This window comes from Enterococcus sp. S22(2020) (assembly GCF_020295385.1).
Classification (GTDB): Bacteria; Bacillota; Bacilli; order Lactobacillales; family Enterococcaceae; genus Enterococcus_L; species Enterococcus_L dunnyi.
In genome coordinates this window covers 1-57,671 of record NZ_JACFUD010000003.1, presented here as the reverse complement: position 1 = coordinate 57,671, position 57,671 = coordinate 1, and the positions used below count along the sequence as shown (strand labels likewise).

54 protein-coding genes, 2 other RNA genes and 1 other annotated feature (1 of these 57 running past the window's edge) are annotated in these 57,671 nt (G+C 37.9%); of the genes, 14 read left to right on the top strand and 42 right to left on the bottom strand.

Going from position 1 to position 57,671, the window contains the following annotated elements; translation table 11 throughout:
- Nucleotides 1–398 carry the beginning of an Nramp family divalent metal transporter gene (locus H3T55_RS06045; protein ID WP_087640319.1) on the bottom strand. 970 nt of this gene lie to the left of the window's left edge, so only the first 398 of its 1,368 coding nucleotides appear in the window; the start codon lies at nt 396–398; its stop codon lies beyond the left edge, outside the window.
- A 287-nt stretch (nt 399–685) separates the two neighbouring features.
- On the opposite strand from H3T55_RS06045, the gene H3T55_RS06040 reads away from it, so the two are divergent.
- Together H3T55_RS06040 and H3T55_RS06035 are read left to right on the top strand one after the other, a co-directional pair.
- A complete protein-coding gene (locus H3T55_RS06040) occupies nt 686–1,285 on the top strand; it encodes a TVP38/TMEM64 family protein (RefSeq protein WP_162288323.1) in 600 nt (199 codons plus the stop codon).
- A gap of 90 nt (nt 1,286–1,375) precedes the next feature.
- On the top strand, nt 1,376–3,178 hold the full coding sequence (locus H3T55_RS06035) for a glycerophosphoryl diester phosphodiesterase membrane domain-containing protein (protein ID WP_225533772.1): 1,803 nt from the start codon (nt 1,376–1,378) through the stop codon (nt 3,176–3,178).
- Between the two features lie 113 nt (nt 3,179–3,291).
- Here the strand turns inward: H3T55_RS06035 and nth are convergent, their stop codons facing one another.
- From nth to H3T55_RS06000, 7 genes are all read right to left on the bottom strand, one after another.
- The gene (nth, locus tag H3T55_RS06030; RefSeq protein WP_087640322.1) at nt 3,292–3,939 is read right to left on the bottom strand and encodes an endonuclease III; all 648 of its coding nucleotides are present in this window, start codon (nt 3,937–3,939) and stop codon (nt 3,292–3,294) included.
- 11 nt (nt 3,940–3,950) lie between these two features.
- Nucleotides 3,951–4,667: a DnaD domain protein gene (locus H3T55_RS06025; protein WP_225533771.1), complete on the bottom strand. Its 717-nt coding sequence runs from the start codon at nt 4,665–4,667 to the stop codon at nt 3,951–3,953.
- Between the two features lie 30 nt (nt 4,668–4,697).
- A complete protein-coding gene (locus H3T55_RS06020; protein WP_225533770.1) occupies nt 4,698–6,197 on the bottom strand; it encodes a carboxypeptidase M32 in 1,500 nt (499 codons plus the stop codon).
- Nucleotides 6,198–6,209: 12 nt separating this feature from the next.
- Nucleotides 6,210–7,373 carry a THUMP domain-containing class I SAM-dependent RNA methyltransferase gene (locus H3T55_RS06015; RefSeq protein WP_225533768.1) on the bottom strand — a complete coding sequence of 388 codons (1,164 nt, stop codon included), beginning with the start codon at nt 7,371–7,373 and terminating at the stop codon, nt 6,210–6,212.
- Nucleotides 7,374–7,519: 146 nt separating this feature from the next.
- Nucleotides 7,520–7,922: RNase P RNA component class B (gene rnpB / locus H3T55_RS06010), an RNA gene on the bottom strand.
- A 23-nt stretch (nt 7,923–7,945) separates the two neighbouring features.
- The gene (gpsB, locus tag H3T55_RS06005; protein ID WP_087640325.1) at nt 7,946–8,377 is read right to left on the bottom strand and encodes a cell division regulator GpsB; all 432 of its coding nucleotides are present in this window, start codon (nt 8,375–8,377) and stop codon (nt 7,946–7,948) included.
- A 93-nt stretch (nt 8,378–8,470) separates the two neighbouring features.
- Entirely contained in the window at nt 8,471–9,013 is a 543-nt protein-coding gene (locus H3T55_RS06000) for a DUF1273 domain-containing protein (protein ID WP_225533766.1), read from the bottom strand.
- Nucleotides 9,014–9,074: 61 nt separating this feature from the next.
- On the opposite strand from H3T55_RS06000, the gene recU reads away from it, so the two are divergent.
- Both recU and H3T55_RS05990 read left to right on the top strand, forming a co-directional pair.
- Nucleotides 9,075–9,716 carry a Holliday junction resolvase RecU gene (gene recU / locus H3T55_RS05995; RefSeq protein ID WP_225533765.1) on the top strand — a complete coding sequence of 214 codons (642 nt, stop codon included), beginning with the start codon at nt 9,075–9,077 and terminating at the stop codon, nt 9,714–9,716.
- Nucleotides 9,706–12,045 (top strand): PBP1A family penicillin-binding protein, encoded by a 2,340-nt coding sequence (locus tag H3T55_RS05990; protein ID WP_225533764.1) that lies wholly within the window; start codon nt 9,706–9,708, stop codon nt 12,043–12,045. Before recU ends, H3T55_RS05990 begins: the two co-directional genes overlap by 11 nt.
- 50 nt (nt 12,046–12,095) lie before the next feature.
- Here H3T55_RS05990 and H3T55_RS05985 read toward each other — a convergent pair whose 3' ends face one another.
- From H3T55_RS05985 to H3T55_RS05970, 4 genes are all read right to left on the bottom strand, one after another.
- Nucleotides 12,096–13,697, bottom strand: a complete 1,602-nt coding sequence (locus H3T55_RS05985; RefSeq protein WP_225533763.1) for a CTP synthase — start codon at nt 13,695–13,697, stop codon at nt 12,096–12,098.
- Between the two features lie 243 nt (nt 13,698–13,940).
- Entirely contained in the window at nt 13,941–15,611 is a 1,671-nt protein-coding gene (locus H3T55_RS05980; RefSeq protein ID WP_225533761.1) for a peptide ABC transporter substrate-binding protein, read from the bottom strand.
- Between the two features lie 23 nt (nt 15,612–15,634).
- Complete coding sequence (locus H3T55_RS05975; RefSeq protein WP_225533760.1) at nt 15,635–17,011, bottom strand: transglutaminase-like domain-containing protein; 1,377 nt, start codon at nt 17,009–17,011, stop codon at nt 15,635–15,637.
- A 16-nt stretch (nt 17,012–17,027) separates the two neighbouring features.
- Nucleotides 17,028–18,092 carry a dipeptide epimerase gene (locus tag H3T55_RS05970; RefSeq protein ID WP_225533759.1) on the bottom strand — a complete coding sequence of 355 codons (1,065 nt, stop codon included), beginning with the start codon at nt 18,090–18,092 and terminating at the stop codon, nt 17,028–17,030.
- A 291-nt stretch (nt 18,093–18,383) separates the two neighbouring features.
- On the opposite strand from H3T55_RS05970, the gene H3T55_RS05965 reads away from it, so the two are divergent.
- Both H3T55_RS05965 and H3T55_RS05960 read left to right on the top strand, forming a co-directional pair.
- Nucleotides 18,384–18,950 carry an XRE family transcriptional regulator gene (locus tag H3T55_RS05965; RefSeq protein ID WP_087640332.1) on the top strand — a complete coding sequence of 189 codons (567 nt, stop codon included), beginning with the start codon at nt 18,384–18,386 and terminating at the stop codon, nt 18,948–18,950.
- Nucleotides 18,951–19,154: 204 nt separating this feature from the next.
- Entirely contained in the window at nt 19,155–19,496 is a 342-nt protein-coding gene (locus tag H3T55_RS05960) for a metal-sulfur cluster assembly factor (RefSeq protein WP_069644547.1), read from the top strand.
- 51 nt (nt 19,497–19,547) lie between these two features.
- Here the strand turns inward: H3T55_RS05960 and H3T55_RS05955 are convergent, their stop codons facing one another.
- The 7 genes from H3T55_RS05955 to ppdK form a co-directional block, all read right to left on the bottom strand.
- Nucleotides 19,548–19,985, bottom strand: a complete 438-nt coding sequence (locus H3T55_RS05955) for a hypothetical protein (protein WP_225533757.1) — start codon at nt 19,983–19,985, stop codon at nt 19,548–19,550.
- A 428-nt stretch (nt 19,986–20,413) separates the two neighbouring features.
- Nucleotides 20,414–20,761, bottom strand: coding sequence for an EamA family transporter (locus H3T55_RS05950; RefSeq protein ID WP_225533756.1), 348 nt, complete (start codon nt 20,759–20,761; stop codon nt 20,414–20,416).
- On the bottom strand, nt 20,758–21,126 hold the full coding sequence (locus H3T55_RS05945) for an EamA family transporter (RefSeq protein WP_087640335.1): 369 nt from the start codon (nt 21,124–21,126) through the stop codon (nt 20,758–20,760). Before H3T55_RS05945 ends, H3T55_RS05950 begins: the two co-directional genes overlap by 4 nt.
- Nucleotides 21,127–21,138: 12 nt before the next feature.
- Nucleotides 21,139–22,110 carry an alpha/beta hydrolase gene (locus H3T55_RS05940; RefSeq protein ID WP_225533755.1) on the bottom strand — a complete coding sequence of 324 codons (972 nt, stop codon included), beginning with the start codon at nt 22,108–22,110 and terminating at the stop codon, nt 21,139–21,141.
- A 220-nt stretch (nt 22,111–22,330) separates the two neighbouring features.
- Complete coding sequence (lysA, locus tag H3T55_RS05935; protein WP_225533754.1) at nt 22,331–23,632, bottom strand: diaminopimelate decarboxylase; 1,302 nt, start codon at nt 23,630–23,632, stop codon at nt 22,331–22,333.
- A gap of 91 nt (nt 23,633–23,723) precedes the next feature.
- Entirely contained in the window at nt 23,724–24,779 is a 1,056-nt protein-coding gene (locus H3T55_RS05930) for a serine hydrolase domain-containing protein (RefSeq protein WP_225550126.1), read from the bottom strand.
- A gap of 208 nt (nt 24,780–24,987) precedes the next feature.
- Nucleotides 24,988–27,597 (bottom strand): pyruvate, phosphate dikinase, encoded by a 2,610-nt coding sequence (gene ppdK, locus H3T55_RS05925; protein WP_225533752.1) that lies wholly within the window; start codon nt 27,595–27,597, stop codon nt 24,988–24,990.
- 173 nt (nt 27,598–27,770) lie between these two features.
- Between ppdK and H3T55_RS05920 the strand changes: the two genes are divergently transcribed.
- The 3 genes from H3T55_RS05920 to H3T55_RS05910 all read left to right on the top strand — a co-directional run bounded on the left by H3T55_RS05920 (nt 27,771) and on the right by H3T55_RS05910 (nt 31,226).
- A complete protein-coding gene (locus H3T55_RS05920; RefSeq protein WP_225533750.1) occupies nt 27,771–28,406 on the top strand; it encodes a helix-turn-helix transcriptional regulator in 636 nt (211 codons plus the stop codon).
- Nucleotides 28,407–28,483: 77 nt separating this feature from the next.
- The gene (locus tag H3T55_RS05915; protein WP_087640341.1) at nt 28,484–29,296 is read left to right on the top strand and encodes a pyruvate, water dikinase regulatory protein; all 813 of its coding nucleotides are present in this window, start codon (nt 28,484–28,486) and stop codon (nt 29,294–29,296) included.
- A gap of 16 nt (nt 29,297–29,312) precedes the next feature.
- Nucleotides 29,313–31,226 carry a fructose-1,6-bisphosphatase gene (locus H3T55_RS05910; RefSeq protein ID WP_225533749.1) on the top strand — a complete coding sequence of 638 codons (1,914 nt, stop codon included), beginning with the start codon at nt 29,313–29,315 and terminating at the stop codon, nt 31,224–31,226.
- Nucleotides 31,227–31,365: 139 nt separating this feature from the next.
- Here the strand turns inward: H3T55_RS05910 and H3T55_RS05905 are convergent, their stop codons facing one another.
- On the bottom strand, nt 31,366–32,025 hold the full coding sequence (locus H3T55_RS05905; protein WP_225533748.1) for an ABC transporter ATP-binding protein: 660 nt from the start codon (nt 32,023–32,025) through the stop codon (nt 31,366–31,368).
- Between the two features lie 15 nt (nt 32,026–32,040).
- Nucleotides 32,041–33,582 carry an ABC transporter permease gene (locus H3T55_RS05900; RefSeq protein WP_225533747.1) on the bottom strand — a complete coding sequence of 514 codons (1,542 nt, stop codon included), beginning with the start codon at nt 33,580–33,582 and terminating at the stop codon, nt 32,041–32,043.
- 214 nt (nt 33,583–33,796) lie between these two features.
- Here H3T55_RS05900 and H3T55_RS05895 point away from each other — a divergent pair, with 214 nt between their 5' ends.
- Entirely contained in the window at nt 33,797–34,738 is a 942-nt protein-coding gene (locus tag H3T55_RS05895; protein ID WP_225533746.1) for a serine hydrolase, read from the top strand.
- A 47-nt stretch (nt 34,739–34,785) separates the two neighbouring features.
- Here the strand turns inward: H3T55_RS05895 and H3T55_RS05890 are convergent, their stop codons facing one another.
- From H3T55_RS05890 to H3T55_RS05845, 10 genes are all read right to left on the bottom strand, one after another.
- Nucleotides 34,786–35,418 carry a V-type ATP synthase subunit D gene (locus H3T55_RS05890; RefSeq protein ID WP_225533745.1) on the bottom strand — a complete coding sequence of 211 codons (633 nt, stop codon included), beginning with the start codon at nt 35,416–35,418 and terminating at the stop codon, nt 34,786–34,788.
- A 6-nt stretch (nt 35,419–35,424) separates the two neighbouring features.
- Complete coding sequence (locus H3T55_RS05885) at nt 35,425–36,801, bottom strand: V-type ATP synthase subunit B (protein ID WP_225533744.1); 1,377 nt, start codon at nt 36,799–36,801, stop codon at nt 35,425–35,427.
- The gene (locus H3T55_RS05880) at nt 36,794–38,575 is read right to left on the bottom strand and encodes a V-type ATP synthase subunit A (RefSeq protein WP_318652964.1); all 1,782 of its coding nucleotides are present in this window, start codon (nt 38,573–38,575) and stop codon (nt 36,794–36,796) included. Before H3T55_RS05880 ends, H3T55_RS05885 begins: the two co-directional genes overlap by 8 nt.
- A gap of 119 nt (nt 38,576–38,694) precedes the next feature.
- On the bottom strand, nt 38,695–39,006 hold the full coding sequence (locus H3T55_RS05875; RefSeq protein WP_225533742.1) for a V-type ATP synthase subunit F: 312 nt from the start codon (nt 39,004–39,006) through the stop codon (nt 38,695–38,697).
- Nucleotides 38,996–39,997, bottom strand: coding sequence for a V-type ATPase subunit (locus H3T55_RS05870; protein WP_225533741.1), 1,002 nt, complete (start codon nt 39,995–39,997; stop codon nt 38,996–38,998). The genes H3T55_RS05875 and H3T55_RS05870 overlap by 11 nt, the downstream gene beginning before the upstream one ends.
- A gap of 41 nt (nt 39,998–40,038) precedes the next feature.
- Nucleotides 40,039–40,620 (bottom strand): hypothetical protein, encoded by a 582-nt coding sequence (locus H3T55_RS05865; RefSeq protein ID WP_225533740.1) that lies wholly within the window; start codon nt 40,618–40,620, stop codon nt 40,039–40,041.
- 13 nt (nt 40,621–40,633) lie between these two features.
- A complete protein-coding gene (locus tag H3T55_RS05860; RefSeq protein WP_087640351.1) occupies nt 40,634–41,107 on the bottom strand; it encodes a V-type ATP synthase subunit K in 474 nt (157 codons plus the stop codon).
- A 23-nt stretch (nt 41,108–41,130) separates the two neighbouring features.
- Complete coding sequence (locus H3T55_RS05855) at nt 41,131–43,125, bottom strand: V-type ATP synthase subunit I (protein WP_225533739.1); 1,995 nt, start codon at nt 43,123–43,125, stop codon at nt 41,131–41,133.
- A complete protein-coding gene (locus tag H3T55_RS05850; RefSeq protein WP_225533738.1) occupies nt 43,112–43,438 on the bottom strand; it encodes a hypothetical protein in 327 nt (108 codons plus the stop codon). The genes H3T55_RS05855 and H3T55_RS05850 overlap by 14 nt, the downstream gene beginning before the upstream one ends.
- A 155-nt stretch (nt 43,439–43,593) precedes the next feature.
- Nucleotides 43,594–43,641, bottom strand: a sequence feature (sodium ion sensor (DUF1646 type); this cis-regulatory element may regulate processes involved in with the transportation of sodium ions).
- Nucleotides 43,642–43,855: 214 nt separating this feature from the next.
- Nucleotides 43,856–44,173, bottom strand: coding sequence for a hypothetical protein (locus H3T55_RS05845; RefSeq protein ID WP_225533737.1), 318 nt, complete (start codon nt 44,171–44,173; stop codon nt 43,856–43,858).
- 411 nt (nt 44,174–44,584) lie between these two features.
- Between H3T55_RS05845 and H3T55_RS05840 the strand changes: the two genes are divergently transcribed.
- The 3 genes from H3T55_RS05840 (at nt 44,585) to H3T55_RS05830 (ending at nt 47,212) form a co-directional block, all read left to right on the top strand.
- Nucleotides 44,585–44,899 carry a hypothetical protein gene (locus H3T55_RS05840; protein ID WP_225533736.1) on the top strand — a complete coding sequence of 105 codons (315 nt, stop codon included), beginning with the start codon at nt 44,585–44,587 and terminating at the stop codon, nt 44,897–44,899.
- Nucleotides 44,900–45,333: 434 nt separating this feature from the next.
- Nucleotides 45,334–46,266 (top strand): helix-turn-helix domain-containing protein, encoded by a 933-nt coding sequence (locus H3T55_RS05835; RefSeq protein WP_225550124.1) that lies wholly within the window; start codon nt 45,334–45,336, stop codon nt 46,264–46,266.
- Between the two features lie 439 nt (nt 46,267–46,705).
- Nucleotides 46,706–47,212 (top strand): hypothetical protein, encoded by a 507-nt coding sequence (locus H3T55_RS05830; RefSeq protein ID WP_225533734.1) that lies wholly within the window; start codon nt 46,706–46,708, stop codon nt 47,210–47,212.
- A 184-nt stretch (nt 47,213–47,396) separates the two neighbouring features.
- Here H3T55_RS05830 and ssrA read toward each other — a convergent pair.
- The 10 genes from ssrA to ptcA all read right to left on the bottom strand — a co-directional run bounded on the left by ssrA (nt 47,397) and on the right by ptcA (nt 56,381).
- Nucleotides 47,397–47,763: a transfer-messenger RNA gene (ssrA, locus tag H3T55_RS05825) on the bottom strand.
- Nucleotides 47,764–47,885: 122 nt separating this feature from the next.
- Entirely contained in the window at nt 47,886–48,212 is a 327-nt protein-coding gene (locus tag H3T55_RS05820; protein ID WP_087640360.1) for a DMT family transporter, read from the bottom strand.
- A 92-nt stretch (nt 48,213–48,304) separates the two neighbouring features.
- The gene (locus H3T55_RS05815; RefSeq protein WP_412523564.1) at nt 48,305–48,727 is read right to left on the bottom strand and encodes a VOC family protein; all 423 of its coding nucleotides are present in this window, start codon (nt 48,725–48,727) and stop codon (nt 48,305–48,307) included.
- Nucleotides 48,728–48,801: 74 nt separating this feature from the next.
- On the bottom strand, nt 48,802–49,281 hold the full coding sequence (locus tag H3T55_RS05810) for a GAF domain-containing protein (protein WP_225533732.1): 480 nt from the start codon (nt 49,279–49,281) through the stop codon (nt 48,802–48,804).
- Between the two features lie 521 nt (nt 49,282–49,802).
- Nucleotides 49,803–50,600 (bottom strand): MurR/RpiR family transcriptional regulator, encoded by a 798-nt coding sequence (locus tag H3T55_RS05805; protein WP_087640363.1) that lies wholly within the window; start codon nt 50,598–50,600, stop codon nt 49,803–49,805.
- An 11-nt stretch (nt 50,601–50,611) separates the two neighbouring features.
- The gene (gene aguA, locus H3T55_RS05800; RefSeq protein WP_225533731.1) at nt 50,612–51,709 is read right to left on the bottom strand and encodes an agmatine deiminase; all 1,098 of its coding nucleotides are present in this window, start codon (nt 51,707–51,709) and stop codon (nt 50,612–50,614) included.
- A gap of 112 nt (nt 51,710–51,821) precedes the next feature.
- A complete protein-coding gene (gene arcC, locus H3T55_RS05795) occupies nt 51,822–52,760 on the bottom strand; it encodes a carbamate kinase (protein WP_225533730.1) in 939 nt (312 codons plus the stop codon).
- A 10-nt stretch (nt 52,761–52,770) separates the two neighbouring features.
- Complete coding sequence (aguA, locus tag H3T55_RS05790) at nt 52,771–53,862, bottom strand: agmatine deiminase (RefSeq protein ID WP_225533729.1); 1,092 nt, start codon at nt 53,860–53,862, stop codon at nt 52,771–52,773.
- The gene (locus tag H3T55_RS05785) at nt 53,849–55,258 is read right to left on the bottom strand and encodes an APC family permease (protein ID WP_225533728.1); all 1,410 of its coding nucleotides are present in this window, start codon (nt 55,256–55,258) and stop codon (nt 53,849–53,851) included. Before H3T55_RS05785 ends, aguA (H3T55_RS05790) begins: the two co-directional genes overlap by 14 nt.
- Nucleotides 55,259–55,355: 97 nt before the next feature.
- The gene (gene ptcA, locus H3T55_RS05780) at nt 55,356–56,381 is read right to left on the bottom strand and encodes a putrescine carbamoyltransferase (protein ID WP_225534137.1); all 1,026 of its coding nucleotides are present in this window, start codon (nt 56,379–56,381) and stop codon (nt 55,356–55,358) included.
- Between the two features lie 252 nt (nt 56,382–56,633).
- Between ptcA and H3T55_RS05775 the strand changes: the two genes are divergently transcribed.
- Nucleotides 56,634–57,098, top strand: coding sequence for a DUF3788 family protein (locus H3T55_RS05775; protein ID WP_225533727.1), 465 nt, complete (start codon nt 56,634–56,636; stop codon nt 57,096–57,098).
- A gap of 82 nt (nt 57,099–57,180) precedes the next feature.
- On the opposite strand, the gene H3T55_RS05770 is transcribed toward H3T55_RS05775, so the two are convergent.
- Nucleotides 57,181–57,671 (bottom strand): family 1 glycosylhydrolase (locus H3T55_RS05770; protein WP_225550122.1); only part of this gene is annotated, 491 nt, incomplete at its 5' end.

The following is a 57,671-nucleotide window of genomic DNA, read 5'->3' as shown; positions in this document are numbered from 1 at the left end:
TCAGCAATATCTGTCGCCATGATCGCAAGCTCTGTAATGATCCATAGAATAAAACCTGTCTTTTTACTTGTGTGTTCTCGTGTTGCTTGCGCTAAGTCACGGCCTGTTACGATTCCTAATTTTGCCGCCATACTTTGAAGAAGCATAGCAATCAAACTAGATAACAAAATGACACTTAGCAATGCATATTTATATTCAGCACCACCAGCGATCGATGTGATCCAATTCCCTGGGTCCATATATCCGACTGCAACGAGAGCACCAGGTCCGCTATATGCTAAAAGAGTTCGCCAAAAGCTCGCATCTTTTGGGACTTCCACTGTATTATTGATTTCTTCTAGACTGGGACCATTGGCATAATTCAATATTTTTTCTGCTTCAGTGTGCTCTTTTTTCATACTTATATCCTTCTTCCATTTATCAATCCTAAGGTTCCTTTTATTATATTTTTAGGTACACCATAATTCTTAAGTTTATTATAATCCTCTCATGCATAGATGTAAACAGAATCATTCATTTTTTTAATTAAGACTTAAGTAGGATGTTTTTTTGAACCTTTTATTTGTATAATATGTTTAGTAAGTTAGTTCTTACAACTTTGTTCGTAAAAATTTGGAATTAACAATGGTAAATTACTAATAAGAATTTTATACTATAGATAGTTACTTTTAAGGAGATGATAGAATTGAGCATCGCACTTTCACGGAAAATTATAAATTGCATTTCGATCGTTGGAATTATCGCGACAATTGCTGTAACGATTTATTTCATGCGGTTAGGTGTGTTTAAAGATGTTGACGCATTGAGAGGTTTAGTCGGTGACTCAGTCATCTTGGGACCGATCGTTTTCATGTTGATCCAAATCATCCAAGTGGTGATCCCGATCATTCCAGGTGGCATCAGTTGTGCCGCTGGCGTTTTGATTTTCGGCCCATTTGCAGGCTTCATCTATAACTATGTGGGGATCGCGATTGGATCTGTCATCATTTTTCTTCTTGGTAGACAATATGGCAAGCCATTTATTTTAAGTCTAGTTAGTGATAAAACATATAACAAGTATATCGGCTGGTTGGATAATGAAAAACGTTTTGAGCGGCTATTCGCCTTAGCGATCTTCTTACCGATCGCTCCCGATGATGCTTTGTGTTTAATGGCTGGTTTGACAAAAATGTCTTTAAGAAAATTTACTTTGATCATTATTTTAGCTAAACCAGTTTCTATCTTCTTATATAGCTTAGCATTGATTTACGGCGGTACTTTTTTGAACGGTTTGTTGGGCTTTTAAGCTCTAAAAATGTATAATAGAAACGATCAAGATAGAATGCAGCTTGTGTTCTATCTTCTTTTATTTTAGTGTTGTAAGGATGGATGGAAAGTGACATATTTAAAAAACAGTTTCAAAAATATGATTGATTTTTTTTCGGGAACATCAGCTTATTTCCGCGATGTTCTATTGATGCATGGGTTCATGTTATTTATCTTACTGCCCTTTCTGGCAAGCTCTACGCGATTTATTCTAAGACAAGGTCAAATCAATTATTTGTCTTATGATACGATTCCGATCATTTTTGAAAAGCACCCTGGTGTGTTGATCGCTTTGTTGTTGATCTTAGTTTTGATTGTGATCGCAGTTTTTTTTGAATTTACATTTTTACTTTTAAGTATCTTTTTTATTAAGAAAAAGCAACCGATTTCTCTCTCAAATTTATTAAAAGGTACTTTTCTTCAATTAAAAAAAATTCGCTTCAGTACGATCTTATTCTTTTTGTTTTATTTTTTCTTGGTTTTACCCCTTAGCGGTTTAGGATTCAATTCAGATTTATTGGCAAAAATCAAAATACCCGCGTTTATCATGGATTTCATTTTTGCGAATCGTGTAACGATCATAGCGCTCGTTCTTTTGGGTTACTTACTCTTTTTTTATCTTTCGATCCGTTTGATCTTCGCACTTCCTGAAATGATTTTAAGAGACGTACCGTTTCGTCAGGCAGTCAAAGAAAGTTGGCATTCGACCAAAAATCATTTCTTCCGGATCCTTGGTCAATTTATTGTCATCGGCGGTAGTATTTTAGTCTTTTTTGTTTTAAGTTATACGGTGATCCTCAGCGCTCAAGCAATCATTGAAGCAGCATTTCCTGAATATGCTTTAGTCAGTGCTGTCGTTGCCATGACCTTATTGCAGTTTGTGTTACTGCTGAATATTATTTTTTCTACCGTCGGGATCTTTTATATCACGATCGATTATATGGATGACGAAGGATTCTTACCTGAGATCCCTCAATGGTTCTTTACCCAGAAAAAACCTTCTCATAGAGAATGGACAGCCCTAAAAATCGGCTCATTCGTGTTTATTGCTACAATCTTCGGTATTGGTGTCGGCACGTATAATACTAATTATTTAAGTAATCCTTCTATAAAAGAACCGTTGACCCTTTCTCATAGAGGGGTAGATGATGGAAACGGTGTTCAAAATTCATTGACAGCTCTCGAGAAGACTAGCTTAGAAAAGCCAAGTTATGTAGAAATGGACGTTCAAGAAACAAAAGATAAACAGTTTGTCGTTTTTCATGATTTCAATTTAAAAAATTTGACCGGTGTCAATAAACGCCCAAATGAACTGACTTTGGCAGAATTAGAAAAACTAACAGTGACAGAAAATGGGATGCAGGCACCTGTTTGTTCCTTCGATGATTATTTAGCTAAAGCAAAACAGTTAAATCAAAAACTTCTTATAGAAATCAAAACAACCAAACAAGATAGTCCAGATTTAGTCGATCGCTTTATTGAAAAATATCGAAATATCATCTTAAAAGAAGAACACATTATTCAAACATTGACCTTCAATACAGCAACAGAGCTCAAAGAAAAAGAGCCTAACTTTTATGTCGGTTATATCCTACCATTCAATATCGTTGGTCCACCAGTAGCTAATGTTGATTTCTTCACTATGGAATATACCACGTTGAACAGAAATTTTGTCAATGCTGCACACAACGATGGGAAAAAGGTCTATGCCTGGACAGCAAATGATGAAGACACGATGACTCGCATGATGTTTTATGGGGTCGACGGTATCATTACTGATAAACTAAAATTGCTGAATGAAACGATTCGAACAGATGTCGATGAATTGACTTATTCAGACAAATTACTTCATTTCGTTATAGGTATTGGATAACTATCAGAAAGATATTTTTGTGAATCACAAAGCAATTCCGCTTGGTTCCTACGATTTATTCAAAATAAAAATGCGATGCAAAAGTAGAGTTTACTTTTGCATCGCATTTTTCACTATTTCTTGCCCATTCGGCTTTTACCATCTTGACACAGATATAAAAGCGGGCAAACTTCACATTTAGGGCTACGTGCCAAGCAATGATAGCGTCCGAAAAAAATCATCGTATGATGTGTCTTCACCCATAACTCTTTAGGGATCTTACGCATCAACGTGTCTTCTACTTCTCGTACACTGGCATCTAATTTACAAATTCGTAAGCGTTTCGACACTCTTTCAACATGGGTGTCCACAGCGATAGCTGGCTCACCAAAAGCATCTCCCATAACAACGTTTGCCGTTTTTCGACCGACACCAGGTAATGTGATCAATTCTTCTCGGGTCTCTGGTACTTTCCCGTCAAACTGTTCCAATAATTGTGCCGCACAAGCTTTGATATTTTTCGCTTTGTTGCGATACAAACCAATCGTTTTGATTTTTTCAATGATTCCTTCGATCGGCGCATTAGCTAATGCTTCTGGTGTTGGATAAGCAGCAAACAATGCGGGTGTTGCTTTATTTACGGAAACATCTGTTGCTTGAGCACTCAAAATGACCGCAATCAACAACTGAAATGGATTTTGATGTGTAAGCTCACATTCCGCTTCTGGAAACATGTCATACATAATTTCGATAGCTTCCATTGTCTTCTCTTTGGAAAGCATGTATCTACCTCCTACTCGTTATCTTCCGGATTGAGCCAATTATGAAGGGTAACTTTAGGTACAGGCTCATTTGCAGCACCTTGCTGCTCGATTTCTTTTTGGATCAATGCTTGTTTCCGTCGTTTTTGATCTTCAGCCACTTGCTCTTTTGTCGTAATATTTTTACGTTCCCAAGCCAGCAAGATACGATCGATATATTTTAAACTATACGCCTGATTCAAGACTGCTTCTCTTAAAGCTAGCCTGATCAATTCAGGTTGATAATGGTCAGTTTCCAACCACTGTCCAATCATCTCTAGTTCGATCGGAGACAGCTGTCTACCAAATTCTTTCTCGAATCCTTGATACAATTGCTTGATCGATTCTTCTGATGAATGCTCCTGCTCTTGTTCTATCTGTTTTTCCTGTAATAAAGAAATTTTCTCAAAAATTGGCAGTAGATCATACGTATCCATCATTTGTCCCTGCTCATTTTGCTTTGTCTGGATCGTTAGAAATCCTCTTGAAACGAGCTGATTCAATAACTTATAGATGACTTCCATGGGCTTATTCATGATCTGACTGATTTCAGCTAAATCTGGAAAAAGATCTCCTTTAGCTTGTGAACGGAATAATTGCAGCCAAAAGAGGAATTCTTCATCTGTTAAGCCGATTTTCTGATAATTTTCTATTACTAAATTGGAGACAGTCGTTTCACCGGCTTGCAGGTATTGATTGATTGATAACATAACTGCTCCCTACTTTCTTTTCTTAATTAGTTACTCATTGATTTTGTAAACATCATAATAAACAGATTTCATGTAATCGATCAGATATTGCGGATTCAATTCTTCTCCTGTTGCATCTTTGATCAACTGATTTGGTTTTCTTGAAGCCCCATATTGATGAATATGTTCAGTCAACCAGTTTTTGATCGGTGAGTAGTCATCACTTGCTAGAACTTTATTGATCTCAACATCATTCTCCATTGCATGACGCAATTGCGCTGCATACATATAGCCAAGTGCATAAGATGGGAAATAGCCAAAACTACCACCAGACCAATGTACATCCTGAACGATTCCTTCAAGATCATTTTCCGGACGAATCCCTAAATATTCTTCATATTTGTCATTCCAGATTTTTGGTAATTCATCTACTGAGATATCCTCATTAAAAATCAATTTTTCGATTTCATAGCGAATGATGATATGAAGCGGATAAGTCAGACTATCTGCTTCGATTCGAATCAAGCTGGCTTTGGTCTCTTTCAAAGAATCATAGAAATCAGCGAATGTAATATCGTCAAATGTTCCTTCTGTACATTCTTTGAAGAACGGAAATTGCTTTTCCCAAAACTGCTTATTACTGCCAATGATGATTTCATTAAACAATGACTGCGATTCATGGATCCCCATTGACGCACCGGTAGAAAGCGGTGTGTAATCATATTTTGGATCGATACTTTGTTCATAAATACCATGTCCCGCTTCATGGATAACTCCAAAAGTCGCCATTGAAAAGTTTGTTTCATCCCAGCGTGTAGTGATTCTTGCATCATTTCGATTCAAATCCAACATAAAAGGATGAACCGTATCATCTAAACGACCACGAGAAAAATCATAGCCTAACTGTTCTGCTACTCCTATGACAAATTTTCGCTGCTGCTCTTTTGTCACCTTTCTGGATAAAAAGTCTGTTCTAGGTGCTGTTCCTTTTTCAGCGATCGTCGCTCTGATCTCCATGATCCCAGTTTTGACTTGAGCAAAGATTTGATCTAACTTTGCCACTGTTAGTTCAGGTTCATATTGGTTCAATAGAACATCGTAATTTGTTGCTTCCTCTTTTTTCCAATAAGGGATAAACTCTTTTAGAAAATCAATGATCGTTTGGATTTCAGCTTTCATCTGACCAAAATCTTTCATTTTTCTAGCTTTGAGCCATGCTGCATGCGCATTAGTCAATGCTGTATTATACGCCTGCATACGTTCAGGAGGAATGCTGTGATTTAATTCATAATCCTCTTTGACTTGTTTATAAACTGCCAGCCCGACTTCTGATAATTCATCTGGATGCTCGTCAAAATAGCTTAGCGCTTCTTGGATTTTCGGTCCTACACTACGCTCAAATGACATACCGGATAAGTAGCCTACTGTTTCACCACGAAATCCACTGCCTGCTTCCGGCATCCCTGTTTGACTGTCCCATTCTAATAAACCTAATGCAGAATTCAATAACTCGATTTCTTTTACTTCTTGTAGAAATTCTTGTTCCTTCATTTTTTCATCCACCTACTCTTCTCTTGGTTTTCTTGGCGGTCTTTCTCCCCAATACTGGAATAAATCTGTACGCAATGCGCCATTGTATAATTTACGTTTTTTTGTTGCTTTAGCACCATAATACTGTTCAAAAGCTAGATCACTAGTCAGAATATACTTGCTCCAAGTTTTCAACGGACGGAAGACTTCGCCCATTTCTTTATACAATTTACGAACAGATTCTTCTTCTCCTAAACGTTCTCCATATGGAGGATTGGCAACGATAACACCGTATTCTTTGTCAGTCGAGAAATCCTTTAAAGCAACCTGTTTAAACGTGATAGAATCACCCAAACCGATTTCCTCAGCATTTGCTCTAGCAATATCGATCATTTTCCCATTGATATCTGAACCTGTGATATCCAATTCAATATCATAATCTGCTTTTTCATCTGCTTCAATACGAACCTTTTCGAATACAGCTGGATCAAACCAATTCCATGTTTCGCAAACAAATTCGCGATTAAATCCTGGAGCAATATTATGACCGATCAACGCTGCCTCGATACAGATCGTACCAGATCCGCAAACAGGATCATAAAAAGGACGGTCTTTGCGCCAATTCGTTAAAGTGACTAATGCTGCCGCCATATTTTCTTTTAAAGGTGCTCCGCCTTTTTCAAGTCGGTAACCTCGTTTAAATAAACTTGGTCCCGTTGTATCAAGTGTTAGTGTTACATGATCCTTTAATAGTGCTACTTCCAGCTGAAAAAAGGCTCCAGACTCAGCTAAAGGCACTGACGCTGGACGATGATAAACTTCTCTTAAACGATTAACGATCGCTTTTTTAGTGATCGCTTGGCAGTCTGGTGTACTGTACAATTTAGACTTGATCGATTTTCCAGCAACAGGAAATTCTGCATCCATCGGCAAATAATCTTCCCAAGGCAAGGCTTTGACTTTTTCAAACAATTCATCAAAGGTCAATGCATCAAATTCACCAACGATGATTTTTATACGATCAGCGGTACGCAGCCACAGATTGGCTGTCGCGATCGTTTCCATCGTTCCTTCAAATAATGCTTTTCCATTTTCAACTTGACAGGGAATCCCCAAATCACGTAATTCTTTTCCTACTAGCGCTTCTAACCCACTTGCAGCTGTGGCTACAAGCTTGAATGTTCTTTCTTTTGTCATGATAACTCCTCTTGAAGTTGAAACAAAAAGTCAACATATCCTACGTTTTGTTCCCCTCATTTGTCAGATTTTCTACTATTTTTACTTCCATCTTTAAAAAAAGCCTTCACAACAAAGTTGGAAGGTCATCCTGATTACATGTAATTTTCTGTAAGCCATGTTCTGTATCGACTGTTTCTCAGGGAAAAACAATCGATGGTCATCATCTATCTGCAGAAATCATTCTGCCTCTTCTACTCGTTCATTTCCTTTAGAAGAGCGCCCCTACCATTGTTTGGGTTGCTCGCTCGAGGGGTTTACCGCGTTCCACCAATTCCGTTTCCAAAATTGCTTCGTCACTGTGGCACTTTCAAGGGTACTCTGACATAGCCGAAACCTTAGTCATTTTTCCTGCCGTTACTCTAATACATAAAATCCGCCTAAGCAGCTTTGATGTATCCAAGTACCTTAGCTTATGTTTTCGCTAAGCACGAACACTACAGACATCTCAGTCTGTGCGAGCATGGACTTTCCTCAGCTTGATAAATCAAACCGCGATCACCCGAAAATCACACATGTATAAATAAGGTCAATTAAAATTGACGTGTTTCTGAATGATCGACATCACGTTCATAAGAATTATGGAAATTACTTTCATATGAAGGAGTTTGTCCCATACCAGAAATTGGATTTGAAGCTGGTGTATCATCTAATTTTTTTCCAAAAACTTCACGTTCTAAGTTAGATAGACGTTTTAAAATATCAAAGTTTGTAACAGCAGCACTCTTAGGCATTTCTGGTGTACTACGTGAAGGCATTGCTTGTTGGACTTTAGATGCTTGATCTAATTTAGCTAATAAGCGGTTATTCTCTTCTTGTAAAGTTAAGATTTCCTTATTATAAGCTTCATAGTCTTTGATTACGTTATCTAAAAATTCATCAACTTCAACCGGATCATACCCGCGCATCTTAGTTTTAAATTCTTTTTGTAAAATATCTTTTGGACTGTATACTAAATTTGCCATACTTACACCTCATTATTTTCTTTGATTAGGATAAAAGTTCATAGTTCAACAGCATTATTGTATCGGAAAATCGTCAGAAAATCAAACAGATTCTCACCAATCCATCGAGTTTTGTAAATCATCCATCGTTATCAGACGTATTTCATAAGGATATTGCTCAGAAAAAAGAGTCGCATCTTTTAAGAAATACTCTGTTTTTCCTGGGTATTCCCGATCGTAGATCAATAAACTGGCTCCTGTATGCTCTAATAAAAATCGAGTGTGCATTTTTAACTGCGCTGGTGATTGATAAGGTTGGTGACTGACCGAATCAACAAAATCTGCAAGACGTTCGACTTTTTCCAAATTTGCTTGATTTTTTTCATTCCAGTTACTGCCAAATTCTTTAAAAGGATAAATGACCCCAAGCTTCAATTCTGGGTAATCATTTTTCAATTCAGCCACAACTTCTGCTGCCCAAATTTCTGTCCCAAGGTTGCCTGAAACTAAAACCCACTCTAAACCAGCATCCAAAAACCCCATAATTTCTCTTTTTAAGACATTTTTAATAACTATAATTTTTGGGTCATTGTCTTGAAAAACCCCGATTTCAAAGCTTTTATATCCAGTCACATAAAGTGTTTTTACGTTTTCCATAGACATTCCTTTTCTTTCATAAAGATTTTTTGTTATAATATTTGCTAGGAGTGTGATAGAAATGGCTTTTCATTATCCTAATGGTACTCCCTATAACAATCATGAAGCACCGAAATCAAAAAGACAAGTAAAAAAACAAAAATCGATTCAGTTTGGCAAACGCGGTATGGACTTTGAAGAAGAAATCAATAAAAGTAATGCATACTACCTTGCTCGCACTATTGCAGTCATTCATAAAAAACCGACACCCGTCCAAATCGTCAAAGTGGACTATCCTAGTCGAAGCGCTGCAGTCATCAAAGAAGCTTACTTTAGACAGGCCTCCACGACGGACTATAATGGTGTATATAATGGATACTATCTGGATTTTGAAGCGAAGGAAACGAAAAACAAGACCTCTTTTCCTTTTAAAAACTTTCACCAACACCAGATCGACCATATTAGGCAATGTTTGGCTCAAAAAGGAATTTGCTTTGTTCTCTTGTGGTTTTCATCTTTGAATAGATGTTTCTTTTTTAGTGGTGAGGCGCTAGTGAGTTATTGGTCGGAACAAGAAATCACTGGAAAAAAGTCTCTACCTCTAGCAATGATCGAAAAAGAGGGAATTGAGATCCAAATTGGAATTGCGCCAAGAGTTCCTTATTTGGACGCAGTAGAACAATACATACAATCGAATAAAGGAGTTGCAATGAATGACAACTGATGAAATAGGATCACGCGCTGCAAGACATGGGCATTCACCTGCCCCTGCCCCGAACAGTGCGGAAAGCATTCCGCCTTCTGCTGGCGGAAAAAAGCCTAAGAAAAAAAGAATTCTGCTAAAAATTTTCTTAGGACTAGTCATACTAGGGATTCTCGGCTTACTTGCTGGTCTTGGCCTGTTTTGGTCTTACGCAAAAGATGCCCCTAAATTAGACGACGAAAAATTAAGTGCCACTGTCTCTTCAAAACTTTACGATATCAATAATGAAGTGTTTGAAGAACTGGGTGCGGAAAAACGGGAAATGATCAAGCCAACAGATGTACCCCAACTGCTTAAGGACGCTGTGGTATCGGTTGAGGATAAGCGCTTCTATAAACACAGTGGTGTAGATCCCATTCGGATCTTAGGCTCAGCTTTCTCAAACTTTAAAACAGGTGGTCTTCAAGGTGGTAGTACGTTGACACAACAGTTAATCAAGCTATCTTACTTTTCAACCTCTGAAAAAGATCAAAACTTAAAGAGAAAAGCTCAGGAAGCTTGGTTGGCGATCCAGTTGGAAAAAGAAAAATCAAAAGAGGAAATTTTGACGTATTATATCAATAAGGTCTATATGGCTAATGGTCTATACGGTATGGAGACTGCAGCCCAAACTTACTATGGCAAAACTTTATCTGAGCTGTCGCTTCCTCAAACAGCTTTATTAGCAGGAATGCCGCAAGCACCAAACGACTATGATCCTTATGTAAAACCTGATATTGCGAAAGAACGACGTGATGTTGTTTTGTATACGATGAAAGAAAATGAAAAAATTACGCAAAAGGAATATGATGAAGCCAAAGCCACACCGATCGATGACGGATTACAGCCACTTAAACAGTCAAACGATAATCGTAAGATCGTAGACAACTATATTAAAGAAGTGATCGATGAAGTAGAAGCGATGGGCAAAAATATTTATACAGACGGGTTAGATATCTATACAAACCTTGACATGAATGCACAAAAGCATCTCTACGATATCATCAATACAGATCAGTATGTGGACTATCCAGATGCAGATTTCCAAGTAACTTCAACTGTTATTGATGTAAAAACAGGACAAGTCAAAGCGCAGATCGGCGGACGTAACATCCCCGATGATGTTCAATTAGGTACTAACTTTGCTAATGAAACCGATCGTGATGTAGGATCAACGATGAAACCAATTGCTGATTACGGTCCTGCAATCGAAAATCTAAATTACTCTACGGGTCGAATCATGATGGATAAACCCACAACTTATGAAGGAACTAATATTCCAGTTACAAATGCAGACATGCAATATTACGGTGCATTGACGATGCGTAAAGCGATCATGTACTCCCGTAATACTACCGCCATTCAAACCTTTGATGCAGTTGGTAGCGATAAGTCTGCTGAATTTCTGAAAGGTTTAGGCATTGAGTTTAAAGATATCGTTGCTGCAAACGCGATTTCCAGTAACACAAGTGAACTCGGTGGAAATAAATACGGAGTCTCTTCTTTAAAATTAGCTGCAGCATATGCCGCATTTGGAAACATGGGTGTCTACAATAAGCCCTACTATGTAAATAAAATCGTCTATCAAGATGGCTCTGAAGAGGTCACTCAAACGGAAAGTCATCGTGCAATGAAAGACTCTACTGCCTATATGATGACCGATATGTTAAAAGACGTTATAAACGGCGGAACGGCCTTCAATGCAGCTGTTCCCGGACTTGTCCAAGCGGGTAAAACAGGAACGGCCAACTACACGGATGAGGATCTTGTTAAAATGGGCGCTTCAGAATCTTCCAGCATTGCACCTGACAGCACGTTCGTAGGTTATACACCTCATTATGCCGTATCTGTCTGGACAGGCTACAGGAACCGTTTGACCCCTATTCCTTTCGAATACTGGGGCACTGCTTCTTCTGTCTATCGTGAAATGATGACTTATCTTTCTGAAGGAACAGCAACGGATGATTGGACAATGCCTGATAGCGTGATTCGCTCTGGTAGTGAACTCTATGTTAAAGGTGCTTACGAAGAACAATTGTTGCCTTCTAACACAGGCTATACTTCTTCAACCTCTTGGGAAGCACCTGTAAGTTCTGAGCCAACCTCAAGCAGTTCAACAGTACCATCATCAGAAACACCCGTTTCACAATCAAGTGACGCGCCTGTTTCATCTACACAAGCACCTGAACCGCCTACACCATCGTCGACGGAAGAACCACCTATCACTTCGACTGAAGTGCCGCCGGAGCAATCATCAGCACCACCTGAACAAAATAATGCTTCTCGATCTGGCCGTTCTTCATCAGGTTGATTGAATAAAAAATGTCTGGGACGACTTGATAAGTCATCCCAGACATTTTTTTATTGATTATTCAACGCTGCCTCAACAAATCCCTTAATCAAATGCTGTGGTCTATTTGGTCTAGAGATCAATTCTGGATGGAACTGACAGCCGACAAAGAATTTTTTGTCCGACAATTCAACGATCTCTACTAAACGGTTATCTGGGGAAACACCAGAAAAGACTAAGCCGTTTTCTTCAAATAGTTGACGGTATTTGTTGTTGAACTCATAACGGTGACGATGACGTTCTTGAACAACTTCTTGCTCTTCATAGGCTTTAGCCGTTACGGTTCCTTTTTTGACTTTACATGGATATAAGCCAAGACGTAGCGTTCCGCCAAGATTTTCAACATTTTCCTGATCTGCCATCAAGTCGATGATATTGTTTGTGATTTCAGGATTATTTTCTGCCGATCCTGCATCTTCTAAGTGTACAACATTACGAGCAAATTCTACACAAAGCATTTGCATGCCCAAACAGATGCCTAAAAACGGAACATCATTTTCACGAGCATAACGAATAGCTTCTATCTTACCTTCGACTCCGCGATCACCAAATCCGCCAGGAACTAGAATTCCATCTGTATCTTTCAAGATTTCCTCGACATTTTCTGCTGTTACTTCTTGTGAATCGATCCAATCGATCGCAATGTCTGAATCAAAAGCAAAACCAGCATGTTTCAATGCTTCAACCACGGATAAGTACGCATCCGGAAGTTCGACGTATTTCCCAACTAATGCAATTCTCGTTGTTTTCTTAAGTCCAAGCACTTTTTCTTCCAAAGCACGCCATTCAGTCATGTCCGCTTCCGGTACATCTAATTTCAAGTGATCACAAACGATCTGATCCATATTTTGTGCTTGAAGAGCCAACGGGATCGAGTACAGTGTTTCCACATCTCGCGATTCAATTACTGCTTCTGGCGCAACATCACAAAACTGTGCCAGTTTATTTTTTGTTCCTTGGGAAACCGGTAGTTCTGTACGAACAACTAAAATATTTGGCTGAATCCCTAAACTACGCAATTCTTTCACACTATGCTGTGTTGGTTTTGTCTTCATTTCACCTGCAGCCTTTAAATAAGGAATCAATGTCGTATGAATGTACATGACATTATCGCTGCCCACTTCTGCTTTCATTTGACGTAAAGCTTCTAAAAATGGCAGTGATTCAATATCTCCAACGGTTCCGCCAACCTCAGTGATAATGATATCTGCATCTGTCAACGTTGCTGCACGCATGATCTTATCTTTGATCTCATTCGTGATATGCGGGATCACCTGAACAGTTGCGCCTAAATATTCACCTTTACGCTCTTTTCTTAACACTTCTGAATAAATTTTCCCAGTTGTCACATTTGAATATTTATTGAGATTGATATCAATAAAACGTTCATAGTGACCTAGATCCAAGTCTGTTTCGGCACCGTCATCTGTGACAAAAACTTCTCCGTGTTGGTAAGGACTCATTGTTCCTGGATCCACATTGATGTATGGATCAAATTTTTGAATCGTTACTTTTAAGCCACGATTTTTTAGTAAACGTCCTAACGATGCTGCGACAATTCCCTTACCGATCGAAGAAACTACGCCGCCTGTAACAAAGATGTATTTCGTCATAATATAAAAAAACCCTTTCTCTAAATAGATTTGTAGAGAGAAGCGAACGTTTCCTGTTTGACTTTCCTGACACAAAAAGCAAAAGCTCCCTATCCAAAATGAATAGGGAGCTGGAAATTCGTTACAAGCTTCTGACCTTCTTAAAGGTGCCCAAGTAGTATAATACAAGCAAATTTGTTTGAGGTCAAGTGTTTCTGTTAGAACAGATATCAATTTTTAGTTCAGACTTTTTTTATTTAGTGCCTACTCGTTGATGTATGCGTATTTATAGGTACAAGTCGCACCAAAATTATGATACTGGATTCCTTCAACACCTGGTCGTACTAATTGTCCTCTTGCTTGTTGGTACAAAGGAACTAAGGCAGCATCTTCCTCAACTAAAACTTTTTCAGCAGCAATCAAAGTTTCCCAACGTTTTTCTGGATCATTGGCATACTTGTTAGATGCATCATCGATCAGCTGATCATATTTTTCACTGCGGTAGCTTGTTTTGTTTTTGCTGCTGACAGAACTTTCTAAGAAAGTCATTGGGTCTTGGTAATCTGGTCCCCACATGCTGACAGATAACTCATAATCCCCTTTTTTCATCAATTCGATCGAGTTGTTCAGTGGGACTGTTTTAACGTTGACTTTTAATCCTGGTAATGCATCTTCTAATTGCCCTTGGATAAACTCAGCAACTTTTTTGTCTCCGTCACCATCTTTAGACAATAACTCGATCGTCACATCACCGTTCAATTCTTTCTTCGCTTTATCTAAATACTCGTTTGCTAATTTTTCATCTGTTTTTACTAACTCGCCAGCTTCTTTTCGGAAATCTTCTCCTGTTTCAGGATTAGAAACAAAATCTTTTGGAATGTATCCGTAAATCGCTGTCGATCCGTCAGCTAAAATGTTATCGACTAAGCTTTCCTTATCAAGAGCGTAAGAAATTGCTTTGCGGACATTTTCATTAGCGAAAATCGATGGCTTGTCATTTCTCTTTTGATTCATTCTAAGTGAATAGACTTTTGAGCGCTGAATCGCTTCATAATCAGGATTGTCTTTGTTTTGTTTTGCAAAGTCTCCTGTTAAAACAGCAACATCCAATTCTCCAGATTCATATAAATTGAATACTGTATTTGTTTCTTTCAATACTTCGAAATGAATTTTTTCAGATTTGACCTTATCCGCATCGTAATATTCCGGATTTTGAACTAAATCCCACGACATAGATGATTGATCCCAATTTTCCATCAAGAACGGTCCATTTGAAACAATGTTTTCACTAGATGTTCCATAGGCCTTGCCCTTTTCAGTAACAAATTTTTCATTTTGCGGGAAGAATGGTGAAAAAGCCAATAATGAAGTGAAATACGGTACTGGTTTTTCCATTTGAATTTCAAGTGTATAATCATCAAGCGCTTTGACACCTAATTCATCCGCTGATTTTTCTTCATTGACGATTTCAGTCCCATTCAAAATCGTTCCGTCCATCAAGAAAAAGTAGTTGGCCTGATTTTTGGGATCCGCCATTTTTTTCCATGCAAAGACAAAGTCTTTTGCTGTTACTTTATCTCCATTTGACCATTTCGCATCGTCTCTTAATTTGATCGTATAGGTTTTTCCATCTTCTGAGATTTCCGGTAATTCTTTAGCAACAGCCGGAATGATTTTATCTTTTTCATCCAACTGATACAACCCTTCAAAAACGTTTGATTGAGCGTTCACACTTGGTTCATCCTGTGTAAATATCGTATCCATTGAGCCTATTTCTGATGCCTCCATCAAATTTAACACTCTTGTAGATTTTTGCTCGGTCCCATTTCCTTTTCCCGAATCATCTGTTGCTGATTTCCCTGCGTTCCCGCCGCAAGCAGACAGCAACAATAATGTCGTCATTAAAGTCAGACTTTTTTTAACTCCTTTTTTCATACGTTCCACCTTTTCCTTCTTTTTTATTTATTCACAAGTTCTTCCATTTTGATCAATTCTTGCTTTACGTCTAAATAAGCATATGGAAGCCCTTGATTCTCATATTCAAATTCGCCCCGTTGATTATCGATCGGATCTGCTCTTAAAAACTGTTTCGACGGATTAAAATCAGTTTGAATTTCGCTGTTAGCAGGCATTCTAAAAATATCAAGATTACCGAAGTAATAATTCCAGCGTTCTTCATCTCCTGCTCTTTTTGCTCCTCCGCCAAAAGATAGATCAGCAAATATCCAGCCATAAGGTGCGACATAAAATTGTGCCCAATCGTGGCAGCCTGTGTAATATTGCGACACGTACAATCCTGATTGCCATTTTGCTGGTATTTTCGCCATTCGGCAAAGTGTGATGAACAGAATCGCCTGAACCCCACAATCGCCTTTTAAATTGACTGCAGCATACTCAGAAATATTATCGATCGTAAAATATTCCCTCATAAAGGAGTAATTGACTTTAGTTGTGATAAAATCATAGATTTTACGCGCTTTTTTGATTGGATTTGTTTCCCCTGCTAAAATTTCTTCAAGCAATTGTTCCAAGTAAGGCGTAAATCGAATATGAGGCAGCTGCTCACTCAATTCAAAATCCGGTTGTTCTATTATTGCCTTATCTGGATCTAATTCCACATAATCAACGTGGTTGATATAGCTATATTCCACGCTGAAAACTTGATCCTCTTCTAACGTTGTTTCGAAGAAAACAGTCCGCTGTGCTTCTTCTTCTGGTGCGATAAACGTTGCTTCAGGCGTCGTACTTAAAATTTCGATCTCTGAAGCTTGTTTACAGCTTTTCGGTAATGGTAAATACACTCGAACTTTTTCTCCAGGACGTTCGTATTCCTTTTTCACCTGAATGCTAGTTTTCAAATGAATCTTGACTGTTCGCCCACCATTTTCTTTCATAAGCTGAATATTTTGAGTTAGCTCTTGCTTGCGCAGACGATCCACTTCGCTATCTTCTTTTACAAGTAATCTCGCTTCATAATCAGCTTGTGTTTTGATCAAATTCATTAAGAAGCGTCTTTGAAAATGAATGTTTCCATCGATAAACAGCCAATCAACTTTACCCGTTTCCTTCAAGTCAGTCAATTCTTGCTCCTGATAATTTGAAAAGGTTTCTTTCATCATTTTATTTGCTTCTTCAAAATCAAAGGGGTATTCATTGATCCCTACGATTCGAATGATATCTTGTTCGATCTCTAATCTTTTTCGTAATGCTTGCGGAATTTCTTTTGCTAGTAAATGCTCGATCATTTTTTCAGCACCAGTAAAATCACCATAATTTTTCAATTTGATAATATCTTCCGGCAACGGTACACTCATATACTTTAAGTCGTAATACATTCAAATTCCTTCTTTCTTATTTGCTCAAACCTAATCCCGCTTGGTTTGTCAATTCAATGACACTGATCGGTTCTAATCCGACACCACCTGGAATCGCTACCTCAGTCAATCCAAATGTTGCATCTAGATCCGCTCTCGTAATATTTTTTGTCCCTGTGGCTAAATGTGCAGCTGCTGTTACGCCAATATTCGTTTCTTCCACCATACAGCCAATCATACACTCCACGCCAGCTGCTTCACAAATACTATTGATCTTGAGTGCTTCGTGGATCCCGCCGCATTTCATCAACTTGATATTCACGTAATCAACAGCATGAGCTCTGATCAAACGTAATGCGTCTTTTGAATCGAAGCAGCTTTCGTCAGACATGATCGGAACAGAAACATTTTGGGTCACATAAGCGAGGCCGTCAATGTCATGGTATGCGACAGGCTGTTCGACCAATTCGATTCCATAATCTGCTATACGTTGGATCATGTTTACCGCTTCTTTAGGTTTCCATCCTTGATTTGCATCCAGTCTTAAGTTGATATCGTTGCCCACAGCCTGACGTATGGCTTCGATGCGGGAAATATCTTGTGAAACCCCTGTACCGACTTTGATTTTTAATGTATCGAACCCTTGTAAGACAGCTTGCTTGGCTTTTTGAGCCATGATGTCCGGTGTATCGATCCCGATCGTTAAGTCTGTTTTGACCGAACGTGAGAAACCGCCTAGTAATTTATATACTGGTAAACTTGATTTCTTACCTAAAAGGTCATAACAAGCTATATCGATCGCAGTTTTAGCCGATGGTGCATGAGCTGCAACAGTATTCATGATATGATGGACTTTTTCAATATCCAGCGGATCGACCCCAATCAACTGCTTTTCAAATAACTGGATACATTCTGTAGTTCCTTTCAATGTCTCTCCCGTTATCAAAATTCCAGGTGATCCCTCACCATAGCCAATAATTCCTTCATCTGTTTCGATCTCAACAATTGCACTCATTGAATGTTCGATCGTTCCAAGAGCGATCGTGATCGGCTCTTTTAGTTTAGCCGCTTTCGCCGCCACATTGATTTTCGTTATCTTCATTTGATATCCCCCAATAGTATTTCCTTCGATTTCCAATCGATCATTAAAGTTTCGTTAAATCAACAAACTTATCTAAAAGAACAAATAAATGTTCTTTTTTGCATTTTCAGTTCAAATACACCGTTCAAATTGAATTAATTGTTACAATTTTAAGATTACTCTATGAAAATGTCAATACAATAATGAGAATTTTCTGTATGTTCTGTCATCAAAATTCAAGTACTTGTAATTTTGCAGCTAATTCGAGATAATATGAAAGAAAAAAGGATTCTAAACAAAGGACGGCTATAGATGGAATTTAGAGAAATCAAGAATTTAAGGAAAGAAAAAAAGATTACTTTAACCGAATTAGGAGAAAAAACTGGTTACTCAGCTAGTTTTTTATCTCAGATCGAACGTGGCGCCAACCGCCCCTCACTAGAAGCTTTACGAAAAATTGCTGACGCTTTGGATGTAACTGTCGCCTCTCTTTTAGCCAATGAAGCCCCACAAGTCATTCAAGATGATGAAACGACTGAAAAGGGATATAAGGTCATTCGAAATACCTCTAATACAAAATATAATCCGTGGCAAACTAATTCTACTTACTATGATACGTTGTTCAACTTACCGGTACATACCAATAATATGGTTATTTCAAAGATCTACATCGATGCCCAGTCTTCTTCCAGCGGAAAGAAAATTGCTCATAATCTTTGTGAAATAAACTACGTAATCAAAGGTGAAGCCACTGTTGAGCTTAAGGACGAAGTACTCGTTTTGAATGAAGGCGATGCGATTTTTCTTGAAGCTTTCACGCAGCATAATATCATGAATACCACTGAAAATGAGTTGATGCTCTTTACGCTTCAATTTTAGCGGATACTACTTTACCGTATAAGCTTTAACAAAATACTCGTTTTTTTCTCTTTATTTTTTTGTTGCTTATTGAAAAAGATTCTCATTTACAAAGTATTTAAAAAAAGGTATTATATGGGAAGAACGAACTGTATTGGCACACGGCTTTTCTTGCTGACGATTTCACATGTAGAAGCTTTGTAGCCAGGAAAAGGAGTAGATACAATGACTGAAACAAATCAAGAATGGTCTGCTGAAGAAATCGAGGATATCAAAGAACAAATTTTAACTGCTTTAGAAACAGTTATCGACCCTGAGCTTGGGATCGACATTGTTAATCTAGGCTTGATTTATGAAGTAGAATTTGCCCAAAATGGAGATACTGTCATCAAAATGACACTGACAACGATGGGGTGTCCTTTAGCAGATGTGTTGACAGAGCAGATCCACGAGGCTTTAAAAGAAATTCCCGAAGTAAAAAATCCAGAGGTAAAATTAGTGTGGTACCCTGCTTGGACGACAGATAAAATGTCGCGTTATGCTCGGATCGCTTTAGGAATTCGATAGAACAGATATGTAAAAAGAGCCGCCTGCATTTCAATTGCAGGCGGCTCTTTTCTATTTGTATTCTCCTTCTTCCATGCCTTGACTGTTTACTTCCCAAGAAGCGCTAGCATTGATGACCAACACATAATTATCCGCATCCTTTGGTATCTGAGCGAAAACTTTTCCAGAATATGCACCAGATGTTTCTACTAAATTAGCAATCAGCTCACCATCACTATCAAGTAACTTTACTTTAAAATCAGAGTTTCCAGAATGTTTCAACTCAAAAACAGCAGGTCCTTTTTTTAAAGCGATATTAGTTATCACATCATCTCCCGTACCTGTTTTTGCTACTTTTGATCCACTCGTTTTATCATCAGTCGCTACCCCACTGCCTCCATATCCCACTCCATAATTATCATCACGAGCACTTTGAGGGCTATTATACTCAATTTTACAGCCTACAAGTAATGAAAGGCTTAGAAAAATTATAAATAAATATTTGCTCATGTCTTCTCTCCTCACATTCGAACAATGACACAGCCTGACAAAACGATCCCAACGCCTACTAAGAAAAGAAACAAACATAGGTACTTATCCATTTTTTTCATCTTTGTCACCTCACTTTTTCATAGTATATTCGCAAATGTTCGAAGCTGCCTTTCTATTTTCTCCCACTATCCTTTCAAACAAAAAAGCGCCCGAAACAAAACGAAAAAACCGTTTTGTTTCAGACACTAACTCTCGATAAAGGAACATATGCTTCTTTATTTTCTTTTGTGTTTCAACACAGTACTTAACATGAATAATCCGGTGACGATCGTCGTTACTGCTTGTAATAATTTGATTTTGTCGATTTTTTCTGCTTTGACTTTCATGCTTATCCCTCCTAATATATTCATCTTACAACCTATAACTACTTGATACGACTAATTTGCTTATTGGCTAATAACAAAGACACCTATAATGATCAATAAAACCGCTACAATCTTTCGAAAAGTCAGTCTTTCCTTAAAAACAAAATAGGAAATGATCACTGTCCAAACATAGGTCAGTGAAGTCATCGGAAATGCGATCGAGTAATCCAAAAATTTCAGCAATAAAATATTCGTCCCCGCACTCAAAAGATACAAAAATGAGCCTAAGTAGATCCAAGCATTCGTTAAAACGGACTTAAAACGCAACTCAGTTAAATCATTCATTCCTTTTTTCAACGCTAAGGCGCCAGCGCTTCCAGATAATGTCGACACAATCAAAATAATCAAAATAGCAAAATAATCGATCATGCCGCTCCCTCATTTCCTTCTATCCCTAAAAGAATCGATCCCGCTACGATAAATCCAGTTCCTAACAATTTATACCATGTAATCGATTCATTCAAAAATACTGCTCCTAAAACGATCGAAAGCGCAAACCCTAAACTCATCATTGGTTGTAAAATCGATACTTCACCAAAGCGAAAGCCAGCCATCATAAAAAACATTCCTGCACCAGCAGCTATAAATCCAATTACATACAAAATCACTGCATAGCTTCCGCTGCCATCCGCACCGAATTTCCACGCCAACTGCCCCAAACTACTTAATGTTGCCGCAATAATAATTAGAAGTATTCCCAAACTAAGTTTTTGCTGTTTTTTCTTAGCATCCATTTTTACCCCTCCTTATTGACAATAGCGATGTATAAATTCAAAGACCGTTTCAAAATAATGCTCTGGTTCATAGATAAACGACGAAAGATGAGGCGCCTGTTCAATCATCAAACTTTCTTTGACACCATTTGTCGCCTCCATATTTTTATAAAGCATTTGATGCGGAACGAATTTATCGCCTGTTCCATGAATCAGTAAAAGCGGTCGTTCATTTTTAGCTAATTGATCGACTGCGGACGCTTCTTTCAAAGAATAACCAACTTTTTTTCGTGCCAAAGAATCAGCAATCGGCAAAATCGGAAAATTTGGCAATCTAAATGCAGAACGCAGCATTGCACCAAATTCATGATAAACTGAAGAATAACCACAATCGGCAACTAGGCCTTTAATATTTTTCGGTAGGTCTTCGCCACTTGTCATCATAACAGTTGAAGCCCCCATAGAACCTCCAAATAAAATAATTTCAGCGTTCGGCTCGATTTTCAATACTTCCTGGATCCAATTAAATAAATCTAAGCGGTCCAACCATCCCATACCAATCACATTTCCTGAGCTTTGTCCATGCGCTCTTAGGTCTGGAACCAAACAATTATATCCTTGTTCTGCAAACATAGACGCTACGTAGGACATATCCCGTTTTCCATAAGAACGATATCCATGGACACAAATCACCCATTTTTTAGTTTTAGGATATGGCTGAAACAAGCGACTATATAAACGTTCATTTCCTACCTCCAACCAATGATCTGCAGCAAACGGCTGCTCCCAAAATTCTGCCCCTTTTTGAAGCTGTTTTTCTTCTGTTAAATCATACTGGGAACGCCCTTTATTGAAATTATCCGGGTTCATCATTTTGTGTCCTGTTGTATGGTACCATTCATTTTCTCTGAACAAAGCGACGTTTATAAAAAAATTTGCCGCATAAAATGCAAGCCCCATAATCAGTCCGATTAAGATAATTACGATCCAAATAATTCCTGTCATTGACATCACCTCTCGCTTAAATTTTTAACTTCTACACTAAGTATACTCTTTTATCAATAAAAAAAGTACCAATGTCCTGAGCCTTTTCTTACTGAAAAAGAACGAGAGCGGAACAAAACTAAAAATCAGTTTTGTTCCGCTCTCTAAATTCGAATAAAGGGCAATAAAAAGTAACGTCCTCGGAAATAAGCACTTTTATCTCAGCCTTATTCTTTCTCTATCAGTCACAATCTAATGAAACTAGATCCGCATACGTTTCACGGCGGATCGCTAATTTTGCTTCGCCATTTTCTACAAAAACAACTGCTGGTTTCAAATTACGATTGTAATTATTCGCCATCGAATAGCCATAAGCTCCCGTGCTCGTTATAGCAAATAAGTCTCTTGGCTCCATCGGCGGCAATTCAATATCTTTGATCAGGATATCCCCTGATTCACAGTATTTTCCTACAATCGTTTTTACTGCTTTTGGCTCTTGGCTGATTCGATTGGCTAAAAAACCATCATATTTTGCACCATATAACGCTGGACGAATATTATCACCCATCCCGCCATCTACAGAGACATAATGTCTCACATCAGGAATTATTTTTTCAGAGCCAACAGTATAAATCGTTGTACCCGCTTCTGCAATAATGCTGCGGCCTGGCTCAAGCCAGATTTCTGGAAATGCATAGTCAAGCAATTCGCATTGACCTTTTACAGCATTTACAATTGCCTTAACAAAAGCTTCTGGTTCTAAAGGATCATCCGATTCTGTGTATTGTACGCCAAAACCTCCGCCCATATTTAAAACGTCTACTGTATAATCAAAAGCTTGCTTCCACTCATTCAAGATCGCCAACATTTTTTCAACTGCCGCCAAAAAGCCTTCTGCTGAAAAAATTTGTGAGCCGATATGGCAATGAACACCTTTTAATATTAAATGATCATCTGCTAAAATCTGCTCCAAAGCTTGTGTCGCCTGACCACTTGCTACGTCAAAGCCAAATTTTGAATCGACCTGACCTGTTAAAATATAATCGTGTGTCTCCGCGTTGATTCCTGGTGTGATTCGGAATAAAACATTCTGTGTCGTCTTTTTTTCTTTTAAAATGGCACTTAATAGTTCGATCTCATAAAAATTATCGATGATGATCGTCCCAACACCTTGCTCAACAGCATAAAGAAGCTCTTCCTGTGTTTTATTATTTCCATGAAATTCGATATTTTCAGGTGACATCCCTGCCTGGATCGCTGTATAGATTTCTCCCGCTGAAACAACGTCACAGCCTAGTTCTTCTTCTTCTAATAATTTGTACATTGCTAAACAACAAAAAGCTTTACTAGCATAAATGACTTTATTTTTTACTCCTAAAGAGTTAAGGGTTTGTTTAAATCCTCTAGCACGTTCACGAATATGTGCAACATCGTAAACGAACAAAGGCGTCCCGTATTTTTTTGCTAAAGTAACTGTATCACAACCTCCGATTGTTAAATGCTCTTCTGTATTGAATCTCGCTGTTCCAAATAATAATGGCATTTTTTCACCTTCTCCAACTAATTTATTAAAAATAATAGCATAAAATTAAGAAACTTCCTATCTATTTTTCATCATTTTCACAAACCTTGTCCTACGTAGCCAATACTTGCTGATATACTTGCTCCGCTAAAGCTCCGATTCCTTCCTCACCTATCTGGTTTGCAAAGAGAATCACTACTTGTTGATTTTCTTGATCGCCATAAATCACTGTATTATATCCTCCTAGACTCCCTATCGAATATTTTAATGAATCAAAATAGATCATCCCAGATTGATAACCGCCTGTTTTTACCTCTGCAAGCTCATCATATTTAGATGACATGAATAGCTTTCCATTGGTCAATCCTTGAATAAACTGCCAAAAATCTGTTGTTGACATATACATATTACCTGCACCAAGTAAACTAGAAAATAATTTTTCGCTTGATGGGAAAACATCCGGCTGATAGTCTTTTCCAGCATAAATGTATGGTTTAGGTACAGTGATTTTCATAGGTAAAGTATCCCAAAAATACGTTTGTTTCAGTCCTAATTTGTCGACTACTCGTTCTTGAACCACCTCTTCATACGGCTGCTTCAAAATCATCGAAATGATTCCTGCTAAAATAGTATAATTTCCGTTTGAGTATAGATATTCTTGGCCTTGATCGACTTCCAGCTCTTTTAGTGCATAATCGATTTGAGTATTTTGATCACTGAGTAAATGATCAGGCTCTTCTTCGGGCAGCATAAGCCCGGAGGTATGGTTCAGTAAATCCTTGATCGTAATTTGCTTCGCCGTTTCTATTGTTGGATAAAATTGATCCAAGGTCGTATCTAATGAAAGCTGCTTGTTATTGACTAATTGCAAAATTAGAGCACCCGTAATGATTTTCTGCAAAGAGGCAATCGGAAATGTTGTGGTGACCTTATTTTCTTGTTTGGTTTCAACATCAGCATACCCGTAGCCTTTTTCATAAAACACCTGACCTCGATCGATCACCAATGCCGCCCCCTTAAAACGAGCATCCACGATCAGCTGATCGATTTCCTTTTGTCGCGCTATCTTTGTTGACTGATTTGTTTTGTCGGCTTTTTCCGTATTGGCGAAAGGTTCGCTGAAAAAAGGACTCCCTTTAAAATACCAATAACCTAAAATGACCAACACTACACATAATAGGCAAGCATAAACTATTTTTTTTGATCGCTTACTCAACTAACTCACTTCTTTCCAAACACTTCTCTCAAATTATACCACTTTCCAAAAAAATTAAAGAGTATGTAGAACAAAACGACACAGTCATTTTGTTCTACATACTCTAATTTCAGATAAACAACGAAAAAAGACAAATCCTATCAGCTATTCCCTTTTATGCTTAAAGACTTTCTTGTGCAATCGTCAAGATCGCAGCAGGTATCCTATATGGCGAACAAGAGATATAATCGACCCCCAGTTTTTGCAAGAAACGAATCGACTGAGGATCACCACCAACTTCCCCGCAAACACCGATTTTAATACCAGAATCAAAACTTCTGATTTTATCAACCGCAATGGTCATCAAAGCGCCAACTCCTTCTTCATCGATGTGTTGGAATGGATCAGATTTCAACAGTTTTCTTTCTTCGTATGCACCAATGAATTTTACTGAGTCATCACGAGAAAAACCATACGTCAATTGTGTGAGATCATTCGTACCAAAGCTGAAAAAATCAGAAGCTTCAGCAATTTTATCTGCTGTCAAACAAGCTCTAGGGATTTCGAGCATTGTTCCGATCTTGTATGGAATTTGTTGCTGTTCGGTTTCAAAGATTTGCTCGATCGTTTGGACTAAACGTTCCCTTAGCCAAACCAGTTCTTCTTTGCTTCCAATCAACGGGATCATGATTTCCGGCACGATCGTTACTCCTGATTCCTGTGAGACTGCCATCGCGCTTTCAATAATAGCAGCAACCTGCATTTCATAAATTTGAGGAGTTGTAGCGGCTAAACGACAGCCACGATGACCTAGCATCGGATTTTGTTCATGCAATTCAGCGATACGATGCTTGATTTGAGCCACAGTCCGTTGTGTTTCATTCGCTAGATGCTTTATCTCTTCTTCGATTTGCGGTAAAAACTCATGTAATGGCGGATCGAGCAAGCGAATCGTACATGGCTTATCCTGTAGAAGTTCAAACATCGTGCGAAAATCTTCTTTTTGAAATTCTTTTAATTTATTTAATGGAGCCATTAATGACTCCTTATCTTGGGCTAAAATCATTTTACGCATTTCAAAAATCCGCTGTTCGCCAAAAAACATATGCTCTGTTCTGGCTAAACCAATTCCCTGTGCACCTAATTTTAGCGCTGTTTCAATATCGGATGGTGTTTCAGCATTTGCCTTCACGCCGATTTTAGCTATTTCTTTGCCCCAATTTGTGATCGTTTCCAGTAATTGCCACTCATCACCTTCAACATAAGGGATACTCCCTCGATAAATGGTTCCTGTTGTGCCATCTACCGATATCGTATCTCCTTGTTTTAATGTAACAGTTCCTGCTGTTGCTTGTTCCAAAAATTCATCTACTTGAACTTCTTCACATCCTGCGACACAACAAACACCCATTCCTCTGGCAACAACTGCCGCATGAGAAGTCATTCCTCCTCTCGAAGTGACGATCGCTTCACTAACGACCATCCCTTCAATATCTTCAGGTGACGTTTCCTGACGAACTAAAATAACTTTTTCTCCTGCATCGCTCGCTTTTTTCGCTTGCTCCGCCGTAAAATAAATTTTACCGCTTGCAGCGCCAGGACTAGCTGGCAATCCTTTTGCAAATACTTCTGCCTGCTTTAACTGTTCTGGTTCAAAAACAGGATGAAGCAACTGCGTGATCATCGATGGGCTGATTCGTTGAATTGCTTCTTCTTTTGAAATGATCCCTTCTTCAACCAGCTGAATACAAACTTTGAAGGCCGATTTTGCTGTACGTTTTCCGTTTCTTGTTTGCAGTAAGTATAGCTGACGATTTTCAATCGTAAATTCAATATCCTGCATATCTTTATAATGACGTTCTAAAAGTTCGCTTAAGCGGAGAAATTCTTGATAGACTTCCGGCATGAGCGTTTCTAACTCACTGATCGGCTGTGGTGTTCTGATACCAGCTACCACGTCTTCTCCCTGCGCATTCAGTAGGAACTCTCCGAATATCCCTTTTTCTCCTGTTGCAGGATTACGTGTAAATGCAACTCCTGTACCGCTTTGTGAACCAAAATTCCCAAAGACCATCTCTTGAATATTGACGGCCGTTCCTAATGAATCAGAAATGTCATGTAGTCTGCGATAAGTGATGGCTCGACGATTATTCCAAGAACGAAAAACTGCTTCAACTGCTAATTTTAACTGCTCATAAGGATCCTGAGGAAATGGTTTATGCGTCACTTCTAGAAAGATATCCTTAAAAACACGAACTAATTCCTGCCAGTCTTCTGCCGTCAGTTCAGTATCAGATCGATAATTCTGTTTTGATTTATAAAAATCTAGTTGATCTTCAAAACGATTTTTATCAATACCGCAAACAACATCTCCAAACATTTGCAGCAGCCTTCTATAACAATCATAAGCAAAACGTGCATCACCAGTTTTTTCGATCAACCCAAATACGGTCTCATCATTTAGCCCCAGATTTAAAATAGTATCCATCATTCCCGGCATTGAAAATTTAGACCCGCTTCTAACAGAAACAAGCAGTGGGTTTTTCACTGAGCCAAATAGCTTATTTGTCCGAGTCTCCATTCGTTGTATATGTTGTCTTATCTCTACATCCAAGTTTTCTGAAACATAATCTTTTTTCTGTAGATAGTCTAAACAGGCCTCTGTAGTAATCGTAAATCCTGTTGGTACCGGCAGCCTCAATTTGGTCATTTCTGCTAGGTTGGCTCCTTTTCCTCCAAGTAAATCAGTTTGTTCCTTACTGCCATCAGAAAAATCAAGTACATAGTTCACAAGCAAACTCTCCTTCAAATTAAATAGTATGTCACATTCAAGATAAAATCGATTATATTGTGTATCACATTAGATGTCAATAGATATTAGTGTATCTTTTTTTTATTGTTGCATTATTTTTATAAGAAATATATAATCATTAGTGTGTCACATTTAGAAAGTAGGTCGATAAAATGAAACTCACCTCTAGGCAATTAGAGATTATCAAGATCGTCAAAGAAAACGAACCGATCAGTGGTGACAGTATCGCAGGTACACTTGGCCTAAGCCGAGCGACTCTAAGAAGTGACTTAGCGATTTTGACGATGACTGGTTTACTGGATGCCAGACCTAAAGTTGGGTATTTTTACACTGGACAAACCATTGAACCATTACTTTATGAAAAATTATATAAAAAAACTGTGGAGGATATCCTTTTACCGCCAATACTCATCCACCAAGGAACCACTGTTTATGATGCTGTTACTAATCTATTTATGTATGATGTCGGCTCATTATATGTAAAAGATGATAGCGATGAACTGATCGGTGTGCTTTCTCGAAAAGATCTACTACGTGCTGCAATCAGTAACCCAAATACAGAAAAAACGCCTGTTGCAATGATCATGAGCAGAATGCCGAATATCATTACGATCACAAAAGATCGCACGATTTTAGAAGCAGGCGGTCTATTACTTCAGCATAGTATCGATACCTTACCTGTCGTGGAAATCGATAATCCTAAGAAAGTTATCGGTAAAGTGACAAAAAGCAGAATCATGGCGTATTTCATCAATGCTGGTAATGAAATCGAAAAAGAAAATTATTAGCTTTTGGGTTCTATTTTTCCAATGATATATCACAATAAAATCAGCTGTTAACCATTGCAGCAAAGGAGAGTTTATTCATGCAAAAAAACAAAATCAATATTTACTTAGTTTCCGATTCCGTAGGTGAAACGGCTCAAAAAATCATCTCAGCTGTTTCTGCGCAATATCCAGATATCGATATGAGTGATATCCAACGGTTCCCTTTTATTACAGATGAAGAATTATTACAACCGATCTTAAAAGACGCCCTTCATGATAAAGCTGTCGTCGTTACAACTTTAGTGAATAAAAAATTAGTTCAGCTAGTGAAAGAATTTTCGGATCGTACCGGCTTACAATTTGTGGATTATATGAGTCCTTTAAGTGAGATCGTGGAAGGAACATTTGGTGTCCAGCCTCTACAAGAACCTGGTGCTCTGCATAAATTGAACGAACAATATTTCAGCCGTGTTTCCGCTATTGAATTTGCTGTCCGATACGATGACGGAAAAGATCCGAAAGGCTTCCTTGAAGCCGATTATGTCCTTTTAGGCGTATCCCGTACCTCCAAGACACCGCTAAGCATGTATATGGCAAATCGAAACCACAAAGTGGCTAATTTACCATTGATTCCAGAAGTTGCATTACCAGCAGAACTGGACCAGATCGATCCTAAAAAAATCATTGGTTTAACAACGACGATCGATAGTTTGATGGATATTCGTAAATCTCGCCTACATTCACTTGGTCTGAAAGAAGATTCGGCTTATACGAATGCAGATCGAATTCAGGAAGAATTAGATTATGCAGCCGAAGTTTTTGCAAAATATAACGCGCTTGTGATCGATGTAAATAAAAAATCGATCGAAGAAACAACAACGATCATTGAAGATTTAACACAAAATAAATAATCAAGGGGACCTGCAGATGAAAGATTGTCGTAATGAAGAATTGATTGCTGAAATCATTAATCTAGAAGCAATTTTGAACCTGCCAAAAGGAACAGAGCATTTTATCAGTGATCTACATGGAGAATATGAAGCGTTCAATCATATCTTACGAAACGGCTCTGGAAGTATTCGAGAAAAAGTTCATGCTTTATTCAAGCAAGAATTAACGAATGAACAGATGGATGAGCTATGCTTTTTAATTTATTACCCTGAAGAAAAAATAAATACTTTAAAACAAGTTCATTCCCTAAACTCTGACTGGTGGTTTGATGCGATCGAACGCTTGCTGAGTATCGTTCGTTTTTCATCGAGTAAATATACTCGTTCTAAAGTTCGTAAAGCTTTACCGAAAACATATGCTTATATTTTAGAAGAATTGATCTATCAATACGATGAAACAACGGATAAAAAAGCGTACTACCGTCAAATTATTCAAAAAATCATCGATCTCGGAACTGCCGAACGTTTTGTAACTGATTTAGCTTATTTGATCCAGCGTTTTGTCATCGATCACCTTCATGTGATCGGCGACATCTACGATCGCGGACCGTATCCCGATAAAATCATGGATGCTTTGATCGACTATCATTCTCTTGATATCCAGTGGGGAAATCACGATATTATTTGGATTGGTGCTGTGAGTGGATCAAAAGCCTGCCTCGCAAATGTCTTACGAATTTCTGCACGATATGGCAATCTTGATTTGTTAGAAGACAATTATGGCATCGATTTATCTGCTTTAAGAACATTTAGCCGAGAAAAATACCAAGAGAATCTTCAGTTCAAACCTAAAAGCAATCCCTACCGCAAACTTTCGATCACAGAAATCACAGATGCTATGAAAATCCAACAGGCAATGGCAGTCATTCAAGAAAAATTGGAAGGACAATTGATTCAAAGAAGGCCTGAATTTATGATGACTCCTCGTTTGTTGCTGGATAAAATCCATAATGGACAAATAACGCTAGATCATGTTACCTACCCTTTGGTGAATGAATGTTTTCAAACCGTTGACTGGTCCGATCCTTATCGATTGACCTCAGAAGAAGAGGCTGTGATCACTGATTTACTGCACCAATTTCAACATGCTGAAAGACTCAATCAGCATATGGCTTTTCTCATTGACAAAGGGGCACTTTACTTACCATACAACAATAATTTATTGATCCACGGCTGTATTCCCTTACATCCAAATGGAACTTTTCAATCGATCACCTTTGATGGTCGGGCCTATGCTGGAAAACAATTACTCGATTTTTTTGAAAGCAACATCAGACGAGCGTTCGATCAACCTTGGCAAACTGAAGATTTTGCAACTGATCTAATCTGGTATTTATGGTGTGGTGAATGTTCTTCTCTCTTCGGTAAAAAGGCGATGAAAACCTTTGAACGCTATTTTATAGAAGATAAAAGCACTCAACTGGAAGAAAAAAATGCGTATTACACATTAAGAAATGATTCCGAGATTTGTCAAAAAATACTGCATGCGTTTCATTTAAACCTTGAGAATGCTCATATCATCAACGGACATACACCCGTTAAAACGATCAAAGGAGAGTCGCCGATCAAAGCACAAGGTAAAATGCTGGTCATCGATGGCGGCTTTTCAAAAGCCTATCAAAGTGTTACAGGAATTGCAGGTTACACCCTTTTGTATAACTCATTTGGCATGCAGTTAGCTGCTCATAAACCATTTTCAGATAAACAAGCAGCCATTAAACAAAATCAAGATATTCTTTCCAACAGACAAATCGTTGATCGGCAAATCAAGCGTTTGAAAGTCAAAGATACAACGATCGGAGCATCTTTAATCGCAGAAGCAAACTCTTTAAAAAAAGAATTAGGTAGATCAACACAAATAAAAGATACGATTGAGACAAAAATCGATTAGGCTTGAGCAATATGAAATCGAGCAATACTAAAAGCGTATTGCTCGATTTTGTAAAATCACTGTTTTGGCGATCGTTTCTTACGTTTTAGAGTGCGAAGCAAAACCGATTTTTAGTTTTGCCTCGCACTCATCTTTGTATTTATTCCACCATCATAAACTCTTGATTTTTTAATTCATATACTTCATCACAAGCTTTAGCTACCTCTTGCTCGTGTGTCACAATGATGATGCATTTTTGTTGATCATGAGCTACTTTTTGAAACAGCTGAACAATGTCTTTAGACGTTTTTTCATCCAAATTCCCTGTGGGTTCATCTGCCACGATCAATTCATGATCACAACACAACGCTCTGACGATCGCTACTCTTTGTTGTTGACCACCTGATAATTGGGCGACATTTTTTTTAGCTAATCCTTCGTCGATACCTACACTTGCTAGATTTTCTAGCGCATAAGCTTTTTTATCTTCCTGCTTTGAACTTGAGATCGACATTGCGGTCAACACATTATCCAACGCTGACATATAAGGGAGCAGATTATACGCTTGGAAAATAATCGATACATCATTTTTACGATAATTCCTCAGACCGATCTTTGCCAGCGATTCTCCATTATAGAGAACCGTTCCTGTTTTAGGCTGATCTAATCCAGCAATCAATGAAAGAAAGGTTGTTTTTCCTGAACCGCTTGCTCCTAAAATAGCGTACATTTTTCCTCGTTGAAATTCTAAGTTTACATGTTTATATAGGTATTCTTCTTCGTTTTTATACCAGTAACCTACCTCTTGTGTCTGTAACATCGCAATTCCTCTTTTCTATGTTGTTAAGATTTTTTTAGGTTGTAATCTTAAAATCCCGATCGATGATAATACAATTGAAAAGAAACTGATCAGTACACCCAGACCCGCTAAAATCGCGATTTCTTTTGGCTGAACCGAAATATTCAGATTTTCAATTGCTTGAGCAGCTTCTGCTGAACTTGCACCAATGCCGCTCATCCCTCTACCCATACCTCCACCGTTAGGTCTGCCGCCTTGCTGATCGCCGCCTGGCATCCCATTCGGTCCGACCTGATCAGTTGTCGATTGTTGTGCTGACTGCGTTTGTTGATCGATCAACTGCTCACCAACGACATTTCCTACGATATTCCCACTAAAAGTAGCAATAATCAACGCAACGATCATACAAACAATGATCTCACTGAAAAATTGCAGCACTACTTTAAAGCGAGATTCGCCTAAAGATAGTAATACGCCAATCTCATATCGTCTTTCCCTGATTGTCATCATCACGATCAACGTTAAAATAATTACACCTGCAACAGCGACCAAGATCACGATATTTTTGGCAAAACTAGCAACATTGTTCAATGGTTGAAGCATTTGTTGATACGCTTGGTCATTTGTTTGCAAACTGAAGCTTTCAGTATCGATCAATTTCTCAGCTGCAGCTACAAAACTATCCATTTCTTTCGGATCTTCCAATGTATACGAAGCAGAATCGATCGTACCTACTGAATCTTCTCCTTTTAACGTGTTTGCTAATGTATAAGAAGTGTATAAGGTATTTGCAGGATTTAAGAAATTGAACATCATGCCCATACTATCACCATTCTCAGATGTTTTATAAATCCCTTTTATCGTCAATTCATATGTTTTTTCATCATCTTCTGGATCAGTTATTTTGAATGTGTCACCGACAGCTAAATCATTTGCCTGCGCCAATGTTTCTTCGATCACTACATTATTTGTATCCTTATCTGATTCACTGATCGCTTCACCACTGGTTATTTCCGCTGTACCACTAGAAAAATCACTAGCCATCGTCAAATCCATCACACCGCTGACTTGAAAATCACTTTGCTTCATATTAGCCATTGGACCGCCGCCCATTTGTCCTCCTGCCTGCATTTGAGCGTCAGGATTTTCTCCACCAGCTTGTTCACTATCGCTAGATTCAGATGTGGCTGTGTCGCTATCTTCACTGGAAATTGGTGTGATCCCTTCTCCTGCTCCGGCAGAAGATGATGATAGAAATGAATATGTTTTGACATTTGCCAATTCTGCAATTTTTTGCGCATCCTCTAAAGAAACGGGTGTCAAACTGAAGCTTCCAGGATCGGGTCTTTCACCGGACGCGCTATCTTGATTTTTTTTCATTGCTGCTTCACGGTTTGCTGAAAGTGTCACTGTTGCTCCAACACTTTTCTTTGCATTTTCTGTTGCTGTCAACGCAGCACTTTGAATCGTTAAACCGGCTAAGACAAAAATCAATATCGCTGAAAATACAGCACATAATAAGAATGTCCGCCCCTTCTTTGCTCTCATACTTAATAATGCTCGTTTGATAAAATTCATATGATTCCTCCTAAGTTTCCTTGTGAACAAAGATTACTTTAATCTTGTTACCTTAAACAGAACTTAAAGAAAGCTATTTTCTTTTGATTTTAATCTTTGTCTGCGAAGCCTTGCAAAACAAGAGGAAAAATGATTAAATGGTTGTGTCGTATTTTTTGATCCATAATAAATGAATGTATTAGAAGGGAACGAAAGGTATTTGGAAAAAAAGAAAATGACTCTATATGGGATGATTTTTTCAATTTGCTTCTTCTTGATCGTATCCTTCTTTTTTTCTCCCCATACAATAGATTACGCAAAAGAAGCTGAGGCAAATGAAAAAAGTGATATGCCATTAAAAACTATTTCAGCAGCCGCTTCAAAACCAGATCTTCCTGAAGAAAAGACAGATCCTTCACTCATTACCTTTTATGAAAAAATCGAGCAGTCAATGAAGAATGCCCGTGATTCTTTCAATGGGGATGTTGGAATGACCTATGTCGATCTGACTACTGGAAAGCAGATCTCTGTAAATGGCACACAAGAATTTTACAGTGCCAGCACTATCAAGGTTCCTTTGGCAATGATGATCGCAGACAAAGTCCAGGCTGGAGAATTAAAATGGGACGATCAATTGGTTTATAATGAAAAAGAAGATTATGAGGATGGAACAGGGATTATCATCAATAATATCCAGCCCACTTATTCCGTTAGAACATTACAGGAATACAATATTATCTATTCTGATAATATTGCTAAAAATATGCTTTATGGTACTTTTGGCGATGATGTAAAAGCTAAAAAAGCGCTCTATGCTCATTTTCTGCAAAAAGAGACACAATGGGATGATGCGAAATTCACTTCCGAAGACGCAGCAAAGATCCTGAAAATATTATATGATGAAAAAGCAACAAATTCTGAATACCAAACGATTTATGATTATATGAAAAATACAGTCTTCCATGAACGAATGGATACACCAACAACCTCTGGAAAGGTTGCTCATAAGATCGGTTCTTATGCAGGATTTTTACATGATATTGGTATTTTAGAAACAGAACATCCTTTTATTTTAACCGTTTTTACTAATGGACAAACAAATGAGGGTATTTCTTTTATCGCAAGTGTTACTGATCAATTGTGGACGATCCAAAGTAATGACTATCCCAAAAAATAAAGAGCAGAACAAAACTAAAAATCCGTTTTGTTCTGCTCTTCATTTTTTTAATTTCCACCCATATTTTTGATTTTGATCAATCGGGTGATTTCACTTCTTTCATTTTCTTCGAGTTTCATCTGTATATAGTAAATCGTTTCTTCTAATTGCGGAATCGTCATATATTCCAGTGCATTTACTCGTCTTCTGGTTTTTTCGATTTCTTCTGACATCAATTGACAGGTTTTTTCGACCTCTGCTAATTCTAAAAGCTTTGGCAGAATCGAGGAAAGCTTAGCAAATACACTATCTAGTTCTGCATTTGAATTTAAGTACCCATAGTTCAACGGGGCTTCGACCACCGCTTCATCGTAATGAAAATTCATCGTTGGTACAGTAACACTCATGATGTTTTTTTCGATCACATCCAGAGTTACTTCATTTGCAGGTATAGCAACTAATTCCTCAATAAAAGCTTCATTCAATGTTGCATTAGCTAAGACAAAATTAGACAAAGCTGTTGCTAGTTCCTTTTCAACGTCCAGCCTCAAGGTATTATTTTTCTTGATCAACAAAATAAAACGGCGCATCAATTCATCTTGTTTATCTTTCAATAATTTATGTCCGCGGCTAGCTGTACCTAATTGTTTTTTTAAACGAGAGAGTTCCATTCGCGTTGGATTCACATTCAATCGAGCCACAATCGATCACTCTCCTTCAGTTAGATATTCATCCAGCATGTCATCTTTGATCCGCTTCAATTCTGTTCTAGGCAGCATAGACAACAACTCCCAGCCTAGATCTAATGTTTCTGAAATAGAACGGTTTGTATAAAACCCTTGATTGACATATTCTGCTTCAAAGCGATCAGCAAATTTTGCATAAATTTTATCAACATCTGATAGTGCTGACTCACCTAAAACGACCGCTAACTCTTTGGCTTGTTTTCCTTGCGCATAAGCAGCAAATAGCTGATTCATTGTCGCCGCATGATCTGCCCTTGTCTTACCTTCACCAGTTCCTTTGTCTTTCAAACGTGATAATGATGGCAATACATCGATCGGCGGCTGAATCCCGCTTTTATATAGATCTCTGGACAAGATGATTTGCCCTTCAGTGATATAACCAGTCAAATCGGGAATAGGATGTGTTTTATCTTCTTCCGGCATGGTCAAAATCGGAATCTGCGTTACTGAACCCTTTAATCCGCTGATTCTTCCTGCCCGCTCATAAAGAGTCGCCAAATTGGTATACAAATAGCCTGGATAGCCTCGGCGTCCTGGTACTTCACGACGAGCAGCTGAGATTTCACGCAACGCTTCACAGTAATTGGTCATATCTGTCATGATCACTAAAACATGCATGCCTTTTTCATAAGCTAGATACTCAGCCGCGGTCAGAGCCATTCGTGGGGTTGCGATTCGCTCGATCGCAGGATCATTTGCCAGATTCATAAACATCACTGAACGGTCGATCGCTCCTGTTTGTCTAAAATCTTCCATGAAAAATTCTGCTTCTTCAAATGTGATTCCGATTGCCGCAAAAACGACCGCAAATTCTTCTTCACTATTCAGCACATTTGCTTGACGAGCGATTTGAGCAGCTAGTTCCTTATGCGGCAACCCAGACGCTGAAAAGACTGGTAACTTTTGTCCACGAACTAATGTATTCAAATGATCGATTGCAGAAATCCCTGTCTGGATAAATTCATCTGGATAATCTCTGGCAACCGGATTGATTACCTCTCCATTGATATCCACCATTTTCTCTGGTAGAATTTCTGGACCATTATCTTTGGGACGACCTAGACCGTCAAAAATCCTTCCAACCATATCTTCAGAAACGCCAAGTTCTAGCGGATGACCTAAAAAACGAACCTTAGAATCACGTAGATTGATGCCGCTTGTTCCTTCAAAGATTTGAACCATCGCTTTATCACCGTTGATTTCTAAAACCTGTCCACGTCGAATTTCACCATTTTGCATCCGAACTTCGATCAATTCTTCATATTTGACTCCTTCGACTTTTTCAACGATCATCAAGGGACCGACAACTTCATTGATCGTTCGATATTCCTTAATCATTTGTCATCCCTCCATCTGCGATGATTTGCTTTATTGTCTGTTTGATCTCATCGACCAGTGTATCTAAACGTTCAATTTGTGCTTCTGGTACGTATTTACTTCTAGCAATCTGATCTCTTAAGTCAACAGTCCCAGACATGATTTCACTCAAGTAGGCTCCTAATTCTAGAGCTGTTTGACCTTCTTTATAAAACGTCAAAATCAACTGAAGCATTTTATATTGTTTTTCTCGTGAAGTGAATGTATCGACATCGTCAAAGGCATTTTGCTGCAAATAATCCTCTCTAAGCGATTTTGCCACCTCTAAAGTCAAACGGTCTTTATCTGATAAAGAATCGATCCCGACCAGACGAACGATCTCCTCAAGCTGCGACTCTTCTTGTAAGATGCGCATTCCTTCTGTTACCATATCAGACCAATTGACCTGCAACTGCTGATCCAGCTCTTTTCCGACTTCTGACGCATACAAAGAGTAGCTTTGAAGCCAGTTTATCGAAGGAAAATGACGCTTTTGCGCTAAAGTAGCATCTAGCCCCCAGAAAACTTTTACCACACGTAAGGTATTTTGTGTTACTGGCTCAGAAATGTCTCCCCCAGAAGGTGATACTGCACTGATGGCCGTAATACTGCCCTCTCGGTGTTCTTTGCCTAAAGTCACTACTTGTCCAGCTCGTTCATAATATTCTGCTAAACGACTTCCAAGATATGCTGGATAGCCTTCATCTCCCGGCATTTCTTCTAAACGTCCGCTCATTTCACGTAGTGCCTCTGCCCAACGAGAAGTTGAATCTGCCATGATCGCCACAGAATAGCCCATATCACGGAAATACTCTGCGATAGTGATTCCTGTATAGATCGATGCTTCACGCGCAGCTACAGGCATATTAGACGTATTTGCGATCAAAACTGTTCGCTCCATCACTGATTCACCTGTATTTGGATCGATCAATTCAGGAAATTCATTTAAAACATCTGTCATTTCATTTCCACGTTCACCGCAACCAACATAAACAACTAAATCAACATCAGCCCATTTGGCGATTTGATGCTGAACCACTGTTTTTCCTGCTCCAAAAGGACCAGGAACTGCTGCTGCCCCACCTTTTGTCACTGGGAAAAAGGTATCAATCACTCGCTGACCAGTCAGCAAGGGAACATTAGGATTCAACTTTTCTGAAATCGGACGGCTTCGGCGAACAGGCCATTTTTGCATCATCGTAAATTCTTTTTCACCTGTCGCTGTTTCAATAATATAAATTGTTTCCTCGATTGTAAATTCGCCCTGCTTGACTTCTTTTACGGTCCCCTTGATCCCAACTGGAACCATGATTTTATGTGCGATGACTTTTGTTTCTTGAACTGAACCGATCACATCACCCGCTGAAACTTCTTCGCCAACAGACACACTTGGCTCAAACGTCCATTTCTTTGTTCGGTCCAGCGCTGGGATTTGAACTCCTCTACTTAAAAAATTACTCTTCGTCACCTCAGCAAAAGTGTCTAATGGGCGCTGGATCCCATCAAACATTTCAGAGATCAGCCCAGGTGCTAATTCAACAGATAACGCTTCTCCAGTTGTTACTACGGGCTCTCCTGGCCCGATCCCAGTCGTTTCTTCATATACTTGAATAGATGCTACATCACCGCGCATCTCAATAATTTCTCCAATAACACCTAATTCTCCGACCTGACAAATATCCTGAATACTTGCATCAGACATATTCTCTGCCATGACCAAAGGACCAGAAACTTTAATAATCGTACCAGTTTGCAAAATCATTCCTCCTATTCTAAAAAGCGTAGCAATCCGTTTAGCTCTTGAACAAATTAGCAAACGACTTCAATGACGCTCTTTGGCATTTAAGACGGTTGTCTATTTGTTAAACAATTCATCTATAAAATATTCTGTCCTACTGCACGCTCTACATTATTTTGAATCTCCTTTAATCCGATCCCCTTGGTTCCGTTATGACTTGGAATCAAAATAATCGCTGGAGTTACTTCACTTTTATAACGCTCAATCGTTTCTATTGCTCGTTCAGAGGCGTCTTCTGTAATAAAAATGACACCATAACTTTTTTTAGCCATCGACTCGATCGTTGCCTTTATTTGCTTAGCTGATTGCGCGTACACAACGTCAAATCCAAAAAGCTTAAACGGCATTACAGAATCTCTATCGCCGATCACTCCGATTTTATAAGCCATCTACCGCACGCATCCTTTCTCTCACCACATCCGCAGAAAAATTACTACGCTTACTGACTAAAATCAGTCGTAAATTTTTCCATTCAACCTCTTTTGCATTTAAAAAAGCTAACAGCGGCAACGGGCCAAAAGCCATGATTTTTGATTTGTCATATAAACCTGTCAAATAATCATCTTTTACCTTCTCAAAAGCAATCAAATCAAGCTCTTTTGTTTCTGATGAAACAATCGGTGCAAGAATTCCGCCAAGAGATGTATTAAGTACAAACTCTGTAAAAGCCGCTAGAGATTGTTCACTATAAGCTAAAAAATCAGATTTTGGAATACTCCCAGAACTTGATAAAACAGTCAATAGAAAGTTTTCATGCTGACCTTGGATGATTCCTCGTGCCATCGTGGATATATTCGTTAAATCGATAAAAGCCATAACTTCATCAATAATATCCTTATATCCCAGCTTTTCAGCCAACCGTTTTTGATACGTCAGAAAGCTCCGATCATAAATAATATCGATTGCCTGAAATATGGAGGATTCTTGAAAATAGTCCAGCACTTCTAAAATCGCCTGCATCAGTTCATCAGCTATTTCTGTCGACACACGTGTACGTATCGCACTTTTGATCGTTTCAATCGAATAACGTCCATCAGCAATAAATAAGTGATCCAGATTCTCTCCAGTCAACTCAGCTTTTGTCAATACTTTCAGATTATGGAATGTTATACGAGACGTATAAATATCGATGACTTCCGGTTCAGGAGCCAGCTCATATAGCCATTCAAATAAACGTCCTTTTTCTTTTGAATAAATATATTCAAAATCGTCAACAAATCCTTCCGTCATGTAGGTACTGTAAATTGTACTTTTTAGAATATCTTGAAGCTCTTCGATCGTTTTAGCATTCAATAATTGTTCATACTGTGCACTATTCAACAGTTCAGTCTCTTTTAGACGAATCAGCGGATTGATCTGATTATACGCGGTCTCTTTCATCTTGCCCCTCCTATCATAAAAACTTGATGCTAATAAACTCTCTATTTAAAAAGCATTTCTGCAATAGAAAAACTTTCCGCTCTCTTGATTTCCTGAACTAAACTTGGAAATAAGAAATTATACTCGATCCCATTTTGAGCAACGAGGAAACCGCCAACGCCTGGTATGAACTCTGGAAGTAAAGCTAACTCCAATTCATTTGGTTTATGTTTTTCCAACCATTGCTCTGTCAACTTTCCTTTAGAGTACTCACCTAACTGTAGTTGTGCTTGTCCAGTCAGTGTCAATTGATCAAGGATTTGCTTTGTAAATACTTGAAATTCATCTTCATTCCAACGATCCATTCGCTTGATCGCTTCTAAAAAAAGCTGCTCTAAATATCCTTGTTTTTGATTTAACGTTGCTTGTTTGATCTCCAATTGCTGACGGTTTTGTTTTTGTTTAAACGCTTTGTTGGTTTGATCACTATTCTTTTCAATCAATTTATGTTCCTGTAACAGCAGTGCTTCTTCTTGTTCTGCATAAGCCTCATCAATTCGTTTATATTCTACTTTCTTTAAATCAGTAACTTCTGCTGTTCCTTTTTCTAGAATTTGATCGACGATCTTTTCAATTGCATCCATATTTTTCCTCCTGTTACTTCACATTTAGGACAAGTAAGAATGAAATGACAAACCCAAGAATAGCATATGTTTCAACCATGGCAGCATAAATGATCCCTTTCGTTGCATGCTCAGGTTTTTTCGCTAAAATTTGAATCCCGGCAGCTGCAACACGTCCTTGAGCAATTCCTGAAAATAGACCAGCAAATGCGATCGGTAATGACGCAACAAAATAATCCATTCCTTGAACCATCGACATACTATTATCTAAATTAATGAAAATCAAAAAGGCAATAACGAAGCCATACAACCCTTGAGTACCTGGTAACAATTGAAGAATCAACGCTTGTCCGAATTTTTCCGGCTGTTCAGTCGTCAATGCTGCTGCCGCTTCTCCAGTGAACCCAACACCTTTTGCCGAACCAATCCCTGCTAAAATCGTCGCCATTGCCATTCCTAGTACTGCAAAAAGAATCCCACCATTATTATTGATCAAGTAATCTATCATATTTTTATTCCTCCACATTTCATCTATTTTTGTTTTTTCTCAACATTTACATATTTCTCTTCTGTTTTCAGTGGTTTGAATGCTCGTCCTCCACCTGTATAAAATTTCCCAAAAAACTCTACATACTGTAATCGTGCACCATGAACATACGCACCTAATAAGCTTAAAAATAAATTTAATGCGTGAAGAGCTACGATCAGTAAGATCCCTACACTAAAGCGAGCGATCGGCGGCATAAAAGCAACCAGCATATTAAAGGCAGCTGCGATACTTCCACCGGAAATCCCTAAGGCCATTAAACGAGTATAGCTGACCAAATCTCCAATATAACTCGTCAAACCATAGAGTCCGTATAAGCCTTTTGCCAACCCTTTTGCTTTTGACTTAGATTGAATCACAGGAACCGCGATAATCGATAAAGCCGAGATGATTGCCACTACGACACCGGCTGTAAATAATCCATCATTGTTAAGCAGCAGCATACCTACTACTGCGATCAATAAACCGACAAGCAGCCCCTGCCAAGCAAAGCTCTCACTAATACTTTCTAAATAACGTTTACGCTTCGTCAGTTCAATCCCATTGACCATCAACCCTGTCATCAATTGAATAAAACCAAACACGACAGACAGAATCAAGATCGTATTGACATCTTCAGTTGTGGACAAAATCGGAAATGGCAAGGTGATTCCAAAAAGCTCTTTCGGCAATCCTGCACCAAAAAATGAACCATAGATAAACCCCCAAATAATTGTCGGAAACGACAAAATCAGAAAGAATTTAGCAAAACGTTTCATTCCTTTTGGCAATACAACGAACTTTTGTGCAAGAAAAGCTCCTATCAACATCAACAGACCATAACCGATATCTGCTACCATCATTCCAAAAAAGACCATATAAAAAGGGGTCATGATAGGCGTTGGATCAATTTCCTCATATTTTGGTAAACTATACATCTCTGTCAGCATTTCAAATGGTGCGACAACCGGATTGTTTTTTAATTTCACTGGAATATCTTCTTGTATCTCACCTTTTGTCGGCTGATCAAATACGATGTAAATTTCATTTTTTGGTAGAGCTTCATCTAAAGCTGCCGTAAGTTCATCTTTCTCAGTTACAGGAATCCAGCCTTGTAAAATAAAAAAGTAACTCGTATTGATCAAATGCTTCTTTGCTTCTTCTCGATGAATATAAGCAAAGACCATCTCTTCTGCCAAATACAGCTCTTCTAAATGAGAACGATATGCTGCCAGTTCAGATTTCACTAATTGCTCCTCTTCAACAAGAGCGCTTAAGGCTTCTTTTGTATGTTGGTACGCTTCTTGTGGCAACTCTTCATATGGATAAACGAATTCATTGAAGCTGTATTTGTTTTCGATCTCAGCTACTACTTCTTTCATTTCGTTCAAATAGATCAAACTATAATACGCATGATTTTGACTATGATAAATTTCTTCAACATAGATCGAGGGATATCTCGAACAATCATTTAAAAAGTCCGGTTGGTTCGCTGAATTGATGGAACCAAGTAAAATCGTTGTTGTGTCTAATGAATTCTTTTTTGGTACGACATCCAAATACTGCCAGCGAGCAAGCAACTTTTCCCTCGTACGCAATTCTTTTCTTCTTACTTCAATAGAAGCAAGCTGCTTTTTCAATTTAGAAATGTCTTGTAAATAACCAATGATTGTTGGTTGATCAAATGCTTGTTCTAAAGATTCTAAGGTTTTGACCTGTCTTTTAAACGTACTCTTTTGACCTGTCTTTTCAGCAAAACGTTCGATAAAAATCAGCGCTTCCTGAATTTCGTTCAATATTTTCTGATACTCTTTCTGTTGGACATCGTCAACTTCCAGTATCGTTTCTGAGAAATGATCTTTAAGATAATTGCTATCTACATTAGAATGAAAAAAATCTTTGATCTCTGTCATTTGCAATCCCTGAATCGTTTGAAGAATTGCTTCTTCATGCTCAGTGGCAGCAATGATCGTCATTTTTTCCATTTTATTGACTGCCATAGACTTTTTTCACCCTCTCTATTATGTGATCGACGATAGCATCTTTCTTTTGTTCATATTTATTCCTAAACTCTTGATCTTGCTCTTTTGCTTCACTTAGTAATAGTACTCTTTCTTGCTCAAGCTGCTCTGCCAACTGTATCTCTCGATCTTGAAGCATCTTGCTGACTTTTTCTTGGCTTTCATCTTGTAATTGCTTAAATTGCCGCGCTTTTTTCTGCTCATATATCAGGATTTCTTTTTGGGCAGTTTGGCGCATTTCTTCAACTTTTTTTTCTGCATCTTGAATGTGCTCTAATGCTTCTAATACCATATTTTCACCCCTATTCTATGATTTCGATCAGTTTAGTTATTATTATGAAGCGAATCACTTTTTATTACAATCAAAAAGGAATACACCATGCCCTCATCAAACGACATGATCTATCCCTTTTTTATAATAAAAAAAGGGCACAAATTCAAACATCGTTCTTCTCACCCCTTGAAGAACCTGATCCTTGAAGCTTGCGCCCAACCATTTTTATTCACATGAATGTATCTTAGCAAAAACACTTTGAAATTACAATAATTTTTGTAAAGGAAGTCATAAAAATTAAAAAAATCTCACCTTCAATTAGAAGATGAGAAAGGAGTTTTACTCATGAGAGTAAATGAAAAAAAGTTTGTTGTTAGGATGTATTCATCTTACTGCCCTAGACTGATTATTTCAAATAATATGCACTCTATTCTTCTAAAAGAAAAAAGCCTCTAAATTGTTGCCTGAGCGCATCACTTTTTCAATAATGGCTTCCTTCCAAACATCAGTAAACCAATCATATTGCATTTGCTTAATAATGATTTTTTTAATTTCTTCTTCTAAAGATGAGCTATCCGTCTCTCCGACATAAAATGCTTGCAATGCTTGGAGTGCCTTATCATTGTGATTAGACTCAAAACGATAAATCCGTCCTTGCTCTACATAATAGAACCCATACTGGATAACTACTGCAAAACGCTGATCTTTTTTCTCAAGGAAATCTATAAACTGTTCTGACGTGATCTGCTGCATCTCTTCACAGTCCTTTCAATAAATTATTTTTTGGCTATGTTTTTATGTCCATTTTTCTTTATACTTAAGAAAAAGCAGAAGTCAATTTTATGTCAAAAGTGATCTTTCTTGCTTCCTTACTTCAACTAGGATAATTTAAGGAAACTATTCATTCATTGTTTCAAATATCCAATAATCAGCGAACTATTTTACTAAAGTGTCTAAAACTCGATGTTTACCAATTTAACCTTGCACCCCAAACATCATAACAAAAAATAATTACGTAAACAATCATCTTCGAACACTCCTTGTTTTATGATCCCTTTATTATTGACATATCCTACATTTTTTCAATACTTTTGTTTATTTTTAAGTTCTTTTAGGTATAATAAAAATAACGAGGACAAAAAGATGAATAGGAGTAATTAAATGATGGAAAATATAATAAAAGTCTCCACTAAGTTTCACAATATTTGGCTGATCGATGTAAAAAAAGATTCTTTTGCAAAAGAGAATAGGATTCTGTTTGGTGACACACTTCGACTCTCTATTGCCAAAGGTGATTCTTATTATTTTGCCGAAAATATTGCATTGACTTACGAGAAAGAAATTATTTCTAAAGAAACTCCGACAAAGGATGAGCTCCATTTCTTTGAATATATGCGAATGAACAAAGAGAAAACATTCTCAAACTCATTAGCAGCTAAGTATGGAATACAACAATATATCCAGCTTGCTTCTGCTTAACTCATGATAGATACAAAAAATAATAGCCTCTGATTTACCTCATTCAACAAAAGTAAATCGGAAGCTATTATTCTGCACTTTTTATTTATACACGTTTTTATTTTTTTTGGTTAATTTTTTGTTTGCAAATATATCTTATTATAATTCAAAACTTGAGGCAGCTAATCACATTTCTAACCCGCACCCGTAATAACGAATACAGAAATAACTCCAGAAACCAAAGCAATCAATGAAATCATCAGCACACCCCCATCCATCATTATTTAAGCAACGATTGCAAACAAATAATTTTCCTTAGGTAAACAATAACAAACAGATAAAAAAAAGGAAAGTAGTAATGTGAAAAAGTGCGAAATTGGCATAAATATCTAAAATAAAAATAATTTTTTTCTTAAAAAATGGAAATAAGCTCATTTTTCATGCTATAATCGCATATGAAAGGGGAGAAACGCTTGAATATCATAGAAACTTTACGTTTTTTCAGACTCAAACTGAAGCTTACTCAAAAAGAAATGATGTCAGAATTCACGGACCCCTCAACCTATTCTAAAATAGAAAGTGGTAAGCGTTCTTTAAAAGTCACTGAACTTGAAGAGATATTAGGTCATGTATCGATTAATTCAGAAGAATTTTTTAGTTTTGCAACTTTTGATAAAGAACAGCAAGACTTCAGAGATTATTTTTATTACTGTGGTGCCCATTTAGAAAATCAAACAACTAAGAGAAAGCTGCTTAACTATTACTTTTTACTAAAAGATAAAGAGAATAAATCTCTGAGAGAATTATCTAACTACATTGCAATTAAAAACTTCTTTTTTGCTCACTGGGACGAAGTTGATCAAATTACGCAAAAAGAAGTAAATGATATTTTTGAATTACTTCTAAAAAAATCATTTTATCTTCAATATGATTACTTAATTACAGCCAATTTAATCCGATTTTTCACAAGTAAGCAATCTGACTTGTTAGTTTCTCGAATGTTCCCAATGAAATATGAGGATCAGCGAGACTTTTCTACAAAAAAATTTGCTCATAACATACTTATCAATCTGATTTCTTTAAAACTGTATGCAAAAGATTATGAAGGTGCAGAAAAATATATCAAATTAGCAAAAAAACAGGATAAACGAAGCGAGAATTATAGCTTTAAATTGAATCTACAGTACTTATCTAATCTTTTAAATTATATCTTAGATGGCGAACCTGTATATATGGAACGCGTTTATGATTTTATACATTTATTAGAAAATACTGGAGACACCTTACAAGCTGAACAAGTAAAAAAAGAAGTAAAATTATTAACGCATGAACGTGACAGCGAAAAGATGCTTAAAAAATATTCTGTTGGTCTGTTCAAAGAAACTTAATACCCTACTATTAAACAAATATCCCACCTCATAAAAGGTGGGATAAGGAGTATTACTCGGATTGAGTAAAATGAAAATACTGTTAGGGTATATTTATAATACTATATAATGTCTAACATTTCAACCCTTTAGTCATTAAATATTTTTTTATTCGATCGAAAACAGGTTAAAATGTATACTACACCTCACTTTACGCTCTTTCCCTCTTCTGAATCTGCATCAGTAACACCCTTTCAATATAAAATTCTCAACAAACAATCAAACTAAATAATATAAGTATCTCTTTAATTTCAATTATTTGCGTTTATTCAAGCAGCTAGTTTGCTATACTTGGAGTTAATAGACCTTTGGCAACATAATGAATCCTAGATTTAAGATCAAGAAAAACTGTTACAGCAGATATGATTACTGATAGAAAAATTTGAAAAGGAGTCTTTTTATGAAACGGCTATTTCGCATTGGGATTGTTATTTTATTTGTACTATTTTTGATTAAGGTGAATGGCGAAGATAATTCTGATATCCAAGAACCTATAGCTAGCAGTGCTGAAAAAACAAAAACCTCCAAACATGACAAACCAACAAAGTTTTCAACTACTTCCGAAGAAGGAGAGAATCTTGAGGTACCCGAACTAACTAACTCAGTCGAAACTGTGCATGTTCCGACTGAGATTGAGAGCCCTTCAATTGAGAATGATCAATCCTTTATGGACGACGCTAGTGCAGAAGAAGAATTTAAACGGTTAAAACAAGAATTTTCTGTTTTGATGAAAGAAGCTGTTTCTACAGAAGAGCTCGCTCAATTAAAACAAGAATACAATGAAGCTGTTGCTCCTCTTCGTGACTTGGTAAACCCATATAAATTAATTGATAAGCTCAATGAATTTAAATCTTATTTAGAAGAGAAACAAATTCAATTAGAGAATGAACAGACTGCTTTACAATAATATTTAGCCTATTTTTTTACTAACATCTTATGTTTTGAGAAAATTATTTGATAGTCAGCATAGTTTTTTCATTCACTCTTTTTTTGTTTTGGTGGTTAGCAATTTTTTTATAAAAAAAATAAACAGTAGAAACACTGTACAATCCTTTGTACATCAGCGTTTCTACTGTTTCTCTCCACAAAATTCATGGAGACGGCGGGAGTCGAACCCGCGTCCAAACACATTGCCACTTAAACCTCTACGTTCATAGTACACTCATTTAAAGGTTCGCTCTACAGCTTGCCGAGTGACAGGCATTCTGTATCGCTAGTCTGATGATCTCTTCTAAATTTTACAGACGGAAAAAGTTAGCGTATCCCACTTAATTTGAGACCCTTACTCGAGCACATGGGCGATGCCGAGAGGATCTTCACCCGCTGGTTTTACGCAGCTAGAGCGAAAGTATTGTTTTCGTTTTTAGCAGTTATATTTAACTGTAACGTTTTTACGTAGACGTAACCTACGAAACGCAATTCAAGCTCAACTATGCCTGTCGAATCCGTAACGTCCCCGTACAGATTAAAAGCATATGTCATGCTTTTAATAGTATAACATATTTTTTGTTGACTTAAAAGAGTCAGGCGCTTATCTTCCATCATTCTAATAAAAAGGAATAACAGAATTTGGTATAACATCAATGCCCAGTTCCAAAAACATTGACTAAAACCGTGCCAATGACGATAAATCCTAAACCGATCATTGTTGGTACGTTTAACTGCTCTTTCCAATAAACAACTGAAAAAACCGTGATCATAATGATCCCTATTGCTCCCCAAAGTGCGTACGCCACATTCAATGGCATGTAATTGATGGCTTTTGATAGTGTATAAAAACAGATGGCGTAGGCAATCAAACACGTGATCGAGGGAATAAATTTGGTGAATCCAACTGTAGCTTTCAGTAAATTCGTTGCAAGTACTTCACTGATGATAGCGATCAAAAGATACAAATATCCAATCATTTTTTTCCTCCTAAATAACTTCCATCACTAGTATAACAAAAAAAGACCACTACTAGAAAAAACTAGTAATGATCCTTTAGATAATTGCGCCTTTAGGCTTCCGTATAGCAATTCAACATCCAATTGATGCCAAATTTATCAACGACCATGCCGTATTTTTTAGCCCAAAAGGTTTCTCCTAACGGCATTGTTATGTTTCCGCCTTCAGACAACCGAGCAAAGATACGATCGATTTTCTCCTCGTCTTCTGTTGAAACAACTAAAGATACATTGTTTCCTTCAACGAACGTTAAGCCCATCCCATCCGGCACATCTGAAAACATGACGGGTACACCCTCGATCGTCATCGAAGCATTGATGATCAAATCTTTCCATTCCTCAGGTGTAGGATGCTCGGGATCTTCCGGTGCATCCGCAAACGTCATGATCCCATCATTTTTTACATCAAACACTGTTTCATAAAAAGCGATTGCTTCTGCTGCCTGATTCTTAAAGTTTAAATAGACTTGTAACATGAGTACCATCCTCTCACTATCATTTTGCTCATTATCTCATGCAGAAATAGATTGCGCGAAAATAACGCTCACCTTTACGAAAAATCCGTTTCTTTTAATAGCACTTCAACGAATTGCTCTAAATACTTCTGATCGATTGCATCGTATCCTTCTGTTACCGAGCTATCTAAGTCTAAAACACCCAGTAATTTACCTTCCTTTACCATTGGCACAACGATTTCCGATTGAGCTGCTGAATCACAAGAGATATAATTCTCATGTTTTTTTACATCATCAACAATGAGGGTTTTTCTATGCTCGGCGGCTTCTCCGCAGACACCTTTCCCCATTTTGATTCTCGTACAGGATACCTTCCCTTGAAATGGCCCTAAAACTAATTCTTTCCCATCGAATAAATAATAACCGGCAAACACTGTATTTGGTAACGTTTCTGCAAGTAATGCTGATGAATTTGCTAAGTTTGCGATTTTATCATGTTCAATCTCAATGATGGCTGCTTGTTGCTGCACCAATAGTTTATATGCTGATTGCTTTTCGTCTAAATTATTCCACATTGTAAGTCCCCACCTTTTTTTATCGTTAATGATTTTTTTATTATAACATAGCTGCTCGTGATTTCATCTAGCAAGATGTTCACATTCTTCACTACAATTTCAAACAAGTTCACACTTTTTTCGAATTTTTTTATGTTTGATTTAATCTATTAAAGGTATAGTTTAATCATAGTAAACAACCAATATATTTTGTGGATGAACGTGGTGTTAAAACTCTTTGAGGACTAACGGATGTTTATTCTCGACCGATGAGGTGTAGGTTCGAATCCTACCGTCCACGTACGTGCTGATGATCAGCACTTGATCATAAATGACCTTAATGAAAGGAATGGTGTTTTATGAAAAAAATTTTAGTCACAGGAGCAACGTTGTCTGCACTCTCATTTGCCGCCTATTCATTTTTAAGACATACCCCTAAACATCAACATGACTATGGCAAACTATAAACGAAAAAGTTGTCCTGAACACTCACTGTTCTTGACAACTTTTTTTATTTTGCTACGTGATTCACAAATAATACGTCATTTGAATACTAAATGATATTCCCCATCCTCTGCATTATCCAGATACTGATACAAGATCAATTCTAAAATGGCAAGCATCGAGATATGCGACGTGATTTCCATTTTATTTAAAAACAACTCATCTGTAAATACATAGAAATTAACATCACTCATATTTTGAACAACATTATTATCTGCTCCGGTGATCGAAACGAGTAGAGGATGAACCGTATTTTTCAATTGCTGCATCAGTTTGATCCATTCTTGATCCTTACCTTGATAGGTCAAAATAAAAACCATATCTGTCGATTTGATTTGATTTTGAACAAGAGCCCGCATTGATTGATCCTCTGGAAAAACAACCAAAAATCCTGCTGCTACAAACAAGTATCTCACATACTGCATCAACTGTTTATTCATTCCTTTCGCGAATAAATAAATGATCGGTTTTTTCTTTAAGTACTCTCCAACCACAGCCAAACTCTTTTTATCGATCACACGAACAGATTCGTTGATATTTTTTAAATACTCTTCCCGATAATCTTTTTGTGATACGACAAATGGACTGACTTTTTCTTCTTTGATCTGATTGAGCAATGTATATTTAATGACTGTGGTGAATTCACTGTAGCCCGAAAAACCGACTTTTCTAACAAATCGCAGAAAAGTAGTCGTCGAAACAAAGCAGTCATCTGCTACTTCCCGAATGCTTTTATTTTTGATTTCGTTCAAGTTTTTGACAACATAATCAAAGAGCAGATGTTCATTTTTCGTTAGTTCTGAAACATGAGGGTTCACTACTTCAAAAAAATCCATCTTCTTCCCTCCTAGCAGGTTTTAGGAATACTTTGTGCGATGCAGTGGATATTACCGCCGCCAAGTAAAATTTCACGAGCTGGAACACCGACGACTTTGCGATCCGGATAAAGTTTCTCCAATAATTTCTGTGCTTTATGGTCATTTTTATCATTGAATATGGGATATACGATACCCCCATTCGCTGTATAGTAGCTAACATAGCTTGCAGTCAATCGATCTCCTGGAAAACGCGGCAGCATCCCATTAACAGGATCCACCCCTTCACTTTCTTCAGTGGTGATATAAATAGGCTCCGGCATTACCATTTTATGGATAACCAGTTTTCTTCCTTTTGCATCTGTTTCCTGCCGTAATTGTTCATAGGCTGCTTTAGAGATTTCATATTGTGGATCTTCCAGATCTTCGGTCCAAGTTAAAACAAGTTCTCCGGGACGAACAATATTGATCATATTATCTATATCTCCATTGGTTTCATCTAAAAAATATCCTTGTTTGAGCCAAATGATTTTTTCAACATTAAAATAGTCAATCAAAATGGCTTCGATCTCTTCTTTAGAATAGTTCTCATTTCTTCCTTCTGAAAGCAAAACTTCTTCTGTGGTATACAGCGTTCCTTCTCCGTCTAAATGAACAGAACAGCCTTCTAATACAAAGTCTTCTAAACTGTAATAATCCAGCCGCTTAAATTCACACAGCTTTTCAGCGATCAGATCGTCTTGATCCCATGGAAAATATAGTCCGTCCAACAAGCCGCCCCAAGCATTAAAACGCCAATCAACACCACGAACCTTGCCATTTTTATTCACGACATAGATCGGACCATAATCCTTGATCCAAGCGTCATTATTACTCATTTCCATCACACGGATAGAATTTGGCAACAGCTGACGTGCATTTTTGTATTGTTTAGCTGAAACCAGCATCGTTACTGGTTCAAATTGAGCAATTGCTTTTGCGACAGCAGCATATGCTTTTTGCGCTGGTTTACCGCCATTCCGCCAATTGTCTGCGCGTTCTGGCCAAATCATATATGTTTCTTCATGCCGTTCATATTCTGCTGGTGCCCAAAAACCGTCTTCTTTAGGATTGCTAGTCGTTAATTTCATCAATGCTGCACTCCTTTTCATTTCATAAATTGCTGTTTTATGTAAACGATATATTTTTAATATATCAGAAAAAAAGAGTAGACACTAGTTTTTGTTCTACTCTTTTTTTCAACTAGGCTGTAATGATCGTACCCGTTTCTTCTTCTAATAGATTTTTGATATTTTCAAGAGAAGTGATTACTGCTTTGCCGTTTTTACTCTCTTTTATAAACGCAATTGCTGCTTGAACTTTAGGTAGCATACTGCCAGGAGCAAATTGTTGTTGCTGAATGTATTCTTCCATTTGCGTAACCGTTACCTTCGTCAAATCAGCTTGGTTCGGCTGATTGAAATTGATACTGACATGGTCTACTCCAGTAAGTATCACCAGCATATCTGCATGAACCAAAGCGGCGATTTTCTCAGAGGCAAAGTCCTTATCGATCACAGCCTCAACACCTTCATAAACGCCATTTTTCATGATGACTGGAATACCGCCTCCGCCACCTGCAATTGTCACGATGCCATTTTCGACCAATTGTTTGATCACTGCATATTCAACAATATCGACAGGCGTTGGTGAAGGGACCACCTTGCGATAGCCTCTACCCGCATCCTCTACATATGTTGCTTGTGTTTGCTCTTTTTCAGCATCCATTTCAGCTTTACTCAAAAATGGACCAATCGGTTTACTTGGTGCTTGAAAAGCGGGGTCTGTTTCACTCACAACGACTTGTGTTAAAATCGTTGCTGCTGGTTTTGAAATTTTTCTTTTTTTCAGTTCATCCACCAAAGCATTTTCTAACCAGTAGCCGATACTTCCTTGTGTCATTGCTACCGCAGTATCCAGTGGCATAGCTGGATTTTTTTCTGTAGCGCCTAGTTGTTGCTGTAATAATAAATTACCGACCTGCGGACCATTCCCATGTGAAATGATCAATTCATGACCAGCTTCTATAAAATCTGCTAAATAGTGTGCTGTTTTGGCTAAAGCTTCTTGCTGAGCTTTAGCACTCGCATCGGTGGTCAAAATGGCGTTCCCGCCTAAAGCAACGACGATTCTTTTTGTCATTTGTTCTACCTCACTTCGGAACTTGTTGAGTAATACAGTGAATATTGCCCCCGCCTAGGAGAATTTCGCGTGCAGGAACTCCAACGATTTTTCTATCTGGATATAATTCTTGTAGTAAATTTAAAGCTTTTTCATCATTTGGATCACCAAATGTTGGAACGACCACTCCACCATTCGCTGTATAATAATTGGCATAGCTGGCAGCCAAACGATCTCCTTTTTCTCTAGGCAATGTCCCAGCGACTGCATCAACACCCAAACTTTCTTCTTCTGTAATCAAGATCGGTTTTGGCACGTGTAATTTATGCACTACCAACTTGCGGCCTTTCGCGTCTGTTTCATTTTCTAAAATTTCCAAGCATTCTTTTGAGATGTCATATTGCGGATCATTTTCGTCATCTGTCCAAGCTAATACAACTTCACCAGGCTTGACGATATTGATGATATTGTCGACATGCCCGTTCGTTTCATCCAAATAGATTCCACGTTTTAGCCAAATGATTTTTTCTAAAGAAAGATATTCTTTTAAAACCTGTTCAATTTGTTCTTTTGATAACTGCGGATTTCTACCTTCTGAGAGCAAGCATTCTTCCGTCGTGATCAGAGTTCCTTCACCATCTACATGAATCGAGCCGCCTTCTAATACAAAATCATTTAGACGATAACGGTCTTTCCATTCGATCTCACATATCTTTTGGGCAACTTGATCATCTTTATCCCATGGAGAATACAAGCCGTCTACTAATCCACCCCAGGAATTGAACGTCCAATCAACCCCGCGCACTTCTCCTTCGTCATTTTTAACAAAGGTCGGACCACAATCACGAACCCAAGCATCATCATTGGCAATTTCAACGACACGAACTTCTTCAGGAAGCATATGGCGGGCGTTATCATATTGTTCAGCCGATACGCCAACGGTTACAGGTTCAAATTCGCTGATTGCCACTGCTACGTCAACAAAGACCTTTTGTGCTGGTTTGCCGCCATTGCGCCAGTTATCCGGACGTTCCGGCCATAAAATGTAAACACCTTGATGCGCTTCAAATTCCCCCGGCATACGAAAACCATCTTTTTTTGGTGAACTATCAATTGTTTTCATGCTCTAAACTCTCCTTTTGCTGATTTTGTTTTATCATCTGCTTTTTGTTGTATTCTTTATCGCCTAAACGGATACAGCATTCGCCAATAAGTGCTGCTGCGACAGTCCCGATCAAAATAGGGATCTTCTCACTAAACTCACTACTTGATAAAGGAATCGTAGAGAAAAATAACGTGATCACTAATAAAACTAAAGGAACATATGCCATGATCTTTAATAGAACTGGACCGCCAGGCACTTTAAATGGACGTTCTTTGTTCGGATCTATTTTCCGCAATTTTAAAAATGCCGGAAACATCATAATGTAAGATAGTAAAAGCGCGACCACATTTAAGGCAAAGAAAGCCCAGAATATATTTTCATTTGGAATAAATGGCGCTGCGACAACTAAAATAGAGGCAACAATGCCATTGATCACAGAAGCACCAACAGGCATGTCATTTTTAGGATTTTCTTTTGCAAAAACTTTAGGCATATCATGATTTTTTGCCGCATAGAACGCTACATAATTTACCCCTAAAGCCCATGAGATCAAATTCGCCGCTAATGTATACATAAACAATATCCCGATTATGATAACAAACGGGTTGATCCCTCCGACCAACAAAATGAAGCTGTCGATCAAACCACCTGAGGTTGATAACTGATCCGCTGGAACCGCAGCACCCATACCAAATGCAGCGAATAGATAAAAGAAAGCAATCAGGATTCCACCGTAAATAATCGCTTGAGGAATTTGTTTTTTAGGATTTTCCATATCACTAGCCAAAGTCGTCACAACTTCAAATCCTAAAAAGTTAAATAGAATGACTGAAATAAAGCTTAAGCTATTTAGATCGAATGTCGGCAACAACGCTTTGCCTGAAAAATCATTGGCCATGCCTTTTGTTACAGCATGATAAATACCTAAAATACCTAAGCAAACCATGATCGCAACTTTTGCAAATGCAGCAATATTTAAGATCCATTTGCTGTCACTGACCGGGTAACAACTGATTAAGGTAACTAACCAAATAAAGATCAATTGACCGATGATCAATGCTGGTGTTCCAAGATTCAATCCAAAAATTTGAACCATGACCTCTGTAAAAAGAACCGCAAGGCTTGCCATCCAAATTGGAAAATTGATCCAATAAAACCAAGCAACGCGAGCGCCCCAGCGGCGTCCGAATGCCATTTTCACCCAGTCATAAATACCTCCATCTCCTGTATAGGTCGTTCCCAACTCAGCGGAAATCAAGCCATAAGGAAGGAAAAACAAAATCAAAAGAATTCCCCACCAAAAAAATTGTGATGAGCCTATAGCTGCTGCTGGTGCAGCGGATTCAACGACTAAAATAACTACAACAGCCATTAGAACTGCGTCAAACAACCGAAATTTCTTTTTTTCTTTCATGTTTTGTACGCACCTTTCATTAAAGCGGCTGGAAAAAAAGCACGGCACGGTTCAAAAAAAGAGTCATCCCATGCTTTTTTCTTGCCATTACTTCAGATCACTTAGCAACAACAGCATTTCTTAACATCAATTCGAATTCAGCATCATAGTGAGCCGCAACTGCTTCACCTGCATAATTTAAATAAGGATTCAAGAAATAAACAAGTAATGCCCGCATCGCAGTCAAACGATTTTCTGCTTCATCCAGTACAACAGAGTACGGTGCATCTAATACTTCATCTGTGACTTCTTCTCCTCTAGTCGCAGGCAAACAATGTAGAAATTTCACATGAGGTGCAGCTAACTCGATCAATTCTTTATTGACTTGATATTTCGGATAGAACGCTGCCATCCGTTCTTCTTCTGATAGCTCAGCTTCATATAAGCCATACCATACATCTGTATAAATAAAATCAGCATCCTTCATTGCTTCTTTGGCATCCTCTGTGATCAAGACACTTCCGCCAGACACAGCAGCATTTTCACGGCCGATCGCTAATGTTTCTTCTTTGATTTGGAAGCCTTTTGGCCCAAATTGAACAAAATCCATTCCCATCTTTGTTGCCATAAACATCGTTGATACACATACTTGCGTCGCATCTCCCACAAAAACGATTTTACAATCGCTTAATGTTTTACCTGCTGGTAAATGTTCTGTCATAGTGATGATATCTCCCAATTCCTGCGTAGGATGATTATAATCGCTCATGCCATTAATAACTGGAATGCTGGCATCTTTGGCTAAATCTACGATCGTATGATGGCGTTCTACTCGAGCCATCAAAATATCAACTAAACGTGATAACACACGTGCTGTATCCCCTAAAGATTCATGACCGCCAAGCTGGATTTGTCCGGGCGCTAAATACTGGGCATGACCGCCGAGCTGTGTCATTGCTGTTTCAAATGATACTCTTGTCCGTGTAGAAGATTGTTCAAAAATCATTCCTAATGTTTTATCTTTTAATAATGGCGGATAATAACCATTTTTGATCGATTCTTTCAATTTTAAGCCTAACTGGATCAGATAATCGATTTCTGCTTTCGTAAAATCATTTGTGTCTACAAAATCTCTTTTTTTCATCATCTTGTTTTCCACCAATCTTTTCTTGATTTTTTGTCGGCTACTCGAGTATTCCTTTTGACGAGTTAATCATAACGCCTGGAAAATAATTTTTAAAGCGTTTTCGCAGTTCTTGATAAAGTCAAAAGCAGCATGTATCTTGTTCCATTTTACGTAACACGTTACATGTAAGATCAACCAAAGAAATATACTTTTTTTATTTTGACCATGCTATACTTTAATTAAATCAAGTGAAGACGAGGAGGAAATGCGATGACTGAAAAGGCACAACAATTATTAAGAGATCCTGAAATACAACCATCGGACGATCTTATTTCTGAGGGACTTGGTCATTCCTTTGATGTTTATGTTAGGTTTCTCGAAGACTTAAAAGAGTATCAGATTTCATTGATGAAGTGGCGTTATTATAATGATGGAAAAGCTTGGTTATCTAAGGGTGAGTATAAATGGATAAGCACGCGAGGAAACGAAAAAGTGAAGCCTATTTTTTGGTTATCTATCTGGGATGGCTTTTTTAAAGTGTCATTTTTCTTTTCTGAAAAAATTCGAGCTCAGTTGGTCGCTCTACCTTTATCAGAACAAACCAAAGAATTGATCAACAATACAGAACCTAACGGAAAAAAAATGCAGTATCTTTCGCTAATTTTCGATGTTACAGAATGTTCACAGCTCAAGGATATTTATTTATTGGCAGAATTTAGAAAAGAACATATATAGAAAAACTGTAATGAAAAATATACAAAAAAGGGTGAACTTGAGGGTTATTTCTCAAGTTCACCCTTTTTCAATTCACAAGGATTTAGTTCGTCAAATCTTCGCCATTTGTCGCAATGACTTTTTTATACCAGTCGAATGATTTTTTCTTCGAACGTTTCAACGTACCATTTCCGTCATTGTCGCGATCGACATAGATAAAGCCGTACCGTTTTTTCATTTCACCTGTTCCAGCTGACACAAGGTCGATACAGCCCCAGGTTGTATAGCCTAGTAGATCGACACCGTCTAATTCCACGGCATCTTTCATTGCTTGAATATGTGCCGCTAAATATTCGATGCGGTAATCGTCAGCCACATAGCCGTTTTCATCTGGTGTATCCACAGCACCTAAGCCGTTTTCCACGATGAATAATGGTTTTTGATAGCGGTCATACAAGTCATTCATTGTTACACGTAAGCCAAGCGGATCGATCTGCCAGCCCCATTCACTTGCTTCCAAGTAAGGATTTTTCACTGAAGCAAAGATATTGCCAGCTGTTTGTTCGTTGACCGCTGGATCTGTTGATTGGACGC

Excerpts from the sequence above, each read along its gene's own strand:
- nth (WP_087640322.1), bottom strand. The coding sequence starts at position 3,939 with ATGCTTTCCAAAGAGAAGACAATGGAAGCTATCGAAATTATGTATGAC.
- H3T55_RS06025 (WP_225533771.1), bottom strand. The coding sequence starts at position 4,667 with ATGTTATCAATCAATCAATACCTGCAAGCCGGTGAAACGACTGTCTCC.
- H3T55_RS06020 (WP_225533770.1), bottom strand. The coding sequence starts at position 6,197 with ATGAAGGAACAAGAATTTCTACAAGAAGTAAAAGAAATCGAGTTATTG.
- H3T55_RS06015 (WP_225533768.1), bottom strand. The coding sequence starts at position 7,373 with ATGACAAAAGAAAGAACATTCAAGCTTGTAGCCACAGCTGCAAGTGGG.
- gpsB (WP_087640325.1), bottom strand. The coding sequence starts at position 8,377 with ATGGCAAATTTAGTATACAGTCCAAAAGATATTTTACAAAAAGAATTT.
- H3T55_RS06000 (WP_225533766.1), bottom strand. The coding sequence starts at position 9,013 with ATGGAAAACGTAAAAACACTTTATGTGACTGGATATAAAAGCTTTGAA.
- recU (WP_225533765.1), top strand. The coding sequence starts at position 9,075 with ATGGCTTTTCATTATCCTAATGGTACTCCCTATAACAATCATGAAGCA.
- H3T55_RS05990 (WP_225533764.1), top strand. The coding sequence starts at position 9,706 with ATGACAACTGATGAAATAGGATCACGCGCTGCAAGACATGGGCATTCA.
- H3T55_RS05985 (WP_225533763.1), bottom strand. The coding sequence starts at position 13,697 with ATGACGAAATACATCTTTGTTACAGGCGGCGTAGTTTCTTCGATCGGT.
- H3T55_RS05980 (WP_225533761.1), bottom strand. The coding sequence starts at position 15,611 with ATGAAAAAAGGAGTTAAAAAAAGTCTGACTTTAATGACGACATTATTG.
- H3T55_RS05975 (WP_225533760.1), bottom strand. The coding sequence starts at position 17,011 with ATGTATTACGACTTAAAGTATATGAGTGTACCGTTGCCGGAAGATATT.
- H3T55_RS05970 (WP_225533759.1), bottom strand. The coding sequence starts at position 18,092 with ATGAAGATAACGAAAATCAATGTGGCGGCGAAAGCGGCTAAACTAAAA.
- H3T55_RS05965 (WP_087640332.1), top strand. The coding sequence starts at position 18,384 with ATGGAATTTAGAGAAATCAAGAATTTAAGGAAAGAAAAAAAGATTACT.
- H3T55_RS05960 (WP_069644547.1), top strand. The coding sequence starts at position 19,155 with ATGACTGAAACAAATCAAGAATGGTCTGCTGAAGAAATCGAGGATATC.
- H3T55_RS05955 (WP_225533757.1), bottom strand. The coding sequence starts at position 19,985 with ATGAGCAAATATTTATTTATAATTTTTCTAAGCCTTTCATTACTTGTA.
- H3T55_RS05950 (WP_225533756.1), bottom strand. The coding sequence starts at position 20,761 with ATGATCGATTATTTTGCTATTTTGATTATTTTGATTGTGTCGACATTA.
- H3T55_RS05945 (WP_087640335.1), bottom strand. The coding sequence starts at position 21,126 with ATGGATGCTAAGAAAAAACAGCAAAAACTTAGTTTGGGAATACTTCTA.
- H3T55_RS05940 (WP_225533755.1), bottom strand. The coding sequence starts at position 22,110 with ATGACAGGAATTATTTGGATCGTAATTATCTTAATCGGACTGATTATG.
- lysA (WP_225533754.1), bottom strand. The coding sequence starts at position 23,632 with ATGCCATTATTATTTGGAACAGCGAGATTCAATACAGAAGAGCATTTA.
- H3T55_RS05920 (WP_225533750.1), top strand. The coding sequence starts at position 27,771 with ATGAAACTCACCTCTAGGCAATTAGAGATTATCAAGATCGTCAAAGAA.
- H3T55_RS05915 (WP_087640341.1), top strand. The coding sequence starts at position 28,484 with ATGCAAAAAAACAAAATCAATATTTACTTAGTTTCCGATTCCGTAGGT.
- H3T55_RS05910 (WP_225533749.1), top strand. The coding sequence starts at position 29,313 with ATGAAAGATTGTCGTAATGAAGAATTGATTGCTGAAATCATTAATCTA.
- H3T55_RS05905 (WP_225533748.1), bottom strand. The coding sequence starts at position 32,025 with ATGTTACAGACACAAGAGGTAGGTTACTGGTATAAAAACGAAGAAGAA.
- H3T55_RS05900 (WP_225533747.1), bottom strand. The coding sequence starts at position 33,582 with ATGAATTTTATCAAACGAGCATTATTAAGTATGAGAGCAAAGAAGGGG.
- H3T55_RS05895 (WP_225533746.1), top strand. The coding sequence starts at position 33,797 with ATGACTCTATATGGGATGATTTTTTCAATTTGCTTCTTCTTGATCGTA.
- H3T55_RS05885 (WP_225533744.1), bottom strand. The coding sequence starts at position 36,801 with ATGATTAAGGAATATCGAACGATCAATGAAGTTGTCGGTCCCTTGATG.
- H3T55_RS05875 (WP_225533742.1), bottom strand. The coding sequence starts at position 39,006 with ATGGCTTATAAAATCGGAGTGATCGGCGATAGAGATTCTGTAATGCCG.
- H3T55_RS05870 (WP_225533741.1), bottom strand. The coding sequence starts at position 39,997 with ATGAAAGAGACCGCGTATAATCAGATCAATCCGCTGATTCGTCTAAAA.
- H3T55_RS05865 (WP_225533740.1), bottom strand. The coding sequence starts at position 40,620 with ATGGATGCAATTGAAAAGATCGTCGATCAAATTCTAGAAAAAGGAACA.
- H3T55_RS05860 (WP_087640351.1), bottom strand. The coding sequence starts at position 41,107 with ATGATAGATTACTTGATCAATAATAATGGTGGGATTCTTTTTGCAGTA.
- H3T55_RS05855 (WP_225533739.1), bottom strand. The coding sequence starts at position 43,125 with ATGGCAGTCAATAAAATGGAAAAAATGACGATCATTGCTGCCACTGAG.
- H3T55_RS05850 (WP_225533738.1), bottom strand. The coding sequence starts at position 43,438 with ATGGTATTAGAAGCATTAGAGCACATTCAAGATGCAGAAAAAAAAGTT.
- H3T55_RS05845 (WP_225533737.1), bottom strand. The coding sequence starts at position 44,173 with ATGCAGCAGATCACGTCAGAACAGTTTATAGATTTCCTTGAGAAAAAA.
- H3T55_RS05840 (WP_225533736.1), top strand. The coding sequence starts at position 44,585 with ATGGAAAATATAATAAAAGTCTCCACTAAGTTTCACAATATTTGGCTG.
- H3T55_RS05835 (WP_225550124.1), top strand. The coding sequence starts at position 45,334 with ATGAAAGGGGAGAAACGCTTGAATATCATAGAAACTTTACGTTTTTTC.
- H3T55_RS05830 (WP_225533734.1), top strand. The coding sequence starts at position 46,706 with ATGAAACGGCTATTTCGCATTGGGATTGTTATTTTATTTGTACTATTT.
- H3T55_RS05820 (WP_087640360.1), bottom strand. The coding sequence starts at position 48,212 with ATGATTGGATATTTGTATCTTTTGATCGCTATCATCAGTGAAGTACTT.
- H3T55_RS05815 (WP_412523564.1), bottom strand. The coding sequence starts at position 48,727 with ATGTTACAAGTCTATTTAAACTTTAAGAATCAGGCAGCAGAAGCAATC.
- H3T55_RS05810 (WP_225533732.1), bottom strand. The coding sequence starts at position 49,281 with ATGTGGAATAATTTAGACGAAAAGCAATCAGCATATAAACTATTGGTG.
- H3T55_RS05805 (WP_087640363.1), bottom strand. The coding sequence starts at position 50,600 with ATGGATTTTTTTGAAGTAGTGAACCCTCATGTTTCAGAACTAACGAAA.
- aguA (WP_225533731.1), bottom strand. The coding sequence starts at position 51,709 with ATGAAATTAACGACTAGCAATCCTAAAGAAGACGGTTTTTGGGCACCA.
- arcC (WP_225533730.1), bottom strand. The coding sequence starts at position 52,760 with ATGACAAAAAGAATCGTCGTTGCTTTAGGCGGGAACGCCATTTTGACC.
- aguA (WP_225533729.1), bottom strand. The coding sequence starts at position 53,862 with ATGAAAACAATTGATAGTTCACCAAAAAAAGATGGTTTTCGTATGCCG.
- H3T55_RS05785 (WP_225533728.1), bottom strand. The coding sequence starts at position 55,258 with ATGAAAGAAAAAAAGAAATTTCGGTTGTTTGACGCAGTTCTAATGGCT.
- ptcA (WP_225534137.1), bottom strand. The coding sequence starts at position 56,381 with ATGAAAAAAAGAGATTTTGTAGACACAAATGATTTTACGAAAGCAGAA.
- H3T55_RS05775 (WP_225533727.1), top strand. The coding sequence starts at position 56,634 with ATGACTGAAAAGGCACAACAATTATTAAGAGATCCTGAAATACAACCA.